48 protein-coding genes (2 of these 48 only partly in view) are annotated in these 57671 nt (G+C 70.5%); 28 read left to right on the plus strand and 20 right to left on the minus strand.

Annotation, left to right across the window (positions count from 1 at the left end; genetic code table 11):
* Together ACZ4UU_RS17305 and ACZ4UU_RS17310 are read right to left on the minus strand one after the other, a co-directional pair.
* Window positions 1-397: the start of an SAM-dependent methyltransferase gene (locus ACZ4UU_RS17305; protein ID WP_468040662.1), read on the minus strand. The gene continues 419 nt to the left of window position 1, outside the view; only the first 397 of its 816 coding nucleotides appear in the window; its start codon is at window positions 395-397; its stop codon lies off the left edge, out of view.
* Between the two features lie 37 nt (window positions 398-434).
* The gene (locus tag ACZ4UU_RS17310; protein ID WP_468040664.1) at window positions 435-1298 is read right to left on the minus strand and encodes a helix-turn-helix domain-containing protein; all 864 of its coding nucleotides are present in this window, start codon (window positions 1296-1298) and stop codon (window positions 435-437) included.
* Window positions 1299-1594: 296 nt separating this feature from the next.
* Here ACZ4UU_RS17310 and ACZ4UU_RS17315 point away from each other — a divergent pair, with 296 nt between their 5' ends.
* Window positions 1595-2020 carry a hypothetical protein gene (locus ACZ4UU_RS17315; protein ID WP_468040665.1) on the plus strand — a complete coding sequence of 142 codons (426 nt, stop codon included), beginning with the start codon at window positions 1595-1597 and terminating at the stop codon, window positions 2018-2020.
* On the opposite strand, the gene ACZ4UU_RS17320 is transcribed toward ACZ4UU_RS17315, so the two are convergent.
* The gene (locus tag ACZ4UU_RS17320) at window positions 2002-2835 is read right to left on the minus strand and encodes a helix-turn-helix domain-containing protein (protein WP_468040666.1); all 834 of its coding nucleotides are present in this window, start codon (window positions 2833-2835) and stop codon (window positions 2002-2004) included. The two genes, ACZ4UU_RS17315 and ACZ4UU_RS17320, sit on opposite strands and share 19 nt — an antisense overlap.
* A gap of 205 nt (window positions 2836-3040) precedes the next feature.
* Here ACZ4UU_RS17320 and ACZ4UU_RS17325 point away from each other — a divergent pair, with 205 nt between their 5' ends.
* Together ACZ4UU_RS17325 and ACZ4UU_RS17330 are read left to right on the plus strand one after the other, a co-directional pair.
* A complete protein-coding gene (locus tag ACZ4UU_RS17325; RefSeq protein ID WP_468040668.1) occupies window positions 3041-3343 on the plus strand; it encodes a 4a-hydroxytetrahydrobiopterin dehydratase in 303 nt (100 codons plus the stop codon).
* Between the two features lie 5 nt (window positions 3344-3348).
* Complete coding sequence (locus ACZ4UU_RS17330) at window positions 3349-4089, plus strand: class I SAM-dependent methyltransferase (RefSeq protein WP_468040670.1); 741 nt, start codon at window positions 3349-3351, stop codon at window positions 4087-4089.
* Here ACZ4UU_RS17330 and ACZ4UU_RS17335 read toward each other — a convergent pair.
* The gene (locus ACZ4UU_RS17335) at window positions 4058-4534 is read right to left on the minus strand and encodes a hypothetical protein (RefSeq protein WP_468040671.1); all 477 of its coding nucleotides are present in this window, start codon (window positions 4532-4534) and stop codon (window positions 4058-4060) included. The two genes, ACZ4UU_RS17330 and ACZ4UU_RS17335, sit on opposite strands and share 32 nt — an antisense overlap.
* Entirely contained in the window at window positions 4531-5028 is a 498-nt protein-coding gene (locus tag ACZ4UU_RS17340) for a hypothetical protein (protein WP_468040673.1), read from the minus strand. Before ACZ4UU_RS17340 ends, ACZ4UU_RS17335 begins: the two co-directional genes overlap by 4 nt.
* 39 nt (window positions 5029-5067) lie before the next feature.
* Between ACZ4UU_RS17340 and ACZ4UU_RS17345 the strand changes: the two genes are divergently transcribed.
* The 3 genes from ACZ4UU_RS17345 to ACZ4UU_RS17355 all read left to right on the plus strand — a co-directional run bounded on the left by ACZ4UU_RS17345 (window position 5068) and on the right by ACZ4UU_RS17355 (window position 8690).
* The gene (locus ACZ4UU_RS17345; RefSeq protein ID WP_468040674.1) at window positions 5068-6018 is read left to right on the plus strand and encodes a helix-turn-helix transcriptional regulator; all 951 of its coding nucleotides are present in this window, start codon (window positions 5068-5070) and stop codon (window positions 6016-6018) included.
* Window positions 6019-6058: 40 nt separating this feature from the next.
* Window positions 6059-7933: a rhamnogalacturonan lyase gene (locus tag ACZ4UU_RS17350; RefSeq protein ID WP_468040676.1), complete on the plus strand. Its 1875-nt coding sequence runs from the start codon at window positions 6059-6061 to the stop codon at window positions 7931-7933.
* 151 nt (window positions 7934-8084) lie between these two features.
* Entirely contained in the window at window positions 8085-8690 is a 606-nt protein-coding gene (locus tag ACZ4UU_RS17355; protein ID WP_468040678.1) for a DUF4352 domain-containing protein, read from the plus strand.
* A gap of 59 nt (window positions 8691-8749) precedes the next feature.
* Here the strand turns inward: ACZ4UU_RS17355 and ACZ4UU_RS17360 are convergent, their stop codons facing one another.
* Complete coding sequence (locus ACZ4UU_RS17360) at window positions 8750-11419, minus strand: cellulose binding domain-containing protein (protein ID WP_468040680.1); 2670 nt, start codon at window positions 11417-11419, stop codon at window positions 8750-8752.
* Window positions 11420-11654: 235 nt separating this feature from the next.
* Complete coding sequence (locus tag ACZ4UU_RS17365) at window positions 11655-14570, minus strand: glycoside hydrolase family 48 protein (protein WP_468040682.1); 2916 nt, start codon at window positions 14568-14570, stop codon at window positions 11655-11657.
* A gap of 367 nt (window positions 14571-14937) precedes the next feature.
* Here ACZ4UU_RS17365 and ACZ4UU_RS17370 point away from each other — a divergent pair, with 367 nt between their 5' ends.
* Window positions 14938-16656, plus strand: coding sequence for a glycoside hydrolase family 6 protein (locus tag ACZ4UU_RS17370; protein ID WP_468040683.1), 1719 nt, complete (start codon window positions 14938-14940; stop codon window positions 16654-16656).
* An 85-nt stretch (window positions 16657-16741) separates the two neighbouring features.
* Here ACZ4UU_RS17370 and ACZ4UU_RS17375 read toward each other — a convergent pair whose 3' ends face one another.
* Window positions 16742-17512, minus strand: a complete 771-nt coding sequence (locus ACZ4UU_RS17375; RefSeq protein ID WP_468040685.1) for a phytanoyl-CoA dioxygenase family protein — start codon at window positions 17510-17512, stop codon at window positions 16742-16744.
* A 144-nt stretch (window positions 17513-17656) separates the two neighbouring features.
* Between ACZ4UU_RS17375 and ACZ4UU_RS17380 the strand changes: the two genes are divergently transcribed.
* Complete coding sequence (locus ACZ4UU_RS17380; protein ID WP_468040687.1) at window positions 17657-18577, plus strand: class I SAM-dependent methyltransferase; 921 nt, start codon at window positions 17657-17659, stop codon at window positions 18575-18577.
* A 95-nt stretch (window positions 18578-18672) separates the two neighbouring features.
* On the opposite strand, the gene ACZ4UU_RS17385 is transcribed toward ACZ4UU_RS17380, so the two are convergent.
* The gene (locus ACZ4UU_RS17385) at window positions 18673-19368 is read right to left on the minus strand and encodes a glycoside hydrolase family 75 protein (protein WP_468040688.1); all 696 of its coding nucleotides are present in this window, start codon (window positions 19366-19368) and stop codon (window positions 18673-18675) included.
* Window positions 19369-19490: 122 nt separating this feature from the next.
* On the opposite strand from ACZ4UU_RS17385, the gene ACZ4UU_RS17390 reads away from it, so the two are divergent.
* Window positions 19491-20102, plus strand: coding sequence for a hypothetical protein (locus tag ACZ4UU_RS17390; RefSeq protein ID WP_468040690.1), 612 nt, complete (start codon window positions 19491-19493; stop codon window positions 20100-20102).
* 80 nt (window positions 20103-20182) lie between these two features.
* Here the strand turns inward: ACZ4UU_RS17390 and ACZ4UU_RS17395 are convergent, their stop codons facing one another.
* The 4 genes from ACZ4UU_RS17395 to ACZ4UU_RS17410 all read right to left on the minus strand — a co-directional run bounded on the left by ACZ4UU_RS17395 (window position 20183) and on the right by ACZ4UU_RS17410 (window position 24509).
* Window positions 20183-21019, minus strand: coding sequence for an aldo/keto reductase (locus tag ACZ4UU_RS17395; protein ID WP_468040692.1), 837 nt, complete (start codon window positions 21017-21019; stop codon window positions 20183-20185).
* A gap of 103 nt (window positions 21020-21122) precedes the next feature.
* Window positions 21123-22949, minus strand: a complete 1827-nt coding sequence (locus ACZ4UU_RS17400) for an AMP-dependent synthetase/ligase (RefSeq protein ID WP_468040694.1) — start codon at window positions 22947-22949, stop codon at window positions 21123-21125.
* A 249-nt stretch (window positions 22950-23198) separates the two neighbouring features.
* Entirely contained in the window at window positions 23199-23510 is a 312-nt protein-coding gene (locus ACZ4UU_RS17405; protein WP_468040695.1) for a hypothetical protein, read from the minus strand.
* Between the two features lie 135 nt (window positions 23511-23645).
* Complete coding sequence (locus ACZ4UU_RS17410; RefSeq protein WP_468040697.1) at window positions 23646-24509, minus strand: LysR substrate-binding domain-containing protein; 864 nt, start codon at window positions 24507-24509, stop codon at window positions 23646-23648.
* A gap of 193 nt (window positions 24510-24702) precedes the next feature.
* Between ACZ4UU_RS17410 and ACZ4UU_RS17415 the strand changes: the two genes are divergently transcribed.
* Window positions 24703-25764, plus strand: a complete 1062-nt coding sequence (locus tag ACZ4UU_RS17415) for a bile acid:sodium symporter family protein (protein WP_468040699.1) — start codon at window positions 24703-24705, stop codon at window positions 25762-25764.
* Here the strand turns inward: ACZ4UU_RS17415 and ACZ4UU_RS17420 are convergent.
* From ACZ4UU_RS17420 to ACZ4UU_RS17450, 7 genes are all read right to left on the minus strand, one after another.
* On the minus strand, window positions 25700-26935 hold the full coding sequence (locus tag ACZ4UU_RS17420) for a DUF4185 domain-containing protein (protein WP_468040700.1): 1236 nt from the start codon (window positions 26933-26935) through the stop codon (window positions 25700-25702). The two genes, ACZ4UU_RS17415 and ACZ4UU_RS17420, sit on opposite strands and share 65 nt — an antisense overlap.
* A gap of 19 nt (window positions 26936-26954) precedes the next feature.
* Window positions 26955-28874 carry an exo-alpha-sialidase gene (locus ACZ4UU_RS17425; RefSeq protein WP_468040702.1) on the minus strand — a complete coding sequence of 640 codons (1920 nt, stop codon included), beginning with the start codon at window positions 28872-28874 and terminating at the stop codon, window positions 26955-26957.
* 494 nt (window positions 28875-29368) lie between these two features.
* The gene (gene fdhD / locus ACZ4UU_RS17430; RefSeq protein ID WP_468040704.1) at window positions 29369-30232 is read right to left on the minus strand and encodes a formate dehydrogenase accessory sulfurtransferase FdhD; all 864 of its coding nucleotides are present in this window, start codon (window positions 30230-30232) and stop codon (window positions 29369-29371) included.
* 23 nt (window positions 30233-30255) lie between these two features.
* On the minus strand, window positions 30256-31116 hold the full coding sequence (locus ACZ4UU_RS17435) for a 2Fe-2S iron-sulfur cluster-binding protein (protein WP_468040706.1): 861 nt from the start codon (window positions 31114-31116) through the stop codon (window positions 30256-30258).
* Window positions 31113-32945 (minus strand): NADH-ubiquinone oxidoreductase-F iron-sulfur binding region domain-containing protein, encoded by a 1833-nt coding sequence (locus tag ACZ4UU_RS17440; protein WP_468040708.1) that lies wholly within the window; start codon window positions 32943-32945, stop codon window positions 31113-31115. The genes ACZ4UU_RS17435 and ACZ4UU_RS17440 overlap by 4 nt, the downstream gene beginning before the upstream one ends.
* Window positions 32946-32950: 5 nt before the next feature.
* Window positions 32951-34870: a molybdopterin oxidoreductase family protein gene (locus ACZ4UU_RS17445; RefSeq protein ID WP_468040710.1), complete on the minus strand. Its 1920-nt coding sequence runs from the start codon at window positions 34868-34870 to the stop codon at window positions 32951-32953.
* Window positions 34871-34880: 10 nt separating this feature from the next.
* Complete coding sequence (locus tag ACZ4UU_RS17450; RefSeq protein ID WP_468040712.1) at window positions 34881-35852, minus strand: 2-dehydropantoate 2-reductase; 972 nt, start codon at window positions 35850-35852, stop codon at window positions 34881-34883.
* Window positions 35853-36077: 225 nt separating this feature from the next.
* Between ACZ4UU_RS17450 and ACZ4UU_RS17455 the strand changes: the two genes are divergently transcribed.
* From ACZ4UU_RS17455 to ACZ4UU_RS17540, 18 genes are all read left to right on the plus strand, one after another.
* Complete coding sequence (locus tag ACZ4UU_RS17455; protein WP_468040714.1) at window positions 36078-37463, plus strand: OFA family MFS transporter; 1386 nt, start codon at window positions 36078-36080, stop codon at window positions 37461-37463.
* Window positions 37444-37581 carry an MFS transporter small subunit gene (locus ACZ4UU_RS17460; protein ID WP_468040716.1) on the plus strand — a complete coding sequence of 46 codons (138 nt, stop codon included), beginning with the start codon at window positions 37444-37446 and terminating at the stop codon, window positions 37579-37581. Before ACZ4UU_RS17455 ends, ACZ4UU_RS17460 begins: the two co-directional genes overlap by 20 nt.
* 160 nt (window positions 37582-37741) lie before the next feature.
* Complete coding sequence (locus tag ACZ4UU_RS17465) at window positions 37742-38680, plus strand: beta-ketoacyl-ACP synthase III (RefSeq protein ID WP_468040717.1); 939 nt, start codon at window positions 37742-37744, stop codon at window positions 38678-38680.
* Between the two features lie 172 nt (window positions 38681-38852).
* Window positions 38853-39530 carry a GntR family transcriptional regulator gene (locus tag ACZ4UU_RS17470; protein WP_468040719.1) on the plus strand — a complete coding sequence of 226 codons (678 nt, stop codon included), beginning with the start codon at window positions 38853-38855 and terminating at the stop codon, window positions 39528-39530.
* Window positions 39531-40043: 513 nt separating this feature from the next.
* Window positions 40044-41225, plus strand: a complete 1182-nt coding sequence (locus ACZ4UU_RS17475; RefSeq protein WP_468041117.1) for an ROK family transcriptional regulator — start codon at window positions 40044-40046, stop codon at window positions 41223-41225.
* Between the two features lie 131 nt (window positions 41226-41356).
* On the plus strand, window positions 41357-42877 hold the full coding sequence (locus ACZ4UU_RS17480) for a sugar ABC transporter ATP-binding protein (RefSeq protein WP_468040720.1): 1521 nt from the start codon (window positions 41357-41359) through the stop codon (window positions 42875-42877).
* Window positions 42874-43893 (plus strand): ABC transporter permease, encoded by a 1020-nt coding sequence (locus ACZ4UU_RS17485; RefSeq protein WP_468040722.1) that lies wholly within the window; start codon window positions 42874-42876, stop codon window positions 43891-43893. Before ACZ4UU_RS17480 ends, ACZ4UU_RS17485 begins: the two co-directional genes overlap by 4 nt.
* Before the next feature lie 17 nt (window positions 43894-43910).
* Window positions 43911-44948: a substrate-binding domain-containing protein gene (locus ACZ4UU_RS17490; protein ID WP_468040724.1), complete on the plus strand. Its 1038-nt coding sequence runs from the start codon at window positions 43911-43913 to the stop codon at window positions 44946-44948.
* A gap of 170 nt (window positions 44949-45118) precedes the next feature.
* Complete coding sequence (locus ACZ4UU_RS17495; protein WP_468040726.1) at window positions 45119-46375, plus strand: Gfo/Idh/MocA family protein; 1257 nt, start codon at window positions 45119-45121, stop codon at window positions 46373-46375.
* Between the two features lie 15 nt (window positions 46376-46390).
* A complete protein-coding gene (locus tag ACZ4UU_RS17500) occupies window positions 46391-47389 on the plus strand; it encodes a sugar phosphate isomerase/epimerase family protein (protein ID WP_062716430.1) in 999 nt (332 codons plus the stop codon).
* 264 nt (window positions 47390-47653) lie between these two features.
* Entirely contained in the window at window positions 47654-51379 is a 3726-nt protein-coding gene (locus ACZ4UU_RS17505; protein WP_468040727.1) for a ThuA domain-containing protein, read from the plus strand.
* A gap of 84 nt (window positions 51380-51463) precedes the next feature.
* Complete coding sequence (locus tag ACZ4UU_RS17510) at window positions 51464-52669, plus strand: inositol-3-phosphate synthase (RefSeq protein ID WP_468040729.1); 1206 nt, start codon at window positions 51464-51466, stop codon at window positions 52667-52669.
* 112 nt (window positions 52670-52781) lie between these two features.
* Window positions 52782-52997, plus strand: a complete 216-nt coding sequence (locus ACZ4UU_RS17515) for a hypothetical protein (protein ID WP_468040731.1) — start codon at window positions 52782-52784, stop codon at window positions 52995-52997.
* A complete protein-coding gene (locus ACZ4UU_RS17520; RefSeq protein WP_468040732.1) occupies window positions 52994-53959 on the plus strand; it encodes a sugar phosphate isomerase/epimerase family protein in 966 nt (321 codons plus the stop codon). The genes ACZ4UU_RS17515 and ACZ4UU_RS17520 overlap by 4 nt, the downstream gene beginning before the upstream one ends.
* Window positions 53960-54192: 233 nt before the next feature.
* Window positions 54193-54912: an EboA domain-containing protein gene (locus ACZ4UU_RS17525; protein ID WP_468041118.1), complete on the plus strand. Its 720-nt coding sequence runs from the start codon at window positions 54193-54195 to the stop codon at window positions 54910-54912.
* A complete protein-coding gene (locus ACZ4UU_RS17530; protein WP_468040733.1) occupies window positions 54912-55841 on the plus strand; it encodes a TatD family hydrolase in 930 nt (309 codons plus the stop codon). The genes ACZ4UU_RS17525 and ACZ4UU_RS17530 overlap by 1 nt, the downstream gene beginning before the upstream one ends.
* Window positions 55842-55844: 3 nt before the next feature.
* Complete coding sequence (gene eboE / locus ACZ4UU_RS17535; RefSeq protein ID WP_468040735.1) at window positions 55845-57014, plus strand: metabolite traffic protein EboE; 1170 nt, start codon at window positions 55845-55847, stop codon at window positions 57012-57014.
* 107 nt (window positions 57015-57121) lie between these two features.
* On the plus strand, window positions 57122-57671 hold the 5' end (the start) of the coding sequence (locus ACZ4UU_RS17540) for a nucleotide pyrophosphatase/phosphodiesterase family protein (protein ID WP_468041120.1). 905 nt of this gene lie beyond the right edge of the window; only the first 550 of its 1455 coding nucleotides appear in the window; it begins with the start codon at window positions 57122-57124; its stop codon lies beyond the right edge, outside the window.

A 57671-nucleotide genomic window follows, 5' to 3' on the forward strand; every position in this document is an offset into this window, starting at 1 on the left:
CGTCCGCGTGCACATAGGCGGTGGTGCCCTCGGCGGAGCCGTGCAGCAGGGCCTGGGCGTGGCGCAGGACGATCGGGTCGTTGTCGGCGTAGACCACCTTCGCCTCCGGCGCGACGCCCTGTGCCACCTGGTGCAGATTGGGTTCGGTGGGGATGCCCGTACCGATGTCCAGGAACTGGCGGACCCCTGCCTCGGCGACCGTGGCGACGGCCCGGTGCATGAACCGGCGGTTGGCGCGCGCCCCGCGCACCGCGCTGCTGTCCACGGCGAGGATCCTGCGGGCGAGCTCCTCGTCCACCGGGTAGTTGTCCTTGCCGCCCAGCCACCAGTCGTACACGCGGGCCGGATGCGGACGGCTGGTGTCGATACGGACGGGCGCGGACTCGGATCCGGTCATGCCGTGTGCTCTCCTCGGGGTCGGGCGGGCTCGTGGCTCAGCAGCTTTCGCGGAACTCCCGCAGGATCTTCTTCGTGCGCTCGGCCGACGCGGCGGCCGTCGACATGTGGTCGAGGACCTCCAGATGCGTGGCGACCTCCGTGCGGGAGTCCAGGTACAGGGCGCCGGTCAGATACTCCGTGTAGACCATGTCGGGCAGTTCGGGCTCGGAGAACCGGAACAGGCTGAAGGGCGCGTACGTCCCCGGGTGCGGGCCGGCGGCGAACTCGGCGATCTGCAACGTGACCCGGTCGCGCTCGGCGAACTCCAGGAGCTTGTCCACCTGGCCGCGCATCACCTCGCCACGGCCGCTCACCGGACGCCGCAGCACCGTCTCCTCCATGATCACCCACAGGTGCGGCGGGTCCGGGCGCTCCAGCAGCCGCTGCCGTTCCATGCGCAGCGACACATGACGCTCGATGGACTCCGGCCCCGTCTGCCCTATCGTCCCGGCCTCCAGCACGGCCCGGGCGTAGTCCTCGGTCTGGAGCAGACCCGGCACGAAGTGCGGCTCGTAGGAGCGGACGATGCGGGCGGCGCCCTCCAGGCTGACGTACAGGCTGAACCAGTCCGGCAGCACGTCGTGGAAGCGCTGCCACCAACCGGGCTGGTTGGCCTCCTCGGCCAGGGTGACGAAGGCGCTCGCCTCGTTCTCCGGCACGCCGTACGTCTCCAGCAGAACCTGCACGTACGGGATCTTCAGGGCTACCTCGGCCGTCTCCATCCGGCGTACGGTCGCCGGGGCCACGCGCAGCACGCGTGCGGCTTCGTCGCGTCCCAGGCCGGCCGCCTCGCGCAGCTCCTGCAGGCGCTTGCCGAGCACCACTTGGCCCACGGTGGGCGCGGGCCGCCGTTCACTCACGCCACGCCTCCCCTACGCGCCGGAAGTACGTCGAGCAGTGTGCCAGGCTTTGATGCGGGGATCCATTGGGGTGGTCACTGTGGTCTGCCGGGTGCGGGTCCGTCGTGGCTGGTCGCGCCGACGCGGCGGAGCCGCACATCGACACAGCCCCGCGCCCCTCAGGGCGTATTACCTCGGGGGTAATCGACCGCGCCGTCGGTCTACGGGAACGTGGGGGCACCGGGTTCCGGGGCGGCGCACTCCGGTCCGGAACCCGGGTCCCACCGCTACCCGACCTCGACGGAGGGTGATTCACCATGTCCGCCACCTCGCTGGCCGCGCTCGCCCGGACCTCCGACCCGCAGACCGCACTGCGCCGCTTTCTGGCCCTGGACGCCGTGGTGACCGGGGCGAACGGGCTCGCCTACCTCGCCGCCTCCGGGCCGCTGGAGCGGCTGCTCGGAGTCGACGGGGGGCTGCTGCTCCGGCTCGGGGCCTTCCTCGCCGTGTACGCCGCCGGCGTCGGGCTCCTCGCGTCCCGTGCGCGTCCCGCCGCTCTCCCCGTACGGGCCGTGATCGAGGCAAACCTGGCCTGGAGCCTGCTCAGTTGTGGCGCACTCGCGCTGTGGCTGTCGCCGACCGCGGTGGGCGCGGTGTGGACCGTGGTCCAGGCGCTCACCGTCGCCGGGTTCGCCGCGCTGCAGTACGTGGCGTTGAAGGGCCTTCAGGGCAGCAGCGCCTGAAGGTACTTGACCGTCGCCGGGTCGGCCGGGAGCAGGGTTTCGATGGCCAGCTCGGCGACGGTCACGTCCATGGGGGTGTTGAAGGTGGAGATGGAGGAGATGAACGACAGCACCCGGCCCTCGTGCTCGATCCGCAGCGGCAGCGCGAAGTACGGGACGGGCGCGGCCGGTTCGACGGTCCCGGCCGGCTCCTCGGGTACCGGGTACGCCGCCACCTCGTCGTACAGCCGGCGCAGTCGACCGGAGCGGCGCAGGGCGATCTGCCGGTCCATCTGGGCCAGCAGATGGCCGCGCCACTCGCGCAGGTTGCGGATGCGCGGGGCGAGGCCCTCCGGGTGCAGGGTCAGGCGCATCGCGTTCAGCGGAGGCACGAGGAGGTGCTCGGGGATGCCGTCGAGCAGCATCAGGATGCCCCGGTTGGCAGCCTGGACGTCGTACATCGCGTCGACGACGAGGGCCGGGTAGGGCTCGTAGCCCTGGATGAGCTGTTCCATGCCCGCTCGCAGCGCGTCCAGCGCCGGGTCGTCCAGCGGGGTCTCCGGATAGTGCGGGGCGTAGCCGGCGGCCAGCAGCAGCGCGTTGCGCTCCCGTACCGGCACGTCCAGGTGCTCGGCCAGCCGCAGCACCATCTCCTCGCTCGGCCGGGAGCGCCCCGTCTCGATGAAGCTGATGTGCCTTGCCGAGGAGTCGGCCCGCAGCGCCAACTCCAGCTGGCTGACCCGCCGTTGTTCCCGCCAGGCCCGCAGCAGCGGACCCACGCCCCGGTCGGCGGGGACGGCGGCGGGCGTGGCGTCTGCGGACGGGACGATGGCCATGTGTACGACCGTAGTCGAGGAGCGCGTGGAATGACTGATCCCTGGAGGTCGTCCCTGGTGGGAGAGGCCGTGTACGGCGCCCGGGCGGGTGGCTGTCTGGCGCACGTCCGCCGCTGATCCGCCGGTCACCCGTCCGACCAGGGCCGCCGCGCCCGGGCTGTGGCAGTCTGAAGACGAAGCCGCCCGTTCAGGAAGGAGCGAGGTCATGCCCCTCGAACCGCTGTCGCAGAAGGAGATCGAGGACCGGCTCGCGGAACTGCCCGGCTGGTCGCTGGACGGCGACCGGATCGCCCGCTCCTACCGGCTCCCCTCGCACTTCGCGGCCACGGCGATGGTCGTGCACATCGCCCAGGTCCAGGAGGAGCTCGACCACCACAGCGACCTCACCCTGGGCTACAACACGATCTCCCTCACCGTGAACACCCACACCGTGGGCGCCGTGACCGAGCGGGACTTCGCGCTCGCCCGCAGGATCGAGGATCTCGCCCCTGGCCACGGGGCAGACTGAAGGGTGTGCTGGACTACGACAAGGAAGCGGAGCGGTACGACAACTCGCGCGGCGGCGAGCCCAGGGCGGCGGCCGCGGCGGAGGCGGTGCTCGGACTCCTGCCGACCGGGACGCGGCGCCTGCTCGACGTGGCCTGCGGCACCGGCATCGTCACCCGGCGGCTCGCCGCGCGCGACGACCTGAGCGTGACCGGCGTCGACCTCGCGCCCGGCATGGCCCGGCAGGCCGCGGCCCGCCTCCCCGGCTCGGTCGTGCTCGCCGACAGCCGCCGGCTGCCGTTCGGGGGCGGCCGGTTCGATGCCGTCAGCAGCGTGTGGCTGCTGCATCTGGCTTGGACCGAGCAGGACGTGCGGACCATCGTCGGTGAGTGCGCTCGCGTGCTGCGGCCCGGCGGGGTGTATGTCACCACCGTCGACAAGGCCGCCGCACACAACGTCGGCAGTGACATCGATGCCGTCATGGCCTCCCGTCCGCGCCGCCCGGCCCGGGACGAGGCCGCACTCGTGGAGTCGTACGCCCTCGCCCACGGCCTGGTCCCGGCCGGCCAGGCCCGCTTCACGGGGCACGGCCAGGGGCGCAGCCCTCGTCGCACCGTCGCCGACGTGCGCCGGGGCTGGTTCGTCAGCGTGCCGCCCGGCGGGGCTCTCGCCGACGGCTTCGCCGCCCGCCTCGCGAAACTCCCGGACCAGGACCGGCCCCGGCCGGACCCGGTGTTCAGCCTCCGTGCGTTTCTGAAGCCCGAGTGAACTCCATGATCCAGTTCGTCAGCCAGGTCTGCCCGTCGTCGACGGAGAACGCCTGCTCCCAGCGGGCCGACGTCGCGGAGACACCCGACCAGACGAACCTCACCCGGACATCCTTTCCATCGTGGGTGTCGTCGCCGTAGAACTCCCCGCGCTCGCCCTCGAAGCGGCCGAAGACCGGCGGGAACAGCGTGCCGCTGACGCTGGAGGACCAGTTCAGCGACCACCGCTCGGTCTGCCGGTCGAAGAGCCGCAGCGTGGCGCCCTTCGCCGACAGGTGCGGCATGTCGATCTCGTCGAGGTTCGCGGCCCCGTCGAACAGCGGCCGGCAGCGGCTGGTCGCCGGGAACTCCTCCCAGCCGCTGTCGGGGTCGAGGAAGTCGGTGCGGCGGCGGTTGCGGACCTGCCAGTCGCCGTGGAAGAAGTCGAAGTCGTGCGGGCTGCTCATGTGCGGTCTCCAGTGGTTCCTTCGGGCAGGGAATCGGCCAAGTAGGCCGTCAGGTCCGGGACTTCGGGTGCGAGGAGGTGCCGTACCCAGGCGTCCCGCTCGTGCAGGATCGGCGGGAGTTCCCAGACGCAGCCGATCCACGGCAGGTCGGGGGTGATGAAGTGCGTCGGGTCGCGATCCGGGCAGCCCAGCACCGGCTGGCCCGCCGAGGCGCCCTTGAAATGCAGGACGTTGTCCCACACCCAGCTGTAGGCGTTCAGATAGGCGCCGTCGTCCCCGCCCCGGTGCAGCACGACGAACGTCGCCGGAGGCGTGCCGTCCGGCTCCGGCAGCAGCTCCGGCAGGATCGCGTACGCCGCCTTCTCCACCTCGGGCGCGATGCCCGTGGGGTCGGCGGTGACGTGGTAGCGCTTGATCCACCGTCCATCCACCTCGATCGGCGGCGGTACGGTCAGCAGTTTCTCGGCGAAGGCCGGTGTCTCGGTGAGGGCCATGACGCGACGCTATGGCCGCTTCACTGACATCCTGTGGCAGTGAAGTCCAGCCGACTCGTCTCGATCCTCCTGCTGCTCCAGACCCGCGGCCGGATGACCGCCGCCCAGCTGGCCGAGGAGCTGGAGGTGTCGGTGCGCACGGTGTACCGGGACGTGGAGGCGCTGGGCGCGGCCGGCGTCCCGCTCTACGGCGACGCGGGGCACGCCGGTGGCTACCGCCTCCTCGACGGCTACCGCACCCGCCTCACCGGACTCAACGCCGACGAGGCCGAGGCCCTCTTCCTCGCCGGCGCCCCCGGCCCGGCCGACCAGCTCGGCCTCGGCTCCGTCCTGGCCGCCGCCCAGCTCAAGGTCCGCGCCGCCCTGCCACCGGAGCTGCGCGGCCACGCCGACCGGATCAGCGGCCGCTTCCACCTCGACGCACCCGGCTGGTACGCCGACGGCGACGAGATCCCGTACCTCCCGGCGGTCGCCGAAGCGGTCTGGAACAGCCGAGTCCTGCACGTCCTGTACCGCCGCTGGCGTGAACCCACCGACGTGGAGCGTCGCCTGGAGCCGTACGGCCTCGTCCTCAAGGCGGGCCGCTGGTACGTCGTCGCGGGTCCCGGCCCGCGCACCTACCGCGTCGACCAGATCCTCCGACTCACGCCCGCCGACGAGGAGTTCACGCACCCCCACGACTTCGATCTCACCGCGTACTGGAGCGCGTACCAGCGCGACTTCCACGACCGCCTGTACCGCCACGAGGCGGTCGTACGGCTGGCCCCCGGCGTGACCCTCGACCGCGCGACCGGCCACCGTACGCACAACGACGGTTGGACGACGGCCACCGTCCCCATCGAGTCCGTCGACCACGCCCACGCCGAGTTCCTGCGCCTGGGCACCGGCATCGAGGTGCTCGAACCGCCCGAACTGCGCGAGCGGATCGCCCGGACGGTGGCCGAACTGGCCGAGAGATACGGCAACTTCCGTGCGCACGGCGGCGACTGAGGGAACGGAATCCGTCCGTCCTCCCGAGGAGGTACGTCACGTGCAGCACCCGCGCAAGCACCGCAGACGCCGCGCCGCCCTCTCCGCGACGCTCGCCACGGCCGCCCTGGTCGCCGCCGGGCTCACCACTCTGAACGGCGTCGGTACGGCGGAGGCGGCCACCGCGCGCCAGGTCGAGGCACTCGACCGGGGCGTGGTGAGCGTCCACACCTCCAGCGGCAACCTGGTCAGCTGGCGCTGGCTCGGCACCGACCCGAACGACGTCTCCTTCAACGTCTACCGGGCCGGTACGAAGGTCAACTCGACCCCGATCACCGGCTCCACGAACTACTTCCACTCCGGCGCCCCCGCACAGGCCGACTACACGATCCGCGCGGTCGTGGGCGGCGCGGAGCAGGCCGACTCCGTGCACGCCGTCCAGTTCCGCACGGGCTACAAGGACGTCCCGATCAGCCCGCCCGCCGGCGGGACGACGCCCGACGCAGTGGCGTACACCTACGAGGCCAACGACGCCTCGGTCGGGGACCTCGACGGCGACGGTGCCCTCGACATCGTCCTCAAGTGGCAGCCCACCAACGCCAAGGACAACTCCCAGTCCGGCTACACCGGCAACACGTTCATCGACGGCATCAAGCTCGACGGCACCCGGCTGTGGCGGATCGACCTCGGCCGCAACATCCGCTCAGGCGCGCACTACACGCAGTTCCAGGTGTACGACTACGACGGTGACGGCAAGGCCGAGGTCGCCATGAAGACGGCCGACGGTACCCGGGACGGCACCGGCGCGGTGATCGGCAGTTCGTCGGCCGACCACCGCAATTCGAGCGGGTACATCCTGACCGGCCCCGAGTACCTGACGATGTTCGACGGGCAGACCGGCAAGGCGATGGGGACGGTCGACTACGTCCCGGCGCGCGGCTCCGTGTCGTCCTGGGGCGACTCCTACGGCAACCGGGTCGACCGCTTCCTGGCCGGCACGGCCTACCTGGACGGCGCCCGCCCCTCCCTCGTCATGGCCCGCGGCTACTACACCCGCACGGTGATCGCCGCCTGGGACTGGCGAGGCGGCCAGTTCACCCGCCGCTGGACCTTCGACACCAACTCCTCCACCAACGCGGGGCAGGGCTACGACGGTCAGGGCAACCACAGCCTGTCCGTCGCCGACGTCGACGCCGACGGCAAGGACGAGATCGTGTACGGCGCCATGACCGTGGACGACAACGGCTGGGGGCTGTGGACCACCAAGCTCGGGCACGGCGACGCCGGCCACGTCGGCGATCTCAACCCGTCCCGGGCGGGCCTGGAGTACTTCAAGGTCTCGGAGGACACCAGCAAGCCCGGCTCCTGGATGGCCGACGCGCGCACCGGCCAGATCCTTTGGCAGACGGCGTCAGGCGCCGACAACGGCCGCGGTGTCGCGGGCGACGTCTACGCCGGCAGCCCGGGTGCCGAGGCGTGGTCCGCCTCCGACACGACCCTGCGCTCGGCGACCGGCGGCTCGCTCGGCCGGGAGCCGTCCAGTATCAACTTCCTGTCCTGGTGGGACGGCGACCCCGTCCGTGAACTCCTCGACGGCACCCGCATCGACAAGTACGGCACGTCCGGCGACACCCGTCTCCTCACCGGCTCCGGCGTCTCCTCCAACAACGGCACCAAGGCGACGCCCGTGCTCTCCGGCGACATCCTCGGCGACTGGCGCGAGGAGGTCATCTGGCGCACCGGCGGCAACACGGCGCTCCGGATCTACTCGACCCCGCACGAGACGAACAGCAAGATCACGACCCTCCTGCACGACCCGATGTACCGCACGGCCCTGGCCTGGCAGAACACCGCCTACAACCAGCCCCCGCACCCGAGCTTCTTCATCGGCAACGGGATGGCCACGGCACCTCGGCCGAGCATCTTCACGCCCTGAGCGCGGACGACCACCCGCCCGGCCCGGCAGCCCTGACGTCACATCGGGCTGCCGGGTTGCTTCTTGTCCCCGGAATTTTTCGATGAGTCGTACAACCATGCAGGTTCTTCACGGGTCCTTCACATGCGTACCGCCGAAACCTGGGGAGAACATGGTCCACCACACCCGCATACGTCTCGCCGCCACCGCGGCCGTCGCCGCCGCCGCGCTCGGCCTGACGGCCTGTGGTTCCGGCTCCGGCGACGAGGTCGTCGACAAGCCGAAGGCGAAGGCCTCCGCCGCGGCGGAGGGCGGCGCCGAGAAGGAGGCCGCCGCCGAGGAGAGCAGTGCCGCGCCCGAGGTCGCCAAGGTCGGGGACACGTTGGCGCTCAAGGGCATGGAGGCCGGCAGCGGACTCGACGTCACCGTCGTGAAGGTCGTCGAGACCGCCAAGTCCAGCGACGAGTTCTTCGCGCCGGAGTCCGGCAACCGGTGGATCGGCGTGCAGTTCCAGCTGGTCAACACCGGCACCAAGGTCTACTCCGACACCCCCGTGAACGGGGCGAAGATGGCCGACGACCAGGGCCAGCAGTTCGGGACCGTGCTCGCCGACATCACGGCCGGCCCGTCGATGTCGTCGGACGTCCGGCTGAAGCCCGGCGCGAAGGCTCTCGGCTGGATCGTGTTCGAGGTGCCGAAGGCGTCGAAGGCCGCCACCGTCACGTTCGGGATGGACTCCGGCTTCGCGGACCAGATCGGGGAGTGGAAGCTGTCGTAGACAGCGCCGGGGGCGCGTGCGCACCAACCGCACGCGCCCCCGGGCTCGCCCGGTTCAGTTCAACTCACCGTGCAGGTCTGCTCACCCAGCTTGAACGCTGTCGGCTGGGCGTTCGTCCCCGACCAGCTTCCCGTGAACCCGAAGCTCACGGACGAGCCGGCCGCCACGTTGCCGTTCCAGCCGACGTTCTTCGCGGTCACCGCCGAACCCGACTGGGTGTGCTCGGCGTTCCACGCCTGGGTGATCCGCTGCCCGTCCGCGAAGGACCAGCCGAGGGACCAGCCGCTCCAGGCACTCGAACCGGTGTTGGACAGCTGTACGTCGGCCTGGAAACCGCCCGCCCACTGGTTGGTGACCTCGTACGTCACCGCGCAGGCCCCGGTCGGCGTGGGGTCGGGGTCCGGGTCGGGATCCGGGTCGGGATCCGTTGTGCCGCCGTCGGCCGTCTCGCCGTAGATGACACCACGCCCGTTGGTCGCCACGTAAACCCGCCCGTACACCCGGGGGTCACCCGTGATCGCCGCGCCCGTCCAACCCCACTGGTGGGCGTCGTCGTTGATACGGGTCCAGGTCGCGCCCTTGTCGGTGGAGCGGAAGATACCGCGTACTCCGGCGATCTTCGCGCTGGTGTACAGCGTCTGGTACGACGCGCCTGTCGCCGCCTTCCCGAAGCCGATCGCGTCGGCCTGCTCGACGTTCGAGAGCTTGGTGAAGCTCGCGCCGCCGTCCGTCGAGTGCCACAGACCGTACGCCCCGTCCGGCGCACCGCCCGCCAGCCACACGTCACCCTTCCCGCCGGGCAGCGCCTTGAAGCGCACACTGTCCCCGCTCGGCAGCCCGGTGGCCGCCGACGCCGTGAAGGTCGCCCCGCCGTCCGAACTGACGTAGAACTTCCCCGACTTGAAGCCGTAGAAGGTCTTCGGGTCGACCCGGTCCGACTCGACGATCGCCCCGGCCGGGATTCCGCTCGACGCCTGCCAGGAGTTGCCGAACCCGGTCGCGTACTGCACGCCCGTACCGGCCGGGCTCCACACGAACCGGCTGCCGTCCGCCGCCGCGGCGACCGTACCGCCGCCACTGACGCCCGAAGGGTCGGTCCCCGCGAACCAGTTGGCGCCGTTGTCAGTCGAGAAGGCGATGTGCGGGCCGGAGTCGAGGTTGCCTACCCGTACGACGGTGTTGGGGCTGGACTCGGCGTAGTCCAGGCTCGTCGTCGAGGTGAAGTTCGGCTGGGTGAACATCATCGACGGCACCTTGGTGAGGTCCGTGTGCCGGAAGCCGCCGATGTCACCCAGCGCGCTGAGCAGCGGCGCGCCCGAGGGCGGTGAGGCGAGGTCGTTGACGGCCGTCTCCTCCAGGCCCTGCACCATCGGCCTGATGGTGAACTGGCTCCCGCTGTCCCACTTCGTCAGGTCCTCGGTGCCGTAGATCGTCGCGCCCGTCCCGTACATCATCCGGTTCGAGTCGAACGGGTCGATCTCCAGCGCCTCCGTCATCCACCCCAGCTTCGGCGTCTGCTCCGGCGGGGACGGGTTCGCGCCCCAGGTCAGCCACGGCGACGAAGAGACGTCCATCGTGTAGCGGTTCGCGCGGTTGGGATACGACGTGTAGTCCCACGCCTTCGTCCACGTCCCGCCGCTGTCCGTCGAGCGGAAGATCTGGGTGTCCGGCCACCAGGAGCTGTACGCCGTCGCCATCACCGTGCCGGGCTTCTGCCGGTCGACGGTCAGGCCGGCGAAGCCGTAGTAGGTGTCGGCCTCGGCGACCGGGCTGATGTTCGTCCAGGTGCCGGTCGCCGTCGCGTACCGCCACAACTGGCCCTTGCCGCCGTCGTACGGCCCGCCCTTGTCGCTGTAGGCGAGATACAGATAGCCGTTCGCCGAGTCCAGGACACCCTTGTGCGCCAGGTATCCCGTCGGCTGCCCGGCGACCCGCGACCAGGTGGCGCCCGCGTCCGTCGACCGGTACACCGCGTTGTCCTTGTCGGCGACCCCCACGTAGATGGTCCTGGTCGCGTTCCCGGACGTCCCCGTGGACTCGTCGAAGGTGACCCAGACGATCCCCTGGTTGTCGCTGGCGTACCCGCTGGTGTCGCTCGGATCCTGCACGTAGTTGCCGACGTTGGGGAAGTTGGTGACTTGCGACCAGCTCGCCCCGGAGTCCGTCGACCGCCACAGCCCCTTGCCGCTGGGCGCGCCCAGATACAGCACGCTGTTCTCGTTCGGATCGACCGCCAGCCGCTCACCCATGCCGCGCCCCGGCATGTTGCCGCCCAGCTTGAACGGCAGATCCGCCTTCTGCCAGCTCGCGCCCCGGTCGGAGGAGCGCATCACCGCGCCGTTCGTCGGATCCCAGCTGTTGGTGTACGTCCCGACCGCCGCGTACACCCGATCCGGGTCCACGGAGTCCGACGCCAGGCTCACCACACCGGTGTGCCCCCAGTCGTCCCACCCGACCGAGTCCAGCAGCGGCGTCCAGGTCTTCGACGCCTGCTGCCACCGGTAGGCTCCGCCGATGTCGGTACGGGCGTAGGCGAGGTTCTTCTCCTTGCGGTTGAACACGATGCCGGGGACGAAACCGCCGCCGTCGATACGGGCGTTCTTCCAGGTGTAGGTGTCGGCACTGATCGACACGTCCTGCGCGGCAGGCGCGGCGAGTGCGGACGGGGTGCCGGCGAGCAGTCCGGCGGCGAGTGCGAGTACGGCCGTGAGGATGCGGGTTCTTCGCACGAGGCGTCCTTTCCGGGATGTGGGGGGAGGGCGGGCGACCCCCAGTGCGGGAGGGGGCCGCCCGCCTGACCGGTCCCGCCGTCAGGTGACGGGACCACGCACGCGGAGCCTTCAGGCGGTTCCGGGGAGACGCCGTGCACGGGAGCGCCCCTTCAGGGGCGCGGGGAACTGCGCGACCAGCCACAACGGACCCGCAGTCGAAACACGGCCCAACCCGCGGAGCGCCCGGCGGGGACTATTCGAGAAGCTCCGCATACGAACCCATGGCCAACGCGATGTCCGCCTGGGCCCAGAACCGGTGATACGTGAACGACGGCGCCGCCCCGCCCGCGAGATACGCCTCGATCTTCGACCACGCCGGATCGTCCTCGTAGAACGACCGGATCGACTCGAAGGTCGACGACGAGTTGATCGCGTCACCGTTCGGCATGGTGCCGGTCCAGCCGCTCGGGATGTAGACCGGATCGCCGAATCGGTTGTAGTCGGCGCGGGTCTCCGGGACGGCGATACCGAGATCGTCCTGGTAGTTGTCCCACATGCCGTCCAGCAACGCCTTCGCCGTCGTCGCGGCAGCCGTGTCACCGGAGCGGTCGGCGTAGTACGTCAGGGTCTTGGCGTACGCGGCCGCCACGCCGACGTCGTTGGTGTAGTCGGCGACGGTGACATGAAGTCCGTTGTTGGCGCCCGGACTTGAGGCGTTCCAGGTGTCGGGCTGCCCCGACCACTGAAGCGTCGACGGGATGCGGAACGTGCCGTCCGGGTTGACCGTCGTCTCCGACAGCGCCCAGTCGACCCACTTGTCGAGGACGGCCTTCGCGCCCGCGTTCCCCGTCTGCTGGTAGTACTCGGCCACCCGCTCCATCGACCACGCCTGGAAGCCGAACCACTGGTTGGACGGCGGGTCGTGGTAGACGGGCTGCTGGTCGTAGTACATGCCGTAGAAGGTCGACTTGCCGGCCGGCGGCGTCGCGTACCGGCCCGCCCAGCTGTTGGTCGCGCCACCCGCTATCGCGCCCTCGCTGGACTGCAGCCAGCGGTAGAACTCGACCTGCCGCTCAAGCGACTTGGCCCAGTCCGCCTGTCCCGTCGCCGACTTGGGCTTCAGGTCGGCGTAGTTGGACAGGGCGTACGCGGCCATCGGGTTCTGGTAGCCGCCGTGCGCGTGGCTGGAGCCGATGCGCCAGGCCCAGCCCGCCGAGGTGTCGGTGGCGCCGCCCCAGGCGTAGTACCAGGAGAGCAGATAGTGCGAGGCGTCCTTGCCGGTGCCCGCCGGGCAGGACGAGGCGCCCACGCAGTTGCCGACCTTCTTGAAGTACTTGTCGTACATCGCGTAGCGCAGATAGTCGCCCATCTTCGCGGCCTTGGCCACGGTCGCGGAGATCTCGCCGCCCTTGCCCTGCTCGTCGGCCCACTTGTCGGCCCAGTACGCGGCCTGCACCGCACGGGCGTCGGCGTCCGGGGCGTTGGTGAACTTCCACTGCTTGGCGTACGACGCGTCACCGGTGAACAGGTCCAGGTACCCGTTCGTGCCGCCGTACTTGAACTGGTCGCAGGTCGGCTGCGGCACGGTCTCCCACACCGACTCCTGCGCGCCGCGCTGGAAGGTGTTGATGTACGAGGGCCCGGTGTCGCTCGGCCCGGCCTCGCACTTGCCCGGCGAGTTGCCGTAGCCGTAGGTGTTGTCGACGTCCTGGAGCCAGTGCATGCCGTAGACGTCGTCCGTGCCGTACGCCGACTTCAGTTCACCGGCGATCGGGTCGGACCCGACCGACACCCCGGTGTCCAGCTTCGCCGGGTACTCGTTCGGCGTGTCCAGCTCGGGCGCGTAGGTCGCCGGCTTCGAGGCGTTGTAGAAGGAGTTGGTCGGCTGGTCGGCGTGGGTCGGGATCATGTACTTCTCCATGATCTCCCAGGCCCCGTTGAACTTGGACCAGTCGCCCGTGACCTTGCCGTACATGGCCTGCAGCCAGAGAAGGTAGCTGTATGCCTCCGACGTGGTCTCGTGACCGTGGTCCGGCGCCTCGACGATCAGCGTCTCGACCGAGTGGTAGGGGATGCCCTCGGGCGAGAAGTAGCCGTTCGCCGGGTTGGTGATCTTGCCGTACAGCTCCAGGAAGCGGGCGTCGTACGCCTTCGTCGCCGCGATCTGGGTGGCGGTGACCGTGGCCTTCGCGTGCCCGGTGGCCGTCGACTCGAAGGTCGCCGCGCCGGTGCCGGAGGAGTTGGCGGTGATGGTCACCTTCTGCGCGGTGTTCCAGTTCGAGGGCGTGAAGGCGAGCGAGGCGCCACCGGTCACCGACAGGCCCGAGTTGCCGCCCGTGCGGGCGGTGGTGACGGTGACGTTCGACGACGGCTGGGTCGACAGCTTGACGTCGTACGAGGCCGACTTGCCCTGCTGGACGGGGAGTTGGGTCTGCGAGGTCACCACGGCGGGACCCGAGGCGACCGTGACGCCGACCGGCGTGGACTCCGCGGACGCGCCCAGGCTGTCGTAGGCCTTCGCGAGCAGCGAATGACTGCCCACGGTCAAACTGGAGACCGAGAGCGAGTACGGCGCCGTGGTGTCGGTGCCCAGCAGCGTGGTGTTGTCGTAGAACTCGACCTTGCTGATGGTGGCGTTGTCGGCGGCCGCGGCGGTGGCCGCTAGCGGGACGGCGTCGCCCCGCGTGTAGACGGCGCCCGCCGCCGGGCTGGTCAGCACGGTGATGGGGGGTTGGTGGGCACCGGTACAACTGGTGCCGTTGATCGCGAAGTTCGTCGGCGCGGCGTTGCTGCCGCTGTAGCTGAACTGCGCGCCCGTGGTCACCGCGGCACCGGCGGCGATCCGCGCGTTGTGGCCGGCGTTCTTCACGGTGATCGACTGACCGGACTGGGACCAGGTCCCGTTCCAGCCGTTGCCGAGCTTCTGGTTGCCCGCGTAGCTGTACGTCAGAGTCCAGCCGTCGATGACGTCCGTACCGCGGTTGGTGATCGTCAGATCCGCGGTGAAGCCGGAGCCCCAGTCATTGGTCTTGTAGTCGACACCGCACTGAAGTGCCGCGGCCTGAGCGGGCGTCGAGTTCGTGCCGACCATGGCCAAGGGGAGTGCCAGGGCCACCACGACGGCGGTCCACAACCGTCGTGCGGTTCTGCGTCTGCGTGGGGGATGCACGTGCTGGTTCCTCCTTGTTGCTCGGAGAAGTCAAGGCTTGAACCAGTGGGAGCGCTCCCATAGTGGGGACGGGGGTGCAAGGGGTCAAGACGCTTGAAGAGTCGAAAAGATTCGACGGATTTAGTTGAGGGAAAGTCAGCGACTCCTCTGTCCTTTACCGTCACTTGGCGCTAGCGTCATTGACACCAGTGGGAGCGATTCCATCAGTCGACGCGTCCGTGACGGCGCGCTGATCTGCAAGGAGTTCGCTCATGCGACACCCCCCGCGTTCAGTACTTTTAGCCGTCGCCGGCACCTCCTCCTTGCCTCTTGCGCGCCCTGCACGGACGAACCGTCAGCACCCGCGACCAAGAAGGAACCCGCACTCATGAGTCGTACCAGAACTGCGATGCTCGCCGCCCTGGCGCTGGTCGCCGGGGCCTCGGGGACCGCGCTCGCCGCGTCCGCCCCGGAGGACGTCGGCACGGCGGCCGTCCCCTGCACCGTCGACTACAAGGTGCAGAACCAGTGGGACACCGGCTTCACCGCCGCCGTGACGGTCACCAACCAGGGCTCCGCCAAGTCCAGCTGGTCTCTGAAGTGGTCGTACGCCGGAAACCAGAAGGTCACCAGCGGCTGGAACGCGAAGATCAGCCAGAGCGGCGCCGCTGTCACCGCCACCAACGAGACCTACAACGGGACCCTGTCGACCGGCGGTTCGGTCAGCTTCGGCTTCCAGGGCTCCTACAGCGGCACCAACGCCGTCCCGGCCACCTTCACCCTCGACGGCGTGACCTGCAACGTCGACGACGGCGGCGGCCCCACGGATCCGCCGGACCCGGACCCGACCGGTCCCAAGGTCGACAACCCGTACTCCGGCGCCAAGGTGTACGTGAACCCGGAGTGGTCCGAGAAGGCCGCCGCCGAACCGGGCGGCAGCCGCATCGCCAACCAGCCGACCGGAGTCTGGCTGGACCGGATCGCTGCCATCAACGGCGCGGGCGGCAAGATGGGCCTGCGCGCCCATCTCGACGAGGCCCTCACCCAGAAGGGCGCCGGCGAACTCGTCGTCCAGCTGGTCATCTACAACCTGCCGGGACGCGACTGCGCCGCCCTCGCCTCCAACGGCGAGCTCGGCCCGACGGAGCTCGGCCGGTACAAGACCGAGTACATCGACCCGATCGCCGCGATCCTCGCCGACCCGAAGTACGCCGCGCTGCGGATCGTCACCACGATCGAGATCGACTCGCTGCCGAACCTCGTCACCAACACCGGCAGCCGTCCGACGGCCACCCCGCAGTGCGACGTGATGAAGGCCAACGGCAACTACCAGAAGGGTGTCGGCTACGCCCTGAACAAGCTCGGTGACGTGGCCAACGTCTACAACTACATCGACGCCGGCCACCACGGCTGGATCGGCTGGGACGACAACTTCGCCGCCAGCGCCACGGTGATGAAGGAGGCGGCCACCTCCGAGGGCGCCACCGTGAACGACGTGCACGGCTTCATCGCCAACACGGCGAACTACAGCGCGCTGAAGGAGAACAACTTCACCATCAACGACTCCGTCGGCGGCAAGTCCGTCCGGGAGTCCAAGTGGGTGGACTGGAACCGGTACGTCGACGAGCTGTCGTTCGCGCAGGCCTTCCGGCAGCAGTTGGTCACGACCGGCTTCAACTCCGGTATCGGCATGCTGATCGACACGTCGCGCAACGGGTGGGGCGGCTCGGCCCGGCCCGCCGGCCCGGGTGCGATGACCGACGTCGACACGTATGTCAACGGCGGGCGGTACGACCGGCGTATCCACGTCGGCAACTGGTGCAACCAGTCCGGGGCGGGCCTCGGTGAGCGTCCGCAGGCCAGTCCTGCGGCCGGGATCGACGCGTATGTGTGGATGAAGCCGCCGGGGGAGTCCGACGGGGCCAGCCGGGAGATTCCGAACGACGAGGGCAAGGGGTTCGACCGGATGTGCGACCCGACGTACACCGGTAATCCGCGCAACGGGAACAACATGTCCGGTGCGCTGGCTGACGCTCCGCTGTCGGGGCACTGGTTCTCCGCGCAGTTCCAGCAGTTGATGCAGAACGCGTATCCGCCGTTGTCGTAGAGGCGTGACTGCGGCTGCTGGGTCCGTTGTGGCTTGTCGCGCAGTTCCCCGCGCCCCTTAGGGCGTCGTAGTTCGCCGGGGTTGGTCAGTTCTCCTGGGCCAAGCCCCGGCGGATTGCGAACTCCACCGCTGAGTAGTTGCCGTCCGACCGCTCCAGCTCGTGTGGCAGCGCCGACATGAGCGGCGGCTGGGCCATGAAGCGGGGGCGGGTGCCGTGGTGGGGTTGGGCCGAGTGGACCAGGAAGGGGTGGCAGAGGTAGACATCGCCGGGTTTGCCGGTGGCGTGGGCGAGGGGGCGGTGGGCGGAGGCCTCGTCGACCTTGGGGCCGAGTTCCAGATAGGAGGCGCCGGCCTCGCCGTACGGTGCCAGGACCGGGGGTACGTCGAGATGTGAGCCGACCCGGATGCGGGTCGGGGCGTCGTCCTCGGTGACCTCGCTGAACAGGAACAGCATCAGCAGGGCGCGGTCCTTCGAGCGCAGGTTGGTGTGGGGGTGCTCGGCGCCCTCCGGGGTGTAGCTGGCCTCGATGTGCCAGCCCGCGTCGTCCGGTTCCTCCTCGTGCGGGAACCGCAGCGGGAAGGTCCCCAGCGAGTAGCGCGACTGCCAGCGGTCCTCACCCACCAGCAGATCGAAGGCCTCGTGCAGGACAGGCGTGTTGACGGCCGCCGCGAACGGGCCCGTCGCCATGTCGTACACCCAGCGCACGGGATCCTTCCAGGTGGCCGGATCCGCCGGGTCGTACCCCGTCTCCCGCCACAGCAGCCGCGCGCAGTGCTCGGCGACGCGGGGCGGAAAAGCCCCCTCGATCTTCACGAACCCGTCTTCGAGGAAGCGCTCCACCATCTCGTCGTCCATCCGGCCATCGTGGGCGACGGAAGCTCGTGGCCGCACCTGATTTTTTTGCCCCGTTTTTGCCGCTACGGCAAGGACAGTGGCCCGGGGGCCGTACCTCGGAGCACCCTTGCGGCATCCGGACGCGAGGACGAGAGGCGGACCACTATGGCGCACGACCACCATGACCACCACGGCCACGACGGGCATGACCAGCGGCACGCGCACCCGCACCACCACGACCACACCGACGTCGACTGGGAGGAGATGGGTCCGCTCCTGGAGACGCAGGCGGAGCTGTTCACGCCCTTGTACGAGCACGCCATGGCGTGGCTCGCCAAGCGGCAGACCGAGCCGGGGCTGGTCGTCGACGTGGGCAGCGGACCCGGCGTCGTCGCCTGCCTGTTCGCCGACACCTTCCCCGGCGCCCGGATCGTCGCCGTCGACGGATCCGCACCGCTCCTGGCGCGGGCCCAGGCACGCGCCGAGCGGCTCGGTGTCGCCGACCGCTTCGGCACCCTCGCCGGTGAACTCCCCGATGTCCTGGACGAGTTGGACTACCCCGCCGATCTGCTGTGGGCCGGCCGCAGTCTGCACCACCTCGGTGACCAGCGCGCCGCGCTGGCCGCGTTCGCCGACCGCCTCACGTACGGCGGCACGCTGGCCCTCCAGGAAGGCGGCCTGCCGGCCCGGTATCTGCCGCGCGACCTCGGCTTCGGACGGCCCGGACTCCAGGCGCGGCTCGACGCACTGGAGGCGCAGTGGTTCGCCGCCATGCGCGCCGACCTGCCCGGCTCGGTCACCGAGACCGAGGACTGGCCGGCCCTGCTCACCGCCGCCGGCCTGCGACCCACCGGCACCCGCACCTTCCTCCTCGACCTGCCCGCCCCCACCACGGACCGCGCCCGCGCCTACGTCGCCGCCCACCTGACCCGCCTCCGCGAGGGTGTCGGCGAGGCCCTCGACGCCGACGACAGCGCGACCCTCGACCGGCTGCTCGACCCGGACGACAAGGCGAGCGTGTACCACCGCCCGGATGTCTTCGTGCTCGCGGCGCAGACCGTGTACACGGCGGTACGCACACGGTGACGCCGATCCGCGCCCGAGCTGCTGGACGCCGGGTAGCGGAACCCCGGCCGGGGCGAGGCGCGGCTTCTGGCCGACCGGACAGCCCGACTGATGGCTCAGCCGTTCTCGACGAAATCCCTCGCCAGCCTCTCGCCCAGCGAGACCGCGGCCGCATGGCTCTCGATGGGCGAGACGAGGGAGCCCTTGAACAGGATGTACGTCACCTCTGAGGCGGTGCCGCCGGTGGCGGGGTCCGGGTCGATGCCGAGGGCCTCGGCGGCGGCGTAGGAGGCCTCGCCGATGATCCGCTGCGGGCCGGTGTCGCCGACGACGGCGTACAGGAGCCGGTCCTCGTGGATGACGGCGACCACACTGCCACCCTGGATGCCGGCGGCCGAGTGGTCCCAGACGCCGCTGACGCTCGGGACGACGACGAACGGCAGGCTGTCCGAGTGCAGCGGCTCGCCGTCGGACTGGTGGAACGCCGTGTCCGGCTGGAACCAGGGGTCCGTGGCCTCGTTGCACCTGGCGGTGCGCCGGCCGTCGCAGTCGATGTCCATGTCGGCCTTCCAGAAGACGGCGCCGCGCGCGCCGCACACGGGGACGGAGGCCGCGCTCGTCGAGTCGGTGCGGTACAGGCCGTTCGAGACCTGCTCACAGGAAGCCACCTTCGCCAGCAGGTCGGCCGCGCCGACCGGCTCCTCCCGCGCGAACGGCGGGTCCGGAACGCCGAAGGCGACGGCGGGGAGCAGCCCGGCGGCGAGCAGCGCGGCACCGGAGGCCGCGGTCAGGGTGAGGGAGCGGATGCGCACGGGGGGTGGACCCTCCTGGGTAGGAAAGCTTCCTTACTGGCGCTGATTGCGGCGCCATCACCCCAGTAGAAGACTGGGCATACCGAAGCTTTCGGATATCTGGCCGAGCTTCTGGAGGTGTCATGTTCGTACGCGCCATCTACACGACCGGCGATCCCACGAAGATCGACACGGCCATCAGGGCATTGAACACACAAGGGCGGGAGCTGCTGGAGGACCGCCCGGGATACCGCGGAGCCAGTGTCTTCGTGGACCGCACACTCGGGAAACTGCTCGCGGCGAGCTGGTGGGAGTCGGAGCGGGCTCGGCAGAACAGCGACGAGGTGCTGCGCGAGCGGCGGACGGCCATGCTGGAGCCGTTCCTGGGGACGGTGGCCGTGGACAACTACGAGGCGCTGGTCTTCCACCAGGTCCGGCAGCCGGAGGCGGGAGGCGGACTGCGGGTCACCAGGCTTGAGTTCGACCCGATGGACACCGACCTGCTCGCCGACACGTTCCGGGCGACCGTGGTGCCCAGGCTCGACACCCTCACGGGGCTGGCCAGGGCGTCCCTGCTGGTCGACCGGGAGCGGGGGCGCGGGATGGTCGGCGTGGTCTTCGTCGACCAGGCGTCGCTTGCCGCGTCCCGCGCGAGCCAGGCTTCGGTCAGGCATGAAGGCGCGGCCAAGGCCCATACGACCGTGACCGGGCTGGAGGAGTTCGAGGTCGTCCTCTCCGACGTGCGCGGCGACTGAAGCGACCCGAGCACGCATGCGACGACGTCCGCCCGCCGCTCACAGAATCGAGCGGCGGGCGGACGGTCGTGCGACGGGCGTCAGTCCTGGCCGAACGTCGCCGGGTCCGGGCCGATCCGCCGGTCCTCGTTCAGCGCGCTGATCGCCGCGAGGTCCTCGTCGTCCAGGCTGAAGTCGAAGACCTCGATGTTCTCCTTGATCCGCGACGGCGTCACGGACTTAGGGATCACGACGTTGCCCAGCTGCAGGTGCCAGCGCAGCACGACCTGGGCCGGGGTGCGCCCGTGCTTCTGCGCGATGGCGACGATCGCCGGGACCTCCAGCAGCCCCTTGCCCTGGCCGAGCGGCGACCAGGCCTCGGTGGCGATGCCCTGCTCGGCGTGGAACTCACGGGAGGCGCGCTGCTGAAGGTGCGGGTGCAGTTCGATCTGGTTGACCGCCGGGACGACCGACGTCTCGCCGATCAGCCGCTCCAGGTGCTCCGGCAGGAAGTTGGAGACACCGATCGCGCGGACACGGCCGTCGGCGTGCAGCTTCTCGAAGGCCTTGTACGTGTCCACGTAGGTGCCCCGGGCGGGCAGCGGCCAGTGGATGAGGTACAGGTCGACGTAGTCCAGGCCCAGCTTCTCCAGCGACACGTCGAAGGCGCGCAGCGTGGAGTCGTAGCCCTGGTCGCTGTTCCAGAGCTTGGTGGTGACGAAGACGTCCTCGCGGGGGAGGCCGGCGGCGGCGATGGCCTTTCCGGTGCCCTCCTCGTTGCCGTAGATCGCCGCTGTGTCGATGCTGCGGTACCCGGCCTCCAGCGCGGTGGCGACCGCCCGCTCCGCCTCGTCGTCCGGCACCTGCCAGACGCCGAAGCCCAGCTGGGGCATCTCGACGCCGTTGTTGAGGATGATCGGGGGGACCTTGCTGCTCACGAGCTCTTGATCCTTACGGTTGTCGTCAGGTGGTACTCACATCGTCAACGATCACGGGCCGCGATGCATTCCTGACCAGAGAATCCGTGGGAATCGGCCGGTCTCAGGCCTGGTACAGCGCCTCGACCTCGTTGGCGTAGGCGTTCTCGATCGCCTTGCGCTTCAGCTTCAGCGACGGGGTGAGCAGTCCGTGCTCCTCGGTGAACGGCTGGGCGAGGATACGGAAGGTGCGGATGGACTCGGCCTGCGAGACCAGGGTGTTGGCGGCGACGACCGCGCGTCGCACCTCGGTCTCCAGGTCGGCGTCGCGGACCAGTTGGGACGGGGTCATCTGGGGCTTGTCGCGCATCATCAGCCAGTGTTCGACCGCTTCCTGGTCGAGGGTGACCAGGGCGGCGATATAGGGGCGGTCGTTGCCGACGACGATGCACTGGGAGACCAGGGGGTGGTCGCGGACGCGTTCCTCCAGCAGGCCGGGGGAGACGCTCTTGCCGCCGGAGGTGACCAGGATCTCCTTCTTGCGGCCGGTGATGGTGAGGTAGCCGTCCTCGTCGAGGGAGCCCAGGTCACCGGTGGCGAGCCAGCCGTCGTGCAGGGTCTCGTCGGTGGCCTTCTGGTTGTTGAGGTAGCCCTGGAAGACGTTGTCGCCGTGCAGCCAGATCTCGCCGTCGTCGGCGATGTGCACGGTCATGCCCGGGATGGGCTGGCCGACGGTGCCGTAGCGGGTGCGGTACGGCGGGTTGGCGGTGGCGGCCGCCGTGGACTCGGTGAGGCCGTAACCCTCGTAGACATGGACGCCGGCGCCCGCGAAGAACAGACCGAGCCGGCGGTCCATCCCCGAACCACCGGTCATCGCCTGCTTGATACGGCCGCCCATCGCGGCCCGCATCTTGGAGTAGACGAGCTTGTCGAAGAGCTGGTGCTGCATGCGCAGCCCCGCCGACGGGCCGGGGCCGATACCCCACGCCTTGGCCTCGATGGCGTCCGCGTACTTCACGGCCACCTCGACGGCCTTCTCGAAGGCGCCCGACCTGCCCTCCTTCTCGGCCTTGCGGCGGGCGGCGTTGAAGACCTTCTCGAAGATGTACGGCACGGCCAGGAAGAACGTCGGCTTGAACGCGGCGAGGTCCGGCAGCAGGGCGGCCGCGTTCATCTGCGGCTGATGGCCGAAGCGGACCCGGCCGCGGATCGCGGCGACCTGCACCATCCGGCCGAAGACGTGCGCCAGCGGCAGGAACAGCAGGGTCGCCGCCTCGTCGCCCTTCTTGGAGTGGAACACCGGCTCCCAGCGCTCGATGACGGTGTCCGCCTCGTACATGAAGTTGCCGTGCGAGATGACACAGCCCTTGGGGCGGCCCGTCGTCCCCGAGGTGTAGATGATCGTCGCGACGGAGTCCGGGGTGACCGCCTGCCGGTGGCGGTGGACCACCTCGTCGTCGATGTGTGCGCCGGCGTCGTACAGCTCCTGCACGGCGCCCGAGTCCAGCTGCCACAGCTGGTGCAGCCGCGGCAGCCGGTCGATGACGGTGGCGATCGTCATCGCGTGGTCCTCGTGCTCCACGATCGCAGCCGAGCATTCGGAGTCGTACAGCATCCAGAAGCACTGCTCGGCAGAGGACGTGGGGTAGACCGGCACCACCTGGGCGCCGATGGTCCACAGGGCGAAGTCGAAGAGCGTCCACTCGTAGCGCGTACGGGACATGATCGCGACCCGGTCGCCGAACCGGATGCCCCGGGCGAGCAGGCCCTTGGCCAGGGCGAGCACCTCGTCCCGGAACTCGGCGGCGGTGACGTCCCGCCACTGTCCGCCCTCGTCCTTGCGGCCGAGGGCGACATACAGCGGGTCCTCCTGGGCATGCTGGAAGACGACGTCGGCCAGGCCGCCCACCGGCGGTGCCAACGCCAACGGAGGGTTGGTGAACTCGCGCAAACCCCGCTCCCCGCTCCCCGTCCGAATGCCTCGGCTGACGCTCCGCTCAGCGCCGTGAAAGCTACCCCAACCGCGTTTCGGACGGGAGGGGGCCGGAAATCGACGGGCGCTCAGGTATGCACAGGTCAGCGCGGGAAAATGCGCTCACATGGGGAAGGGTCGGACAGAAAACTGACGGTTGAGTAAGTTTCGGGTCCGTAATCTCCACCGAATCTGTACGACCCGGTTACCCGGTACGGGCCCTGTGGATCATGTCGTCCCCGCCGCACTGCCGCCGCTCCCCTCGTGCCGTCCCGCGCTCCTTCCTTCGCGGCCCTCCGTCGTCTCCTCTGTCAGCGCACGGGAGCCCGAACCTGTCACTCCGCTTTTCGTCACGGCACTCCTGACCAGGGCGAGCACCAGCATTCCGGCCACCACCGCGGTCGACCCCGCCGGCACCGCGACCGCGTCGAGCCCGTCCGTGAAAGCGGCCCGCAGCGTGCCCTCGCCGAAGGTGGCCGCATCGACGCCGACGACGAACCCCTGCTCGCCGCCCTGGAACAGGACGGTCGTGCCACCCACCCCGAACCGTACTGCCGGCCTCAGGGCCCCTCTACCTCGACGTGGAGTACCGGTCCGAGGCCATCGGCTACCGCACCCCTTCGCCGCCCACCTCTGGATCACGACGTCCCCCGCCGCCTCTGGGCCGGACGCGACCTAGCGCCGGTGCAGCCGGTCCCCGCCCGCCAGGATCGCCGCCGCCAGGGCGTCCGCCGCGCCCTGGGCGGCGGTGCGGCGGTGGCCGTGGACCAGCACGAAGTCGACCCGGCCCAGCTCCGGCAGCCCGGCCCGGTCCGGCACCCGTACGAGACCCGGCGGGATCAGCCCCCGCGAGTGCGCCATCACCCCGAGCCCGGCACGCGCGGCGGCGATCAGCCCGTTGAGGCTGCCGCTGGTGCACACGATCCGCCACTCGCGCCCCTGCCGCTCCAGCGCCTCCAGTGCCAGGGCCCTGGTGATGCCCGGCGGCGGATAGACGATCAACGGCACCGCACGGTCCGGCTCCAGGCGCAGCCGTTCCGCGCCGATCCACACCAGCCGGTCGTGCCAGACCAGCTCGCCCCGCGGTTCCTCCGGGCGTCGCTTGGCCAGCACCAGGTCCAGCTTTCCGGCCGCCAACTGCTCGTGCAGCGTGCCGGAGAGCTCGACCGTCAGCTCCAGGTCGACTTCGGGGTGGTCGTAGCGGAAGCCCTCCAGGATCTCCGGCAGCCGGGTCAGGACGAAGTCCTCGGACGCGCCGAAGCGGAGCCGGCCGCGCAGCCGGGTGCCGGTGAAGAACGCCGACGCCTGCTCGTGCACCTCCAGGATGCGGCGGGCGAAACCGAGCATCGCCTCGCCGTCCTCGGTCAGCTCCACGGAGTGGGTGTCCCGGGAGAACAGCGGCCGCCCGGTGGCGTCCTCAAGCCGCCGTACGTGCTGGCTGACGGTCGACTGACGCAGTCCGAGGCGGCGGGCGGCCTGCGTGAAGCTCAGGGTCTGCGCCACCGCCAGGAACGTACGCAGATGGGAGGGGTCGTACACGCCTCCCAGGCTACCCACTGTTATCGCGGAACGTGATGACAGTCAGAGTGGTATGCCGGATTCCCGATCGCTGGTCGCCGGAGGACGATGGAGAGGGCACGTCCGTGCCGGGAACCCGAAGTTCAGCGAACGACAGCCGAGTACGACAGCGAAGTAGTGGAGCACAGTGAAACGCCTGCAATGGCCGCGTTGGATGCCGATCGACCCGTACATCCTGCTGCTGCTCGGGACCGTGGGCCTCGCGGCTCTCCTCCCGGCGCGCGGGACGGCCTCCGACGTGGCGTCCGGTGCCTCCACGGCCGCCATCGCCTTCCTCTTCTTCCTCTACGGCGCCCGGCTGTCCACCCGTGAGGCGATGGACGGACTGAAGCACTGGCGGCTCCATGTCACCGTCCTGGCCTGCACCTTCGTCGTCTTCCCGCTGCTGGGCCTCGCCGCCCGCGGCCTGGTCCCGGTGCTGCTGACCCACCCCCTCTACCAGGGCCTGCTCTTCCTCACCCTCGTCCCGTCGACCATCCAGTCGTCGATCGCCTTCACCTCGATGGCCCGCGGCAACGTGCCCGCCGCGATCTGCGCCGGCTCCTTCTCCTCCGTCGTCGGCATCGTCCTCACCCCGCTCCTCGCGGCGGCCGTGCTCGGCAGCAGCGCGGGCGGCTTCTCCGCCGACTCGGTGGTCGAGATCGTGCTGCAGCTGCTGGTGCCGTTCGCCGCCGGGCAGCTGCTGCGCCGCTGGATCGGCGGCTTCGTCGCCCGGCACAAGAAGGTCCTCGGGCTCGTCGACCGCGGCTCGATCCTGCTGGTCGTCTACACGGCGTTCAGCGAGGGCATGGTCCAGGGCATCTGGCACCAGGTGAGCCCGGCCCGGCTGGCCGGACTGCTCGCCGTAGAGGTGGTGCTGCTGGCCGTGATGCTCGCCTTGACCTGGTACGGCGCCAAGGCACTGCGCTTCAACCGGGAGGACCGCATCGCGATCCAGTTCGCCGGCTCGAAGAAGTCCCTCGCCTCCGGGCTGCCCATGGCCAGCGTCCTGTTCGGCGCGCACGCCTCGCTGGCCGTGCTGCCGCTGATGCTCTTCCACCAGATGCAGTTGATGGTCTGCGCGGTCATCGCCAAGCGCCGGGCCCAGGACGCCGACATCGACACCGACGCCGACATCGAAACCGAGGCCGAGGCCGATGCCGCCGAGCCGGTCACCGCGTCGGCGCCACCCGCACCGTCACGAACCGCGGTCGGTACAGGGACACGTTCCGGTTGAGCTGTGCCGCGGCGCCCGTGGTCTCCAGCCAGTTGACGTCGTAGCTCAGCACGAGCCGCCCCTCGCCGCTCAGTTCGGGATGCGTCTGCGGGTTGTAGGCGGCGACCTGGCCGCCCGGCGGCAGCGACGGGCTGAAGTCCTTCGTCGGCCCGTGCCACGGGCCGACGGGGGAGCAGGCCCAGTACGACGTGACGGTCGTCAGCCCGTCGGTCCCGGCCGCCATCGTGAACAGCACGTACGTCCCCCGCACCCGTGTCACCGAGAACGCGCTGCCCACCCCCTTGCGCCGCCCGTCCCCGAGCACCGCACGCGGCGCGGCCCCCGGCCCCGCCCACCGCGAGCCGTTCCAGTACCGCCAGGCCCCCGGCTCGGCGAGCCTTCCCTCCGGCACGCGCGCGACGTACGCGTGCGAGGCCGGCCGGGACGCGGCCTGACCGTCGTCGCCCCCGAAGACGTACGTCCAACCCCCCTCCTCCACCAGCGTCGTACCGAACAGCACACGCCGCGACGGATCCGGCACCAGCTGCTGGTCGAGCACCTTGACGACCGACTCGACCCGCAGATCGGGCAGCGAGAGCGTGGCGACCTCGGTGGCGGTGGGCACCCCGTAGATCCACGGGGCCTGCCCGGCCGTACGCACCCACAACAACACCCGTACGACCTGCTCGTCCGCACCGGGGGAGCGGGGCTCGGCACGGGCCGCGACCGGCCAGCGCCACTGGTTCGGGGCGGGGTCAGGGAACAGAGGGGCGGCGAGTGTGCGCTCCAGGCGTCCGTCGCGCATGACGACCGCCGAGTTGCGGACCAGGGGAGCGGTCGTGTCCCGCCAGGTCGAGGACTCCCCGTAGGGGTTGGGCGGGGCGTACACCTGGCCGAGGTAGGTGTCCGAGAACAGCCACAGCAGCCGGCCGTCCGGCAGCCGCACCGAGTGCGTACCGTCGCCGCCGGTCCAGTCGTCGGTGCGGGACGGGTCGTCGCCGTACCGGGCGAACTCACCCGTCAGGTCGCCGTTCGCCGACCAGGACGCCACCGAGTGCGGCCGACACGCGGCACCGCCCTCCCGTTCGCCGTCGTCCGGGAGGGCGGTGAGCAGTACGGCCGCGAGAACCAGGGCCAGCAGGAGGCCGAGCCCGGTTCCCGTGCGCTGTCGTGCTCGTGCGTCGTCGGGCACGCCTGGGACGTTAGTGGTCTCAGCCCACCTGGTCCATGGGCAGCCACAGGACGGTGTCCGGCGTGGCCGAACCCTTACGGGCAGCGGCCCGCGTCGCCGCGCCGAGCTCCGCGTCGCCGAGTGCCCGGCTCCACACCCGGACGTCGTCGATCGCACCGGTGAGGAAGGCCCGGCTGTCCATGCGCTGCCCGACGTGCACGCCGAACGGCGAGTTCCGGCTGACCGAACCGGCCACGTCCGTGGTGCTGATCGCCCGGCCGTCGACGAACAGCGTCAGCTCTCCGCCGCCGCGCCGCAGCGCGAGGTGGTGCCACTCGCCGTCGTTGTGGGCGCCCTCGGCCCACACGGACGAGGTACGCACCGTCCCGAACCCCTCCCGGGTGGTGATCAGGGCACGCACCCGGTCGTTGTCGGGCTCACCGCGCAGCCACACCTGGGGCTGGGTGGATCCGATCCCGCCCATCCACAGGAACGGCTGCTCACCGGAGGCGGCGGAGTACCGGAAGAACAGCGAAACCGTGAACTCCCCCGTGCCCAGCGGCAGTCGGGACCGGTGCGGCAGCCGTACGGCGTCGTCGTCGCCGTCGAACTCCATGGCCCTGCCCAGCACACCGTCCGTCACCCGGGCGCCCCCGAGGACGGTCGCCCGGGGTGCGCCCGGGGCGAGGTCCGCGGTGGTCGGGTCCGGGCCACGACGCGGCCCGAGCCAGTCCTCGGTGAAGCGGGCGAAGCGGATCTCGTCCCGCGCGTCCACGGCGCCGCCCTCGTACATCAGGCCGACCGTGGACGCGTCGATGGCCACCATGTCGGAGTAGCCCGACCAGTCCGTGGTGACGACCTTGCCGCGGTCCACGCTGTCCCAGGTGGTGCCGCCGTTCCAGGAGGACCGGATCATCATGGTCCGCCGACGGTCGGGGTCGCCGGGCGCGGACAGCAGAAGCCGGTCGCCCAAGCGGAGTGTGGCGCCCTGAACCTGGGGCGTGTAGAGGTCGGGAAGGCCCCTGAACGGCCCGGTGAAGCTGTCCCCACCGTCCCGGCTGTACGTCTGGGAGCGATGCCCGAGATCGGTGCCGTCCTGCTCCCGCCCGCTGATGAGGATGGTGCCGTCCGCCCGCTCGGTGAGGGTCACCTCGGACGGCTTCTGCCGGAAGGTGCGGTCGGCGGCGGAGATGGCCCACGAGTCGGTGGCGCCGATCCGCCAGCTGTCGCCGCCGTCGTCGCTGACGATGAGCGCGGCGTGGTTGGCGGTGACCCTCCCCCAGCCTTCGGCCGGGGGGACCCCCATCTCGCTTCGCTCGCCGTCCCAGGTCTCGGAGTTGACACCGAAGACCAGCCGCCCGGCGTGCTTGCCCTCGCTGAGCTGGATGCCGTGCACGGGACCCGTGGCGTACCAGGAGTTCCACTCCTCGGGCAGGATCTCGGCACTCAGATCACGCGGCTCGGACCAGGTCGCACCGTCGTCGTCGCTGTACTGGAGATGAGGGGTGCGATCACACGGCACGGAGCAACTGCCGCTGTCCGTACGACCCGTGTTGTACGTCTCCGCCAGCAGGATCCGCCCGGTCTCACGGTCCACGACGGGCGCCGGGTTGCCGTGCGTGTCGCCGTCGCCCTCGTTGACGACCTGGAGCGGTCCCCAGGTGCGGCCACCGTCCGTGGACCGCTTGAGCACGAGGTCGATGTCGGCGGCGTCCCCGCAGTTCAGCACCCGCCCCTCGGCGAACGCCAGCAGCGTGCCGGCCTTGGTCTTCACGATCGCCGGGATACGGAAGCAGGCGTACCCGGGATCCTGGTCGGCCCTGAAGAGGACCTGCTGCTCGAATGGCGTTGTCGTGGTGGCCGGTTGGGACTCGGCCGGAACCGATATCGCGGCCGTCGCCGTGAGGGCGACGGCCGCGACCAGGGCAGCTCTGAGACGTGCGCGAACTCTTGACGGCATGGTGCGGCCCGCCCTTCATCGTCTGGTCATGTGTCCAGGCATCTGAACATCCGGACATCCCACGTCCAAGGTGCGCATCACAGACGTTAGTTGGGCTATCGCACACATCACAAGAACCGTGCACGTGTCAGCTCACGGATGGAGTACTGCTTTCCCCCGGTTGGCCCGCACCTCGATGGCCGCGCGCGCCGCAGCCGACCTGCCCACACCGACACCGGGTGAGCGCCCACCGACCCGCACTGTCTGCCGGACACCGGCCGCGAGGGAGCCGAAGGGCGCGCCGGGGTCGAGAGACCGAACGCGCGGAGGCCCGAAGGGTCGAGCACGATCGGTCTCTCGACCCCGGCATGTGGCGCCCGTAGGCGACCGAGCCATCAACCGGCCCCCAGCCGCAGCCCCGTAAGCGCCAACAACAAAACAGCGGGGCCCCTACAGGCGCAGGGGGCGCTCCCCGCCGTTCAGGGCCCCGCCGGCGTGCCGCGGGGGAACCGTCCTCAGCCCTGGGCGGCCGCGGCCCGCAGGGCGATGCGGTCCTCACCCGCGTACACGTTCATGGAGCTGCCCCGCAGGAAGCCCACCAGCGTCAGCCCCGTCTCCGCGGCCAGGTCCACCGCGAGGGACGAGGGCGCGGAGACGGCCGCGAGCACCGGGATGCCCGCCATCACGGCCTTCTGGGCGAGCTCGAAGCTGGCCCGCCCCGAGACCAGCAGGACGGTGCGGGACAGCGGCAGACCACCGTTCTGCAGCGCACGACCGACCAGCTTGTCGACCGCGTTGTGCCGACCCACGTCCTCCCGTATGTCGAGCAGCTCGCCGTCCTCGGTGAACAGGGCCGCCGCGTGCAGACCCCCGGTCCGGTCGAAGACCCGCTGGGCCGCGCGCAGCTGGTCGGGGAGGCCCGCGAGCAGCTCGACGTCGATCCGGACCGGGGGAGTGTCGCCGCCGTGGGTGTCGTCGATGGGCCACCGTGCCGTAGTCCGTACCGCGTCCAGCGACGCCTTGCCGCACAGCCCGCAGGACGATGTCGTGTAGACGTTGCGTTCGAGGGTGATGTCGGGGATCACCACTCCTGGCGCGGTCTTCACGTCGACCACGTTGTAGGTGTTCGAGCCGTCCACGGTGGCGCCCGCGCAGTACACGATGTTCTGGAGGTCGCTCTGCTCGGCGAGGACGCCCTCGCTCACCAGGAACCCGGCGGCGAGCGCGAAGTCGTCGCCGGGGGTGCGCATGGTGATCGCCAGCGGCTTGCCGTTGAGGCGGATCTCCAGGGGTTCCTCGGCGACGAGTGTGTCCGGGCGGGTGGAGACCACCCCGTCCCGGATCCGGATCACCTTGCGTCGTTCCGTGACTCGTCCCATGTTCCCGTCCCCACCAGTCCTGATCAGTCCCGGTTCTGTACGTGCTGGTAGCCGAAGCGGCCCTTGATGCACAGGTTGCCGTGGGTCACCGGGTTGTCGTGCGGCGAGGTGACCTTCACGATCTCATTGTCCTGCACGTGCAGGGTGAGGTTGCAGCCCACACCGCAGTACGCGCACACCGTGGTCGTCTCGGTCTGCGCCGACTCGTCCCACGTACCCGCCGCCCGCATGTCGAACTCGGACTTGAAGGACAGCGCCCCGGTCGGGCACACCTCGATGCAGTTCCCGCAGTACACGCACGCGGAGTCGGTCAGCGGGGCGTCGTGCTCCACGGCGATCCGGGCGTCGAAGCCCCGCCCGGCGACGGAGATCGCGAAGCTGTTCTGCCACTGGTCACCACATGCGTCCACGCACTTGTAGCAGAGGATGCACTTGTCGTAGTCGCGCACGTACAGCTCGTTGTCGATCTTCGGCTCCTCGCCCAGCCGCGCCGCGTCCGGCCCGAACCGGTCCGGTTTCGCCTCGTACTCCTTGATCCACCCGGAGACCCGCGGGGTGGTCGACAGGTCGACCGACGAGGCGAGCAGCTCAAGGACGATCTTGCGACTGTGCCGGGCGCGCTCGGTGTCGGTCTTCACCTCCATCCCCGGCTCGGCCTTGCGCGAGCAGGCCGGGACGAGCGTCCGCGAGCCCTCGACCTCGACGACACACACGCGGCAGGCGTTCTTGGGCCGCAGCGTGTCCCCTTGGCACAGGGTGGGGATGTCCTTCCCGGCCGCCCGGCAGGCGTCGAGGATCGTCGAGCCCTCGGTCGTGCGCACGGGCTCCCCGTCGAGGGTGAACTCCAGCAGCCGGCGCGGGATCCCCAGCGGTACCACGGTCATTCGTACGCCCCCAGACGGTCGATGGCGGATTCCACGGCGTTCCACGCGGTCTGCCCCAGACCGCAGATCGAGGCGTCCCGCATGGCGCGGCCGACCTCCCTGAGCAGGGCGATGTCGTCGGAGGCCGCCGCACCCGTGCGTTCCACGATCCGGTGCAGCGCCTCCTCCTGACGTACGGTCCCGACCCGGCACGGCACGCACTGCCCGCACGACTCGTCCCGGAAGAACTCGGCGATCCGCAGCAGTAGCCGGGGCAGCGGAACGGTGTCGTCGAAGGCCATGACCACCCCCGAGCCGAGCGTCGTGCCCGCCTCCCGGGTGCCCTCGAAGGTGAGCGGGACGTCCAGCTCGTCGGGCCGCACGAAGCCGCCCGCCGCGCCGCCCAGCAGCACCGCCCGCAGCCCGTCCCGTACGCCCGCCAGCTCCAGCAGCTCACCGAGCGTCGCGCCGAAGGGCAGCTCGTAGATGCCGGGCCGCGCCACGCTCCCGGACACGCAGAACAGCTTCGGCCCGGTGGACCTCGCCGTACCGATCGCCGCGTACGCCGGGGCTCCCATCGTCAGGACGGGCAGCACGTTCACCAGCGTCTCCACGTTGTTCTCCACCGTCGGCTTGCCGAACAGCCCCTTCTCCACCGGGAACGGCGGTTTGGAGCGCGGCTCGCCCCGGTAGCCCTCGATGGAGTTGAAGAGCGCCGTCTCCTCACCGCAGATGTACGCCCCGGCGCCTCGGCGGATCTCGATGTCGAAGGCGTAGCCCTGCCCGAGGATGTCCTCCCCGAGCAGCCCACGCGCGCGTGCCTGCGCGAGAGCGTGCTCCAGACGCCCCAGCGCCCGCGGGTACTCGCCCCGCAGGTACAGGTAGCCCTTGTGCGCGCCGGTCGCGTACGCCGCGATCGTCATGGCCTCGACCAGCGCGTACGGGTCGCCCTCCATGAGCACGCGGTCCTTGAAGGTGCCGGGCTCGGATTCGTCGGCGTTGCAGACGACGTAGTGCGGATGGTCGGGCTGCGACGCCGTGGCCTGCCATTTGCGGCCGGTGGGGAAGGCGGCGCCGCCACGCCCGACCAGACCGGAGTCGGTGACCTCGCGGATGACTCCGGCGGGACCCAGCTCGAATGCCCGGCGCAGTGCGGTGTAGCCGCCGTGGGCGCGGTAGTCGTCCAGCGACGACGGGTCGACGACTCCGACGCGCCGCAGCAGGACCAGGTCGTCACTGCCCGCCTGCGGTACCGCCATCGCGGCCGGCGGCTCCTCCGGCGCCGAGTCGGGTGCGCTCGCGGCGAGTACCGCGTCGTGCGCCGTCGCTGGTGCCGAGACCGCCGTACGCACCGGATCCCCGGCCTTGATCGCGAGCGTCGCCGGAGCCCGCTCGCACAGTCCGAGACAGGGGCTGCGCTCGACGCCCACTCCACTCCCGGGCCCGAGCGACGCCTCGATCCCGGCGCACAGCTCGCTCGCCCCGGCCGCCGCGCACGCGAGGTCCGTGCACACGTGGAGCACGGTCGACGGGCGGGGCTTGACGGAGAACATGGCGTAGAAGGTGGCGACGCCGTACGCCTCCGACGGTGGCACGGTCAGGCGTCGGCACAGGTAGTCGAGGGCGCCCTCGCTGATCCAGCCGATCCGGTCGTTGATGGCGTGCAGCCCCGGCAACAGCAGGTCGCGGCGGTCCCGGGCCTCGCGGCCGCCGCGCGCCCACCGCAGGTCGGCGGCCCGCATCTCATCGCGGGCGGCGCCCTCCCAGGACGACTCGGGCGAGCCGAGCAGGGCGTCGACGGCGGCCCGTTCGTCGTCCGTCGGTTTGCTGTCGCCGAAGTGCAGGTCCACTTACGTCACCTCACGATGGTCGCGACGGGGAGCTTCTCGATGCGGATCGCCGACGCCTTGAACTCGGCCGTGCCCGCGATCGGGCAGTTCGCCTCGATCGTCAGCTGGTTGGTGTCCACCTCGTCGGGAAAGTGCATGGTCATGAAGGCCAGCCCGGGCCGCAGCGCGGTGTCGACCCACACCGGCGCGACGACCGACCCGCGCCGCGAGGTCACCTGGACCTCCTCGCCGACCACGACCCCGTACCGCTCGGCGTCCTCCGGGCACAGCTCGACGAACTCGCCGCGCCGCAGCGGCGAGGCGAAACTCCCGCTCTGCACACCGGTGTTGTACGAGTCGAGCCGTCGCCCGGTGGTGAGCCGGATCGGGTACTCCTCGTCGGTGAGGTCGACCGGCGGATCGTGCTGGACGAGCCCGAACGGCGCCGGCATACCGCGCTCGGCCGGGTCCTTCTCCCACAACCGGCCGTGCAGATACGTCGGTTCGAGCTGCTCGGTGCTCGGGCACGGCCACTGGATGCCCTGGTGCTCCGCCAGGCGTTCGTAGGTCATCCCGTAGTGGTCCGGCGAGACCGACCTGAGCTCGTTCCAGACGGTCTCCGCGTCTGCGTACTTCCAGTCGTGGCCGAGGCGTGCCGCCAGCTCGCAGATGATGTCGATGTCCTCGCGCGCCTCACCGGGCGGGGTGACGGCCCGTCGCACCCGCTGAACCCGCCGCTCGCTGTTGGTGGTCGTGCCGTCGGTCTCCGCCCATCCGGCGGTCGCGGGGAGGATGACGTCGGCGAGCTGGGCGGTCTTGGTCAGGAAGATGTCCTGGACGACGAGGAAGTCCAGTTGCCCCATCCGCCGTACGGCCTGCTCGCTGTCCGCCTCCGACTGCGCCGGGTTCTCGCCGATGCAGTAGACGGCCTTGAGCGCGCCCTCCTCCATCGCCTCGAACATCTCGGTGAGGTTGAGCCCGTAGTGCGGCTGGATGACGGTGTCCCAGGCCGACTCGAACTTCAGGCGGGTGTCGGGGTCGAGGATGTCCTGGAAGCCGGGCAGGCGGTTGGGGATCGCGCCCATGTCGCCGCCGCCCTGCACGTTGTTCTGCCCGCGCAGGGGTTGCAACCCGCTGCCGTAGCGGCCCACATGCCCCGTCAGCAGGGAGAGGTTGATCAGCGCGCGGACGTTGTCCGTGCCGTTGTGGTGCTCGGTGATGCCGAGGGTCCAGCACAGCTGGGCGCGCTCGGCGCGGGCGTAGGCGTGCGCCAACTCCCTTATGGCGGCGGCCGGTACGCCCGTCACCTTCTCGGCCAGGGACAGCGTCCAGGGTTCGACCAGCGCTTTGTACTCCTCGAAGCCGCTGGTCGCCCGCTCGATGAACGCCTCGTTCGCGAGGCCCGCGTGGATGATCTCGCGGCCGATCGCGTGTGCCATCGGGATGTCGGTGCCGACGTTCAGCCCCATCCAGCTCTCCGCCCACTCGGCGGTCGAGGTGCGGCGCGGGTCGACGGCGTACATCCGGGCGCCGTTCCTGATCCCCTTCAGCACGTGCTGGAAGAAGATCGGGTGTGCGAAGCGGGCGTTGGAGCCCCACATCACGATGACGTCGGTGTGCTCGATCTCCTCGTAGGAGGACGTGCCGCCGCCGGACCCGAAGGCCGCGGAGAGACCCGCGACGCTCGGGGCGTGACAGGTCCGGTTGCACGAGTCGACGTTGTTGGTGCCCATGACGACCCGGGCGAACTTCTGCGCCACGTAGTTCATCTCGTTGGTGGCCCGGGCGCAGGAGAACATGCCGAAGGCGCCGCGGTTGCGGGCCAGGCCCTCGGCCGCCCGGGTCAGGGCTTCCTCCCAGGTGGCCTGCCGGAACGGCTCGTCGCGGGAGTCGCGGACGAGCGGGTGCGTCAGCCGGGTGTAGTTCTTCGGTTGCCGTTTCCTCATACGACACTCCTCATGCGGCGCTCCTCAGCGCGAGCAGGTCCGAGATGGCGTGCACGGTGCGCAGGGTGGGCACCTCCACGCCGGTGATCTCCGCCAACTCGACGACGGCCGCGAGGAGTACGTCGAGTTCGAGCGGCTTGCCGCGCTCCAGGTCCTGGAGCGTGGAGGTGCGGTGGTCGCCGACCTTCTCGGCGCCCGCGAGTCGGCGCTCGATGGAGACGCCGACCTCGCAGCCGAGGGCCTCGGCGACGGCGAGCGTCTCGGTCATCATGATCTCGATGACCTTGCGGGTGCCGCCGTGCAGGCACATCTGCCGCATGGTGGCGCGGGCCAGCGCGCTGATCGGGTTGAAGGAGATGTTGCCGAGCAGTTTGAGCCAGATGTCGTTGCGCAGGTCGGGCTCCACCGGGCACTTCAGGCCGCCGGCCACCATGGCCTCGCTGAGCGCGAGACAGCGCCGGGAGACGCTGCGGTCGGGCTCGCCGATGGAGAACCGGGTGCCTTCCAAGTGCCGTACGACACCTGGGCCTTCGAGTTCGGTGGCGGCGTAGACCACGCAGCCGACGGCCCGTTCGGGCGCGAGCACCGCACTGACCGCGCCGTCGGGGTCCACGCTCTCGACGCGGTGGCCGTCGTGTGGGCCGCCGTGCCGGTGGAAGTACCACCAGGGGATGCCGTTCTGGGCGGCCACGACGGCGGTGCCGTCGTGCAGAAGGGGCTCGATGAGCGGCCCGCACGCCGCGTACGAGGTGGCCTTCAGGCCCAGGAAGACATAGTCGACCTGGCCGACTTCGGCCGGGTCGTCGGTCGCGTGCGCGCGGGCCGTGAAGTCGCCGCGCGCACTGAGCACCCGCACCCCGTGCTGCCTCATGGCCGCGAGATGCGGTCCACGGGCGATGAGGTGCACGTCGGCGCCGGCGCGATGCAGCGCGGCTCCGACATAGGCGCCGATCGCACCGGCGCCGAGGACTGCAACTTTCACTTCGGAACGCTCCGTTCGGTCGAGGGAGTACCGCGGAGGTGGCTGGGAAGTTGTGGTCAAGCACGTCGAATTTCGTCGACTGAATATTGTCTACAGTATGGATGAGGGGTCAGCAAGGGTTCGCGCACGGCGTTCGACCGTTCGTCGTGCCCGGCATACCGTTCATCGCATACGGTCGACGCGCCGCCTTCTCAACTGCCCTGGTGCTCCCTACCGTTCGGGATCATGAGTCCCCCTGTCGCACCCGCGGGCTGGAGCCGCTGGCTCGTTCCCCCCGCCGCTCTCTCCGTTCATCTCTCCATCGGCCAGGCCTACGCCTGGAGCGTGTTCAAGCCGCCGCTCGAATCCGCTCTCGGCCTGAGCGGCACGCAGAGCGCGCTGCCGTTCCAGCTCGGCATCGTCATGCTCGGTCTGTCGGCAGCGTTCGGCGGCACGCTGGTGGAGCGCAACGGGCCGCGCTGGGCCATGACGGTCGCCCTGATCTGCTTCTCGTCCGGCTTCCTGCTCTCCGCACTGGGCGCCGCCACCGAGCAGTACTGGCTGATCGTCCTCGGCTACGGCTTCGTCGGCGGCATCGGCCTCGGCATCGGCTACATCTCGCCGGTCTCGACGCTCATCAAGTGGTTCCCGGACCGGCCCGGCATGGCCACCGGCATCGCCATCATGGGCTTCGGCGGCGGCGCGCTCATCGCCTCGCCCTGGTCGGCACAGATGCTGGAGTCGTTCGGCAGCGACAGCTCCGGCATCGCGCTGGCCTTCCTGGTGCACGGACTGTCGTACGCGGTGTTCATGTCGCTGGGTGTCCTCTTGATCCGGGTGCCGCGAACCGACCAGGGGGCGCGGGACGGTGTTGAATCCGCGGCTACCACCGCGGGGGCGCGCTCGGCCCCCACCGGCCCGCAGGTGAGCGCGAAACAGGCGATCCGCACCCCGCAGTTCTGGTGCCTGTGGATCGTGCTCTGCATGAACGTGACCGCCGGCATCGGCATCCTGGAGAAGGCCGCGCCGATGATCACGGACTTCTTCGCGAACACCTCCACACCGGTGTCGGTGTCCGCGGCGGCCGGCTTCGTCGCGCTGCTGTCCGCCGCCAACATGGCCGGCCGGATCGGCTGGTCGTCGGCCTCCGACCTGATCGGACGCAAGAACATCTACCGGCTGTACCTGGGCGTGGGCGCGCTGACGTACGGCGTGATCGCGCTGGCCGGTGACTCCTCGAAGCCGCTGTTCATCCTGTGCGCGCTGGTGATCCTCTCCTTCTACGGCGGCGGATTCGCTACGATCCCCGCCTATCTGAAGGACCTCTTCGGCACCTACCAGGTCGGCGCCATCCACGGGCGGCTGCTCACCGCCTGGTCCACCGCCGGTGTCCTCGGGCCGCTGATCGTGAACTGGATCGCCGACCGGCAGGAGGAGGCGGGCAAGGACGGCTCGTCCCTCTACACCCTGTCACTGTTCATCATGATCGGGCTGCTCGCCGTCGGCTTCGTCGCCAACGAACTCGTCCGGCCCGTCCATCCGCGCCATCACGTTCCCGTTCCGGCGTCGGAGGAGAGGTCGACCGAGAAGTCGAAGGAGAAGGAGGCCGCGGATGTCCAGCAGCAGCAGTAGTAGCGGTTCGCCGGACCGGCGGGGCCTGATCGCCTTCGCCTGGGTGTGGGTGGGGGTGCCGCTCGCGTACGGGCTCTACGAACTCGTACAGAAGGCGACGCAGCTGTTCACCGGGTAGGTGCGGGGTAGCTGTCCGGAGGTTGTTCGGGCGTCCGAGGGTGTGAGGGAAGCTGACAACGCGAGCGCCTGTTTCCTGTGGCATCACTTGCACCCGTACCCGTGAGTCACTGATCAGACTGGTGAATCCCGCTACCCAAGGCCCGAGGGGATCACCAACGATGAACGGCTCGCGCATCGCCGCAGTCGGCCACTATCAGCCCGCCAAGGTACTCACCAACGAGGACCTGGCGGGTATGGTCGACACCAGTGACGAGTGGATCACATCCCGGGTGGGCATCCGTACGCGCCACATCGCCGGGCCCGACGAGCCGGTCGACGAGCTGGCCGCCCACGCCGCAGCGAAGGCGCTCGCCGCCGCGGGCTTCGCGCCCGGCGACATCGACCTGGTCCTGGTCGCCACCTCCACCGCCATCGACCGCTCCCCGAACATGGCCGCCCGGGTCGCCGCCCGCATCGGGATCCCGTCGCCCGCCGCGATGGACGTCAACGTCGTCTGCGCCGGTTTCACCCACGCGCTGGCCACCGCCGACCACGCCGTCCGGGCGGGGGCCGCGTCCCGGGCGCTGGTGATCGGCGCGGACAAGATGTCCGACGTGACCGACTGGAGCGACCGCTCGACCTGTGTGCTGGTCGGCGACGGGGCCGGCGCGGCCGTCGTGGAGGCGTCCGACGAGGCCGGCATCGGTCCGGTGCTGTGGGGCTCGGTGCCCGAGATGGGGCACGCCGTGCGCATCGAGGGACAGCCCGCGCGGTTCGCCCAGGAGGGGCAGAGCGTCTACCGCTGGGCGACGACACAGCTGCCGGCCATCGCCCGCCGGGCCTGCGAACGGGCCGGCCTCGCGCCCGAGGACCTCGCCGGGGTCGTCCTGCACCAGGCCAACCTGCGCATCATCGAGCCCCTCGCGCTCAAGCTCGGCGCCGTCAACGCCGTCGTCGCGCGTGATGTCTCCGAGTCCGGGAACACCTCGGCGGCGAGCATTCCGCTGGCGTTCTCCAAGCTCGTGGAGCAGGGGCGGATCTCGTCCGGGGACCCGGTGCTGCTGTTCGGGTTCGGCGGGAACCTGTCGTACGCCGGGCAGGTCGTGCGCTGCCCCTGACGCCGCTGCCGTGGGCCTCCGGCAGTCCCTGACACGGGTGTGACGTGGCCGACTCCTCGTTCCCCTGGCCTTTGTGCGCCGTAGACTGTAGACGAAAGACAATCAATACTGGCTTTCCGTGACGGTCGGCTACCGGATGCAGTCGCCCGGCGTTCGCCCAGGAGGGGGACCGATGTTGTCGACAGGACTGCCGCAGGGTGCGGTGCCCAAGCTCGAACGGCCCGGCCCGCTGCGCGACCGCGTCTACGAGGCGCTGCTCGAACTCATCACGACCCGTGCCCTGCAGCCGGGCCAGCATCTGGTCGAGAGTGAACTGGCAGGTCACCTCGGCGTGTCCCGACAGCCGGTGCGCGAGGCGCTCCAGCGGTTGAACACCGAGGGCTGGGTCGATCTGCGGCCCGCGCAGGGCGCGTTCGTGCACGAGCCGACGGAGGAGGAGGCCGACCAGCTCCTCACCGTCCGTACGCTGCTGGAGGCCGAGGCCGCCCGGCTCGCCGCCGCCCATGCCGACAAGGCCGGCATCGCGGCCCTGGAGGAGCTGTGCGCGGAGGGCGAGAAGGCCGTGGCCGCCGATGACGTGGACGCCGCCGTCGCCCTCAACGCCCGTTTCCACGCCAAGATCATGGACCTCGCGGGCAACGCCGTCCTCGCCGAACTGGCCGCCCAGGTCGACCGCCGAGTCCGCTGGTACTACACGCCCGTCGCCCGCCAGCGCGGGCAGCAGTCCTGGATCGAGCACCGGGGCATGATCGCGGCGATCACCGACCGGGACGAGCGGCGCGCCACCGAGCTGATGCGGGACCACACCGAGCACACACGACGGTCGTACCACGCACGGGCCAAGTCCTGAGACCCGCCGCGGTGTTCAGGACCGCGGCGGAAGCACGGTGTCGGTGGTGGCGTCCGCGCGCGGACCGGCGAGCCGCACCCAACTGCCCTTCTCCCGCTGCTCGATACGGGTGACACTGGCGGCGAGCGCCTGGTTTCGGGTCTCGGGGGTCGGCGTACGGCTCGGCGCCGGTGCAGACGGCCCGCAGACCGGTGATCACCACGGCGACACCGCTCAGCACGGCGGGCCCGCCTGGCGGCGTCGTGACACCAGCCGTACGAGCCGTCGGCCACGTGCACCGCACAGCCGGCGCCCGTCGGGCGAACCGTCGGACGAGAATCCCTGAGCCATCCGCGCACCCCACCCGACGCCCTCCTCTTTGTCCTGTGAGTGGAGAAAGTTGACGGCAATCTGTGCGCAAGTTCTTCCCAGTCCCGGCAGCCGCTGCTACGTTCCCCTCGAAAGCAGGCCACCCAGGTGGCCGAAACCCGGCGCGCACAGGCCGAATGAGGCGGGGAGGGGCTCGTGAGACGTATGACCGCGCGACCCGCGAACGCCCATCAGGCCCGACTGCTCAAGCTGCTGCGCGACGGCGGACCCAACTCCCGGGCCCAGTTGGGCGATCAGATCGATCTCTCACGGTCCAAGCTGGCCGTGGAGGTGGACCGACTGCTGGAGACGGGCCTGGTCGTGGCCGACGGACTCGCCGCCTCGCGCGGTGGCCGCCGCTCCCACAACGTCCGGCTCAACCCCGGGCTGCGCTTCCTCGGCGTCGACATCGGCGCGACCTCGGTCGACGTCGCCGTCACCAACGCCGAACTGGAGATCCTGGGACATCTCAATCAGCCCATGGACGTACGCGAGGGACCCGTCGCGGTCTTCGAGCAAGTCCTGTCCATGGCAGCGAAGTTGAGGGCCTCCGGGCTCGCGGAAGGATTCGACGGCGCCGGCATCGGCGTCCCCGGCCCCGTCCGCTTCCCCGAGGGCGTCCCGGTGGCACCGCCGATCATGCCGGGCTGGGACGGCTTCCCCGTGCGGGAGGCGCTCAGCCAGGAACTCGGGTGCCCGGTCATGGTCGACAACGACGTGAACCTCATGGCGATGGGGGAGCAGCACGCGGGCGTCGCACGCTCCGTGGGCGACTTCCTCTGCGTCAAGATCGGCACCGGCATCGGCTGCGGCATCGTCGCGGGCGGTGACGTCCACCGCGGTGTCACCGGCAGCGCGGGCGACATCGGGCACATCCAGGCCGTGCCCGACGGCCGCCCCTGCGCCTGCGGCAACCGGGGCTGCCTGGAGGCCCACTTCAGCGGGGCGGCCCTCGCCCGGGACGCCGTGGAGGCGGCCCAGCAGGGACTGTCGGAGGAACTCGCCGCGCGGCTGGCGGCGAACGGCACCCTGACCGCCGTCGACGTCGCCGCCGCGGCCGCCGCCGGCGATGCCACCGCGCTCGACCTGATCCGCGAGGGCGGCAACCGAGTCGGCCAGGTCATCGCCGGACTCGTCAGCTTCTTCAACCCCGGCCTGGTGGTGATCGGCGGCGGGGTGACCGGCCTCGGCCACAACCTGCTCGCCGCGATCCGCACCCAGGTCTACCGCCAGTCGCTGCCCCTCGCGACCGGCAACCTCCCGATCGTCCTGGGAGAGCTGGGCCCCACCGCCGGAGTCATCGGCGCGGCCCGGCTCATCAGCGACCACCTGTTCTCACCCGCGTAAGCCACTCGCTCCGCACGGCTCACCGAACACCGCACGGCTCACCGAAACAGCACCTCGCACAGCGCCCAGCTCTGCCCTGCCCTGCATCGCCCCGCCCTGAAACCGGCCCGCACGCCCGCCAAGGGGACCTCATGGCACCAGAACCACCGCTGCTCAGCATGAACGGCATCACCAAGTCGTTCCCCGGAGTCCGCGCCCTCGACGGCGTCGACCTCGACGTCCAGGCCGGTGAAGTGCACTGCCTGCTCGGCCAGAACGGCGCCGGCAAGTCCACCCTCATCAAGGTCCTGGCCGGCGCCCACCAGCCCGACACCGGCACCATCCGCTGGCGCGGCGAGACGGTCACCCTCCGCTCGCCCATCGCCGCGATGCGTCTCGGCATCGCCACCATCTACCAGGAACTCGACTTGGTCGAGCACCTGTCGGTGGCCGAGAACGTCCACCTCGGCCATGAACCCACGACCGCCGGATTCGTCGTACGCGGAAAGGCCGCCCGAGCGTCAACAGCCCAACTGCTCAAGCGACTCGGGCACCCGGAGATCGACCCGGCCAGGCTGGTCGGCGATCTGTCGGCCGCCCAGCAGCAGATCGTGTCGATGGCCCGGGCGCTCTCGCACGACGTACGCCTGATCGTGATGGACGAGCCGTCCGCCGCCCTCGACCCGGACGAGGTCGACAACCTCTTCCGCATCGTCGGCGACCTCACCTCCGCCGGAGTAGCCGTCGTCTACATCTCGCACCGGCTGGAGGAGATCCGCCGGATCGGCGACCGGGTCACCGTGCTGAAGGACGGGCGGGCCGTGGCGGGCGGGCTTCCGGCGAAGACGACGCCGACACGGGACGTCGTGGCGATGATGACGGGGCGCAACGTCGAGTACGTGTTCCCCGAGCGGCCGCCGAATGACGCGACGGGCGGCAAGCCGCTGCTGGAGGTACGGGGACTCGCCCGGCACGGGGAGTTCGAGCCGCTCGACCTGACCGTGCGGCCCGGCGAGATCGTCGGGCTCGCGGGACTGGTCGGCTCGGGCCGCTCCGAGATCCTGGAGACGATCTACGGGGCCAGAAAGCCCAGCGTCGGTCAAGTCCTCGTGGACGGAAGGGCGTTGAAGCCGGGCAGCGTACGGGCCGCCGTGCGCGCCGGCCTCGGGCTCGCCCCCGAGGAACGCAAGGCGCAGGCCCTGCTGATGCTGGAGTCCGTCACCCGCAACGTCTCCGTCTCCTCCATGTCCCGCTTCTCCCGCGGCGGCTGGATCGACCGGGCCGCCGAACTGGGCGCCGCACGGGCCGCGACCCGCGAGCTTTCGCTGCGGCCCGACAACCCCTCGGCGCCCGTGCGCACCCTCTCCGGCGGCAACCAGCAGAAGGCCGTCCTGGCCCGCTGGCTGCTGCGCGGCTGCCGCGTCCTGCTGCTCGACGAACCCACCCGCGGCGTCGACGTCGGCGCCCGCGCCGAGCTGTACGCGGTCGTGCGCCGACTGGCCGACGAAGGCCTCGCCGTCCTCCTGGTCTCCAGCGAGGTGCCCGAAGTCCTGGGCCTCGCCGACCGCGTCCTGGTCCTGCGCGAAGGACGCGTCGTCCACACCTCACCCGCCCGCGAACTCGACGAACACCGCGTACTCGACCTCGTCATGGAAGGAAGCCCGGCGTCATGACGCAGCACGCCTCCCCGCCCCGGGACAGCACCGGCAAGGTGCCGTCGGCCGGAGCGGCGCCCGCCTGGCGGGGCCTGATCGCCCGCGCCGACGTGCGCACCCTCTCCCTGCTCGGCGTCCTCGCCGCGCTGATCGTCATCGGCGGCATCACCAAGCCGGACGAGTTCCTCGACACCCGCAACCTCCAGCTGGTCCTCACCCAGGCGTCCGTGATCGGTGTCGTCACCGTCGGCATGACCTTCGTCATCATCTCCGGCGGCATCGACCTGTCCGTCGGCGCGATCGTCGCGCTGGCGTCGGTGTGGGCGACGACGGTGGCCACCCAGGAGTACGGCTTCGCCGGCATCCTCTTCACGGCGGTGATCGTCGGAGTGGGGTGCGGGCTGGTCAACGGGGTGCTGATCGCGTACGGCGCGATGGTGCCGTTCATCGCGACGCTCGCCATGCTGGCGTCCGCGCGCGGCCTGGCCCTCCAGATCACCGACGGCAAGACACAGATCGTCACCATCCCCTCGGTGCTCGACCTCGGCGAGCGCGACGCCTACGTCCTCGGCATCCCGCCGCTGGTCATGGTGTTCGCGGTCGTGACGATCATCGGCTGGCTGGTGCTGAACCGCACGACCTTCGGGCGGCGCACGGTGGCCGTCGGCGGCAACGCGGAGGCGGCCCGGCTCGCCGGCATCGACGTCCGCCGTCAGCGGCTCTATCTCTACCTGCTGTCCGGACTGTGCTGCGGCATCGCCGCCTTCCTGCTGATCATCCTGTCCGGCTCCGGCCAGAACACCAACGGCAACCTCTACGAACTCGACGCCATCGCGGCCGCGATCATCGGCGGCACGCTGCTGACCGGCGGCCGCGGCACCATCGTCGGCTCCGTGCTCGGCGTCCTGATCTTCACCACGATCACCAACATCTTCGCCCTGAACAACCTGCAGAGCGACGTCCAGCAGATCGCCAAGGGCGCGATCATCGTCGCCGCCGTGCTGGTCCAGCGCCGTACCGCGAGCACGACCTGAGGAAAGGGTTCACCGTCATGCCAGAGCTCACCAGCCGCAGAGGGCTGCTGTTCGGAACCGCCGCCATGGGCGCCGGTGCCCTCCTCGTGGGTTGCACCAGCAATGAGTCCAGTGACGAACCGGCCGCCAACGATCAGCCGGCCGCCGATGACAAGCCCGGCAAGAAGGTCACGATCGGCTTCGCCGGTCCGCAGGCCGACCACGGCTGGCTCAACGCCATCAACGACAACGCCAAGAGCCGGGCCGAGAAGTACTCCGACGTCACCCTGGAGATCACCGAGGGGTCCAACGACACCGCCGCGCAGATCGGCCAGATCGAGACACTGATCAACAAGAAGGTCGACGTGCTGGTGGTGCTGCCCGCCGACGGCAAGGCCCTCACCCAGGTCGGCCTGAAGGCGATGCGCGCGGACATCCCGGTCATCAACCTCGACCGGATCTTCAACACCCCGCAGGCGTACCGCTGCTGGATCGGCGGCGACAACTACGGCATGGGCCTCAACGCCGGGCACTACATCGGCGAGAAGCTCAAGGGGAAGTCCGACGCCACGGTCATCGAACTGGCCGGCCTGGACAACCTGGAGCTGACCCAGCAGCGTACGCAGGGCTTCGACGACGCCCTGAAGAACTACCCGAACATCAAGAAGGTGGCCCGTCAGGCGGCCGAGTTCACGGTCGAGTCCGGGCAGGCCAAAATGGCCCAACTCCTCCAGGCTCAGTCGAGGTTCGACGCCCTGTGGAACCACGACGACGACCAGGGCGTGGGCGCGCTGCGAGCCATCGAGCAGGCCGGGCGCGACGACTTCCTCATGGTCGGCGGCGCGGGTGCGCTGTCCGCCTTCCAGGCGATCAAGAAGGACGACGGCGTCCTCAAGGCCACCGTCCTGTACCCGCCGACCATGGCGGCCTCCGCCATCGACCTGGCCCGGGCGCTGGGGCAGAGCAAGGGCGTCGGCGGCATGGCCGAGTTCGAGATCCCCGCCTCGATCACGCTGTACTCGGCGGTGGTCGACAAGGACAACGTCGACCAGTACATGCCCACCGGCTTCAAGTGAGGCGCTTCCTGCCCGACGGCGGCGATGCGTCTGTCGGGCAGGGCCGGGAGCGTTCGGCGGAACGGGCCGGCCCGGGCCGCGAAGCCGGGGTGCGGGCCGACCGCCCGGTTCGATTGCGCAGAACGCCCCGCAACCCCCCACCGCGGCACGACGACGAGGAGGACCATCGCATGGGACAGCCGCAGCAGCCCGAAGAGGCCGAGGCGGAGGCACGGGCCACGGCCGGCGAGGCGAAAGCGCCGGGCACGGGGACCCACAAGCCACCACTGCGCGTCGGCATGGTCGGCTACGCCTTCATGGGCGCCGCCCACTCGCAGGGCTGGCGCACCGCGGGCCGTGTCTTCGACCTCCCTCGCACCCCGGTGCTGGCCGCGATCTGCGGACGGGACGCGACGGCCGTGCAGGCGGCCGCGGAGCGCCACGGCTGGGAGTCGGCGGAGACCGACTGGCGTGCCCTGATCGCGCGCGACGACATCGACCTCGTCGACATCTGCACCCCGGGCGACAGCCACGCCGAGATCGCCCTCGCCGCGCTCGCCGCGGGCAAGCACGTCCTGTGCGAGAAGCCCCTCGCGAACACCGTCGAGGAGGCCGAGGCCATGGTCGCGGCGGCCGAAGAGGCGTACGGGCGCGGCCAGTTGGCGATGGTCGGCTTCAACTACCGGCGCGTGCCGGCCACGGCGCTGGCCCGCAGCATGGTCGCAGAGGGCCGCCTCGGCACTCTGCGCCATGTGCGGGTGACGTATCTCCAGGACTGGCTGGTGGACCCCGAGTTCCCGCTGACCTGGCGGCTGCGCAAGGAACTGGCCGGTTCGGGCGCGCTCGGCGACCTGGGCGCGCACATCATCGACCTGGCGCAGTACCTGGCGGGGGAGCACCTGGGCGGGGTGTCCGCGCTGACGGAGACCTTCGTGAAGGAACGGCCGCTGCCCGGCGGACCCACGAGCGGCCTGTCCGCCGTCTCCGCGAACGGCAGCGGCCAGGTCACCGTCGACGACGCCGCCGTGTTCACGGGCCGCTTCCCCTCCGGCGCCCTCGCCTCCTTCGAGGCCACCCGCTATGCCACCGGCCGCAAGAACGCCCTGCGTATCGAACTGAACGGCGAGCGCGGCTCGATCGCCTTCGACCTGGAACGCCTCAACGAACTCTCCTACCACGACGGCACCGAACCGGGCGCCCACGCCGGCTTCCGCCGCATCCTCGTCACCGAACCCGACCACCCCTACCTGGACGCCTGGTGGCCGCCGGGCCACGGTCTCGGCTACGAGCACACCTTCGTCCACCAGGCCCGCGACCTGGTCCACGCCATCGCCGAGGGCCGGCAGCCCGAACCCTCCTTCGCCGACGGGCTGCACGTGCAGCGCGTGCTCGCGGCGGTCGAGGAGAGCGCCGAGAAGAACTCCGTCTACACCCCGATCGCGGTCTGAGGAGGCTGACGCGCAATGCCGCGTACGTTCACGCTGTTCACCGGCCAGTGGGCCGACCTGCCGCTGGAGGAGGTCTGCCGGCTCGCCCGCGACTTCGGCTACGACGGTCTCGAACTCGCCTGTTGGGGCGACCACTTCGAGGTCGACAAGGCCCTCGCGGACCCGTCGTACATCGACTCCAGGAAGGCCCTGCTCGACAAGTACGGCCTCAAGTGCTGGGCGATCTCCAACCATCTGGTCGGCCAGGCGGTCTGCGACGCCATCATCGACGAGCGCCACCAGGCCATCCTGCCGGGCGAGGTGTGGGCCGACGGCGACCCGGAGGGGGTCCGGCAACGGGCCGCAGCCCGGATGAAGGACACCGCGCGGGCCGCGGCCGCCTTCGGCGTCGACACGGTGATCGGCTTCACCGGCTCCGCGATCTGGCATCTTGTCGCGATGTTCCCGCCCGCGCCCGAGTCGATGATCGAGCGGGGCTACGAGGACTTCGCGACCCGCTGGAACCCCATCCTGGACGTCTTCGACGAGGAGGGCGTGCGGTTCGCCCACGAGGTCCATCCCAGTGAGATCGCCTACGACTACTGGACGACCTGGCGTGCCCTGGAGGCGGTCGGGGGACGCCCCGCCTTCGGCCTGAACTTCGACCCCTCCCATTTCGTCTGGCAGGACCTCGACCCCGTCGGCTTCCTCTGGGACTTCCGCGACCGCATCTACCACGTCGACTGCAAGGAGGCCCGCAAGCGCCTCGACGGCCGCAACGGCCGCCTCGGCTCCCATCTGCCGTGGGGCGACCCGCGCCGGGGCTGGGACTTCGTGTCGGCCGGCCACGGCGACGTCCCCTGGGAGGACGTCTTCCGGATGCTGCGCTCCATCGACTACAAGGGCCCGATCTCCGTGGAGTGGGAGGACGCCGGGATGGACCGGCTCCAGGGCGCCCCCGAGGCGCTGACCCGTCTCAAGGCCTACGACTTCGAGCCGCCCAGCGCGTCCTTCGACGCCGCGTTCAACAGCTGAACCACGCACCCGGCGCAGGTCGGGGACGGGGACCGGCACCACCGCCGGTCCCCCCTTCCGACCTGCACGGATCCTGCTTTGTCCTGTGATGGGAGAAAGCCCGAACGATCCTGACGCAAGGGGTGTTCGCCCCGCACGGACGCGGTTACCGTCCCTGAAGTGTTCAGGACACAAACACCTCCGGGGTGACGGCGCACCCCGGCGCCCGCACCGCACGTCCACGCACCCACCCCGTACGGCACACCCCGTTCCCGGAGGGACTTCGTGCACAGAACCAGACGCACAAGCAGCACCCGCACCCCCAGGCACCCCAGGCTGCGCACCGCCCTCGCCCTGTTCTCCGGCCTGCTCCTGGCCGTGGGCACTCCGGCCACCGTCGCCGGCGCCCACCCCGGACACCCGGAACACGACGAACCGGCGGCCGCCGAGGGCCAGTTCCAGCAGGTACCGCTCGCCAAGGGCGAACCCGAGATGGGCGAGCCGATGTCGCTCGCCGTGCTGCCGGACCGCAGCGTCCTGCACACCTCGCGCGACGGCACACTGCGCCTGACCGACCAGGGCGGCGTCACCAAGATCGCCGGCAAGCTCGACGTCTACAGCCACGACGAGGAGGGGCTCCAGGGCGTCGGCATCGACCCGGACTTCAAGAACAACCGGGCGATCTACCTCTACTACGCCCCGCCCCTGGACACCCCCGCGGGCGACGCCCCCGAGACCGGCAGCGCCGAGGACTTCAAGAAGTTCGACGGCGTCAACCGCCTCTCGCGCTTCACCCTGAACGCCAACGGGACGCTCGACACGGCCAGCGAGAAGAAGGTCATCGACGTCGCGGCCTCCCGCGGCACCTGCTGCCATGTCGGCGGCGACATCGACTTCGACGCGGACGGCAACCTCTACCTGTCGACCGGCGACGACACCAACCCCTTCGCCTCCGACGGCTACACCCCGATCGACGACCGGCCGAACCGCAACCCGGCCTTCGACGCCCGCCGCAGCTCCGCCAACACCAACGACCTGCGCGGCAAGATCCTCCGTATCAAGGTCGCCGAGGACGGCTCGTACACCGTCCCGGAGGGCAACCTGTTCGCCCCGGGCACCGAGAAGACCCGTCCCGAGATCTACGCGATGGGCTTCCGCAACCCGTTCCGGATGAGCGTCGACGACAAGACCGGCATCGTCTACGTCGGCGACTACGGTCCCGACGCCGGCGCCGCCAGCCCCAGCCGAGGCCCGGCCGGGCAGGTCGAGTTCGCCAAGGTCACCAAGGCCGCCAACTTCGGCTGGCCGTTCTGCACCGGCGACAACGACGCCTACGTCGACTACGACTTCGCCACCGGCACCTCCGGCGAGAAGTTCGACTGCGCCGCCCCGAAGAACACCTCGCCCTACAACACGGGACTCACCGACCTGCCGCCCGCGCAGGCCGCCTGGATCCCGTACGACGGCGGCTCCGTGCCCGAGTTCGGCACCGGCTCCGAGTCCCCGATGGCCGGCCCGGTCTACCGCTACGACCCCGACCTCGACTCCAAGGTGAAGTTCCCCGAGGCCTACGACGGCGACTTCTTCGCGGGCGAGTTCGGCCGCCGCTGGATCAAGCGGATCGAGCAGAACGACGACGGCTCCGTCGCGAAGATCAACGACTTCCCGTGGACCGGCACCCAGATCATGGACATGGAGTTCGGGCCCGACGGCGCGCTCTACGTCCTCGACTACGGCATCTCCTGGTTCCAGGGCGACGAGCACTCCGCGCTGTACCGCATCGAGAACGCCGAGGACGGCTTCTCCCCGATCGCCGAGGTGAGCGCCGACAAGACGTCCGGAGCAGCCGGTCTGAAGGTCAAGTTCGCCGCCACCGCCAAGGACGCCGACTCCACGGACCTCACCTACGGCTGGGACTTCGGCGACGGCACCAAGGGCGAGGGCCTCAACCCCACCCACCGCTACAAGAAGGTCGGCACCTACACCGCCACCTTCACCGCCAAGGACCCCGAGGGCAACACCGGCAACGCCAGCGTCCGGATCGTCGTCGGCAACACCGAGCCCAAGGTGCGGATCGACATCCCGGGCAACGGCGCCCTGGCCGAATTCGGCAAGCCCGTCCCGTTCAAGGTGACCGTCACCGACCCGGAGGAGACGGTCGACTGCTCCAAGGTCAAGGTCACCTACAGCCTCGGCCACGACTCCCACGCCCACGAGCTGACCAGCGAGATGGGCTGCGAGGGAACCCTGACGCCACCCGCCGGTGACGGCGGACACGACCCCAACGCCAACATCTACGGCGTGGTCGGCGCCGGCTACACCGACGGCGGGGCGAACGGCCAGGAGGCACTGACCGGCACCGCCCGCACCGTGCTCCAGCCGCTGCACCGCCAGGCCGAGCACTTCACCACCCAGTCGGGCGTCTCGGTCATCGACAAGACCGGCGCCAACGGCGGCAAGACCGTCGGCAACATCAACGACGGCGACTGGATCTCCTTCACCCCCTACCGGTTCGCCGGGCAGAAGAAGATGACCGTGCGGGCCTCCTCCGGTGGCACGGGCGGCTTCATCGAGCTGCGCACCGGCTCCCCCGAGGGACCGCTGCACGGCTCGGCGTACATCCCGCCCACCGGCAGCTGGGAGACGTTCCAGAACGTCGACGTCCCCCTGCGGTCGCTGCCCAGGAAGACCACGGACATCTACCTGGTCTTCAAGGGCGGCGAGGGCGCGCTGTACGACGTGGACGACTTCGAGTTCTCCACCCAGCCGTTCAAGGGCGGCAAGAGGGTCCTGGTCTTCTCCAAGACCGCCGGCTTCCGCCACGACTCCATCCCGGCGGGCATCGCGGCCCTGAAGGAGCTCGGCGGCCCGGCCGGCATCACGGTCGACGCGACCGAGGAGGCCAAGCAGTTCACCACGACCAACCTCGCCAAGTACGACGCGGTGGCCTTCCTGTCCACCACGGGCGATGTCCTCAACGCCGAGCAGCAGAAGGCGTTCGAGAACTACGTGGCAGGCGGCGGTGGCTACATGGGCATCCACGCGGCCGCCGACACCGAGTACGACTGGGCGTTCTACGGCGGTCTCGTCGGCGCATACTTCGACTCGCACCCGGCGATCCAGAAGGCCACCGTCCGCGTCGAGGACCACGACCACCCGTCCACCGCGCACCTCGGCGACGCCTGGGAGCGCACCGACGAGTGGTACAACTACCGCACCAACCCGCGTGAGCAGGCCAAGGTCCTCGCCACCCTGGACGAGACCACCTACCAGGGCGGGAACATGAAGGGCGACCACCCGATCGCCTGGTGCCAGAGCTACGGCGGCGGCCGGTCCTTCTACACCGGCGGCGGCCACACCAAGGAGTCCTACGCCGAAGAGGCCTTCCGGGCCCATCTGCTCGGCGGCCTGCAGTACGCCACCGGCCAGGTCAAGGCGGACTGCAAGCCGAGCAAGGACTACCGGAAGATCTTCAACGGTCAGACCCTGGAGGGCTGGAAGCAGGCCGGCCCCGGCACGTTCAACGTCAAGGACGGCACCCTGGAGACCGAGGGCGGCATGGGCCTGCTCTGGTACCAGGCCAAGGAGCTGAAGTCGTACTCCCTCAAGCTCGACTGGAAGATGCAGGGCGACGACAACTCCGGGATCTTCGTGGGCTTCCCGGCCTCCGACGACCCCTGGTCCGCGGTGAACAAAGGCTACGAGATCCAGATCGACGCCACGGACGCTCCCGAGCGCACCACGGGCTCCGTCTACTCGTTCAAGTCGGCGAACATCAAGGTCCGTGACCAGGTCCTGCGGCCGCCCGGCCAGTGGAACTCCTACGAGATCAAGGTCCAGGGCGAACGCCTCCAGGTGTTCCTCAACGGAGTCAAGATCAACGACTTCACCAACAAGGACCCCGAGCGGAGCCTGACCGACGGTCACATCGGCCTCCAGAACCACGGTGCCGACGACCAGGTCTCCTTCCGCAACATCCAGTTGAAGGAACTGCCCACCACGGGCGGCTGAGCGGCGGCGGGCGGGGGACGCCGGACCCCCGCCCGCCGTCTTCGTCCCTCCCCCCGGGGTTCGCGCACGACAAGGAGGCTGCCCATGCCCGCGTCCCTCTCCCGACCGCGTGTGGGGGTGTGGCTGATCGGAGCCCGAGGCTCCGTCGCCACCACCGTCGTCACGGGGTGCGCCGCCGTCACCGCGGGACTGCATCCGCCCACCGGCATGGTGACCGAGACCCCGGCGTTCACCGACAGCGGCCTGCCCGCGCTGTCCGACCTCGTCTTCGGCGGCCACGACACCCTCGACTGCCCCCTGCCCAAACGTGCCGAGACCCTGACCGCGGGCGGCGTCCTCCCACCCGGCGTCGCCACCGCCGTCTCCGCCGAACTCGCCGCCGCCGACCGCGAGATCAGGCCGGGCGGCCCCACTCGGGGAGACACCCGAAGCGATTCCGAGCTGATCACGGCGTTCGCCGACGACATGAGCGACTTCGTACGCCGCCACGAGCTGGAGCGTGCCGTGGTCGTGAACGTCGCCTCCACCGAACCGGCGTCCCAGGCGCCCGACGCCCCGCTGCCGGCCAGCACCCTGTACGCACTGGCCGCCCTGCGCGCGGGCTGCCCCTACGTCAACTTCACCCCGTCCGAGGGCCTGCACCACCCCGTCGCGGCCAGCGAGGCCGAACGCAGCGGCCTCCCTTACGCGGGCCGGGACGGCAAGACCGGCCAAACCCTGCTGCGGGCGGTGCTGGGCCCGATGTTCGCGCAGCGGGCACTCGCTGTCCGGGCCTGGTCCGGAACCAACCTGCTGGGCGGCGGCGACGGCGCCGCCCTCGCCGACCCGGCCGCGGCGGCCGCGAAGAACGCAGGCAAGGAACGCGTCCTCGCCGACACTCTCGGCACCGTCCCCGAGGGCGAGGTCCACATCGACGACGTCCCGGCCCTCGGCGACTGGAAGACCGCCTGGGACCACATCGCCTTCGACGGCTTTCTCGGCACTCGCATGATCCTCCAGACCATCTGGCAGGGCTGCGACTCGGCCCTCGCCGCACCCCTGGTCCTGGACCTGGCCCGCCTCACGGCACGCGCCCACGAGACCGGCCTGACCGGCCCGATCACCGAACTCGGCTTCTACTTCAAGGACCCGGTGGGGGACGGACCGGCGAGCCTGGGGGAGCAGTACGCGGCGCTGGCGGGCCTGGCGGAGCGACTCCGCCCCGCGGGCCCCGGCGACTCCGCCCACGAGGCACCCGCACGCGACGCCGATCACCACGAGCGCGCCGCAGGGGAGCATCGTGAACGGTAGCCGTAGCCGTAGCCGTAGCCGTAGCCGTAGCCGTAGCCGTAGCCCTCGCCCCAGCCGTGGCCGGGCCGAACTGTTGTGGCGCCCTGACCGCTTCGCCATCCCCGGCGACGTCGTGACCGACCCCGTGACCACCGCCAGCCGCTCGTGCCCGCACGCCGCGCTCAACGCCTCACCGCCCCTTACCCGGCGAGCCGTCGGCGGTGTCATCCGCGCCATGCCGTCCCAGACGCTGCTGGAGGCCCGGGCCGGATCAGGGCTCACCGCCGTGGCCGTCGCCGCGCCGGCCCCGCTCGGGTGGACGCACGCGAAGCAGGTGAGCGTCACATGAACTCCCGGCCCCACCCGGCGCAGGCGCCCGGAGACCCGGCCGCCTCCCACGCCCCCCTCCGCTTCGGCTACGGCACCAACGGCCTCGCCGACCTCCGCCTCGACGACGCCCTGGCCCTGCTTGCCGACCTCGGCTACGCCGGAGTCGGCCTGACGCTCGACCACATGCATCTCGACCCGTACGCCCCCGACCTCGCCGCCCGCACCGACCGTCTGGCCCGACGGCTCGACACGCTCGGTCTGCAGGTCACCGTGGAGACCGGCGCCCGCTATGTCCTCGACCCGCGTCGCAAGCACGGCCCCTCGCTTCTCGACCCCGACCCGGACGACCGCGCCCGCCGCATCGACCTGCTGCTCCGCGCCGTCCGCGTCGCCGCCGACCTCGGCGCCCACGCCGTCCACTGCTTCAGCGGAACCACGCCGCCGGGAACCGACCTGGACACGGCCTGGCGCCGCCTGGCCGACGCCCTCACCCCGGTCCTCGACGCCGCCGCCACCGCCGGCATCCCCCTCGCCGTCGAACCCGAACCAGGCCACCTCCTCGCCACCCTCGCCGACTTCCACCGGCTCCGCCGCACCCTCGGCGACCCCGACCTCCTCGGCCTGACCCTCGACGTAGGTCACTGTCAGTGCCTCGAACCCCTCTCTCCCGCCGACTGCGTACGCGCCGCCGCCCCCTGGCTGCGTCACGTCCAGATCGAGGACATGCGCCGCGGCATCCATGAACACCTCCCCTTCGGCGACGGCGAGATCGACTTCCCACCCGTCCTCGCCGCCCTCTCCGCCACCGGATACCGGGGCCTCACCGTCGTCGAACTGCCCCGCCACTCCCATGCCGGTCCCCACTTCGCCGAACTCTCCCTCCCGTTCCTCCGCCGCGCCGAGGCCACGGCCACCCGACCGCCCGTACTCGTCCAGCACCCCGGCGATCCCTCCGCCACCCGTGAAGGGAGCACCTCATGACCCACCCCCGCATCACCCCGGCCACCCCGGGCGCGGACACCGAGGCCGGCGCGCGCACCGACACCCGGGCAGGCGCGGAGCTCCGCCCGGCCACCGAGCGCGGGCCGGATGCCGACGGCCAGGACCTGGGGGCGGAGGCCAGACAGGACGCCGACAGTCATGACCGAGGGACGGAGTCCAGACCGGATACCGACGGCCGGACAGGTGCCGAAAGCCGGTCGGGGTCAGCAGCAATCAGCCCTCGGCGTCGGGAGTCAGCCCCGCCCTCCGGGCCCGACCCGCAGGGCACCAGCCTCGCCCTCACCCCGCCCGCCGAGCTGCGCCGCCACCTCACGGCCCGCCTCGACAGCGCCGCCCGCGCCTGGCTCCACCGAGCCCTCGACGAGGCCGCCGCGCACCCCGGCACCCACGGCCCGATCTCCGTCTGGGAGCTACGCATCGCCGAGGCCGGCCGCCGCTGCGGGGCCGACCACGCCGACGCCGCCCGCGTCCTCATCCTGCACGCGGCACGCGCGGACACGGACTCCGTCACCCGCGTCTACTCCCAGGGCACCGCCGCCGAACGCCGCGCCGTCCTGCACGCGCTGCCCCATCTCGTGCCCGGCCCCGATGCCCTCCCGCTCGTCGAGGACGCCCTGCGTACCAACGACACCCGCCTCCTCTCCGCCGCCGTCGGCCCTTACGCCGCCCGGCACCTCGACCCCCACCAGTGGCGCCACGCCGTACTGAAGTGCCTGTTCACCGGTGTGCCGGTCGACGCCGTGGCCGAGTTGGACCGCCGCGCACACCGGGACACCGAACTCGCCCGCATGCTCGGCGACTACGCCGCCGAACGCACAGCCGCGGGCCGCCCCGTCCCCGAAGATCTGCACCGCGTCCTGGCCCTGACCGACCCCACAGCCACTCCGCCGGCCCCCCACGGCACCCGCGGCACCGACGGCAAGGAGTCCTGATGCGTCTCTTCGACCCCCACATCCACATGACCTCTCGGACCACCGACGACTACGAGGCCATGCACGCCGCCGGCATCCGCGCCGTCGTCGAGCCCTCCTTCTGGCTCGGCCAACCCCGCACCTCGGTCGCCTCCTTCCTCGACTACTTCGACTCCCTTCTCGGCTGGGAGCCCTTCCGCGCCGCCCAGCACGGCATCGCCCACCACTGCACGCTCGCCCTCAACCCCAAGGAGGCGAACGACCCGCGCTGTGTCCCCGTCCTCGACGAACTGCCCCGGTATCTCGTCAAGGACCAGGTCGTCGCCGTCGGCGAGATCGGCTACGACTCGATGACCCCCGCCGAGGACTCCGCCCTCGCCGCCCAGCTCCAGCTGGCCGCCGCCCACGAACTCCCCGCGCTCGTCCACACCCCGCACCGCGACAAGCTCGCGGGCCTGCGCCGCACCCTCGACGTCGTCCGGGAATCCGCACTGCCCCCGGACCACGTCCTGATCGACCACCTCAACGAGACGACAGTCAAGGAGGCCAAGGACAGCGGTTGCTGGCTCGGCTTCTCGGTCTATCCCGACACCAAGATGGACGAGGAACGGATGGTCGCGATCCTCCGCGAGTACGGGACGGAGCAGGTACTGGTGAACTCCGCCGCCGACTGGGGCAGGAGCGACCCCCTGAAGACCCGCCGGGTCGCCGATCTGATGCTGGCCGAGGGCTTCGACACGGACGACGTCGATCTCGTGCTGTGGCGCAACCCGGTCGCCTTCTACGGGCTCAGCGGCCGCCTCGACCTCGACATCACCACCCCGGAGGCGACCCACGAGGGCAACTCCATCCTCCGCGGCGCCCCGAAGGACCCTGACGGACTCGACGGACCGGCAGACACATCGAGAGAGCGGCACGACCCTGCCGGAGCCCCGGCCACGGGTGCGTGAGCCATGCGCTTCCGCCACCCCGACGGCTCCACCGTCCACCTCGCCTACTGCACCAACGTCCACCCGGCAGAGACCCTCGACGGCGTCCTCGCCCAACTCCGCGACCACTGCGAGCCCGTCCGCCGACGGCTCGGCCGCGACCGCCTCGGCATCGGCCTGTGGCTCGCCAAGGACGCCGCTCACGCCCTCGTCAGCGACCCGTCCGCCCTGCGCGGACTGCGCACCGAACTCGACCGGCGAGGCCTGGAGGTCGTCACCCTCAACGGCTTCCCGTACGAAGGCTTCGGAGCCGAAGAGGTCAAGTACCGCGTCTACAAACCGGACTGGGCCGACCCCGAGCGTCTCGACCACACCACCGCCCTGGCCCGCGTCCTCGCCGGACTCCTCCCCGACGACGTCACCCAGGGCAGCATCTCCACCCTGCCCCTCGCCTGGCGCACCGCCTATGACGAGCACAGCTCCGAGACCGCCCGCACCGCCCTGCTCACGCTCGCCGAACGCCTCGACGCCCTCCAGGAGCTGACCGGCCGCGACATACGCGTCGGCCTCGAACCCGAACCCGGCTGCACCGTCGAGACCACCGCCGACGCCATCACCCCACTCACCGCGATCGGCGACGACCGCATCGGCATCTGCGTCGACACCTGTCACCTCGCCACCTCCTTCGAAGATCCGCACACCGCCCTGGACGCACTCACCGAAGCCCGCGTCCCCGTCGTCAAGTCCCAACTCTCGGCCGCTCTGCACGCCGAACACCCCCATCTCCCCGAAGTCCGCGAAGCCCTCGCGGCCTTCGACGAACCCCGCTTCCTGCACCAGACCCGCACCGCCACCGCGGCCGGCCTGCGCGGCACCGACGACCTGGGCGAGGCCCTCAAGGGCGACTCCCTGCCCGACGCCTCCCCATGGCGGGCCCACTTCCACGTCCCGCTCCACGCGGCCCCCGCCGCGCCTCTCACCTCCACACTCCCCGTCCTCAGGACCGCACTGACCCGCCTCGTCGGCGGCCCGCACCCGCTCACCCGCCACCTCGAGGTCGAGACCTACACCTGGCAGGCCCTCCCGCCCGAACTGCGGCCCCGAGTCCGCAGCCAGCTCGCCGACGGCATCGCAGCCGAACTCACCCTTGCGCGCGATCTGTTGATCGACCTCGGCCTGAAGGAGCTGCCATGACCGAGCCACTCGAGTCGACGGATCCGATGGACTCGATGGACCCGACGGATCCTGTGGACCCGACGGACCCGACGGACCCGACGGACCCGACGGACCCGACCGACCCGATGGACCCGGCCAACCCGACAACCCCGGCCACCCCACCCCGAGCCCGCCCAGCCCCCCGACCGGACGCCGCCGCCAAGCGCCGTCCCACCCCTCTCCTCGTCCTCGACGTCGTCGGCCTCACCCCCCGTCTCCTCGACCACATGCCCCACCTCAAGAGACTCGCCCAGTCCGGTTCCCGCGCACCGCTCGGCACCGTCCTGCCCGCCGTCACCTGCGCCGCCCAGTCCACCTTTCTCACCGGCACCCACCCGTCGGAGCACGGCATCGTCGGCAACGGCTGGTACTTCCGTGACCTCGGGGACGTACTCCTTTGGCGCCAGCACAACGGCCTGGTCGCCGGCGACAAACTCTGGGACGCCGCCCGCCGCGCACACCCCGGCTACACCGTCGCCAACATCTGCTGGTGGTACGCCATGGGCGCCGACACCGACTTCACCGTCACCCCCCGTCCGATCTACTACTCCGACGGCCGCAAGGAACCCGACTGCTACACCCGGCCCCCCGCCCTGCACGACGAACTCACCGAGAAACTCGGCACCTTCCCGCTCT

The organism is Streptomyces sp. NPDC028907 (genome assembly GCF_055564995.1).

Excerpts from the sequence above, each read along its gene's own strand:
- ACZ4UU_RS17520 (WP_468040732.1), top strand. The coding sequence starts at position 52,994 with ATGAACTCCCGGCCCCACCCGGCGCAGGCGCCCGGAGACCCGGCCGCC.
- ACZ4UU_RS17445 (WP_468040710.1), bottom strand. The coding sequence starts at position 34,870 with ATGAGGAAACGGCAACCGAAGAACTACACCCGGCTGACGCACCCGCTC.
- ACZ4UU_RS17380 (WP_468040687.1), top strand. The coding sequence starts at position 17,657 with ATGGCGCACGACCACCATGACCACCACGGCCACGACGGGCATGACCAG.
- ACZ4UU_RS17530 (WP_468040733.1), top strand. The coding sequence starts at position 54,912 with ATGCGTCTCTTCGACCCCCACATCCACATGACCTCTCGGACCACCGAC.
- ACZ4UU_RS17500 (WP_062716430.1), top strand. The coding sequence starts at position 46,391 with ATGCCGCGTACGTTCACGCTGTTCACCGGCCAGTGGGCCGACCTGCCG.
- ACZ4UU_RS17320 (WP_468040666.1), bottom strand. The coding sequence starts at position 2,835 with ATGGCCATCGTCCCGTCCGCAGACGCCACGCCCGCCGCCGTCCCCGCC.
- ACZ4UU_RS17435 (WP_468040706.1), bottom strand. The coding sequence starts at position 31,116 with ATGACCGTGGTACCGCTGGGGATCCCGCGCCGGCTGCTGGAGTTCACC.
- ACZ4UU_RS17415 (WP_468040699.1), top strand. The coding sequence starts at position 24,703 with ATGCCGATCGACCCGTACATCCTGCTGCTGCTCGGGACCGTGGGCCTC.
- ACZ4UU_RS17425 (WP_468040702.1), bottom strand. The coding sequence starts at position 28,874 with ATGCCGTCAAGAGTTCGCGCACGTCTCAGAGCTGCCCTGGTCGCGGCC.
- ACZ4UU_RS17510 (WP_468040729.1), top strand. The coding sequence starts at position 51,464 with ATGCCCGCGTCCCTCTCCCGACCGCGTGTGGGGGTGTGGCTGATCGGA.
- ACZ4UU_RS17355 (WP_468040678.1), top strand. The coding sequence starts at position 8,085 with ATGGTCCACCACACCCGCATACGTCTCGCCGCCACCGCGGCCGTCGCC.
- ACZ4UU_RS17480 (WP_468040720.1), top strand. The coding sequence starts at position 41,357 with ATGGCACCAGAACCACCGCTGCTCAGCATGAACGGCATCACCAAGTCG.
- ACZ4UU_RS17460 (WP_468040716.1), top strand. The coding sequence starts at position 37,444 with ATGTCCAGCAGCAGCAGTAGTAGCGGTTCGCCGGACCGGCGGGGCCTG.
- ACZ4UU_RS17485 (WP_468040722.1), top strand. The coding sequence starts at position 42,874 with ATGACGCAGCACGCCTCCCCGCCCCGGGACAGCACCGGCAAGGTGCCG.
- eboE (WP_468040735.1), top strand. The coding sequence starts at position 55,845 with ATGCGCTTCCGCCACCCCGACGGCTCCACCGTCCACCTCGCCTACTGC.
- ACZ4UU_RS17340 (WP_468040673.1), bottom strand. The coding sequence starts at position 5,028 with ATGGCCCTCACCGAGACACCGGCCTTCGCCGAGAAACTGCTGACCGTA.
- ACZ4UU_RS17335 (WP_468040671.1), bottom strand. The coding sequence starts at position 4,534 with ATGAGCAGCCCGCACGACTTCGACTTCTTCCACGGCGACTGGCAGGTC.
- ACZ4UU_RS17495 (WP_468040726.1), top strand. The coding sequence starts at position 45,119 with ATGGGACAGCCGCAGCAGCCCGAAGAGGCCGAGGCGGAGGCACGGGCC.
- ACZ4UU_RS17390 (WP_468040690.1), top strand. The coding sequence starts at position 19,491 with ATGTTCGTACGCGCCATCTACACGACCGGCGATCCCACGAAGATCGAC.
- ACZ4UU_RS17455 (WP_468040714.1), top strand. The coding sequence starts at position 36,078 with ATGAGTCCCCCTGTCGCACCCGCGGGCTGGAGCCGCTGGCTCGTTCCC.
- ACZ4UU_RS17490 (WP_468040724.1), top strand. The coding sequence starts at position 43,911 with ATGCCAGAGCTCACCAGCCGCAGAGGGCTGCTGTTCGGAACCGCCGCC.
- ACZ4UU_RS17370 (WP_468040683.1), top strand. The coding sequence starts at position 14,938 with ATGAGTCGTACCAGAACTGCGATGCTCGCCGCCCTGGCGCTGGTCGCC.
- ACZ4UU_RS17465 (WP_468040717.1), top strand. The coding sequence starts at position 37,742 with ATGAACGGCTCGCGCATCGCCGCAGTCGGCCACTATCAGCCCGCCAAG.
- ACZ4UU_RS17375 (WP_468040685.1), bottom strand. The coding sequence starts at position 17,512 with ATGGACGACGAGATGGTGGAGCGCTTCCTCGAAGACGGGTTCGTGAAG.
- ACZ4UU_RS17315 (WP_468040665.1), top strand. The coding sequence starts at position 1,595 with ATGTCCGCCACCTCGCTGGCCGCGCTCGCCCGGACCTCCGACCCGCAG.
- ACZ4UU_RS17475 (WP_468041117.1), top strand. The coding sequence starts at position 40,044 with ATGACCGCGCGACCCGCGAACGCCCATCAGGCCCGACTGCTCAAGCTG.
- ACZ4UU_RS17325 (WP_468040668.1), top strand. The coding sequence starts at position 3,041 with ATGCCCCTCGAACCGCTGTCGCAGAAGGAGATCGAGGACCGGCTCGCG.
- ACZ4UU_RS17470 (WP_468040719.1), top strand. The coding sequence starts at position 38,853 with ATGTTGTCGACAGGACTGCCGCAGGGTGCGGTGCCCAAGCTCGAACGG.
- fdhD (WP_468040704.1), bottom strand. The coding sequence starts at position 30,232 with ATGGGACGAGTCACGGAACGACGCAAGGTGATCCGGATCCGGGACGGG.